Raw genomic sequence first — 56305 nt, 5'->3', positions numbered from 1 at the left:
CTCGCGGGCCGTCGCGGCCGACGAGTACGCCAACCTCACCCGGACGAGCGATGCCCAACGGGCGCTCACCCGGGCCGCGCTCACCTCCACGGAGGCCGTGGTGCGCCGGCTGGCCGTGCTGGTCGGCGGCGCGGTGGCGCTGCTCGACGCGTCCGGCGAGACCGTCCACGCCGGCGGCGAGCTGCCCGACCTGCGCGACGAGGCCCGGCGGCTCGGCGTCGGCCCGGCGGGCTCGGCGTGGCAGGAGGGGGAGCGGCACCTGGCGATGCAGGTGCTCGGCCGGCGCGGCTACCTCGCCGTGGCCACCGCCGGTCCGCTCGACGCCGCCGACCGGCACATCGTCAACACCGCCGCGTCCCTGCTCACCCTCGCGCTGGCCCAGTCCGACGCGGTGGACGGGGTGCGCCGCGAACTGCGCACCGCCCAGTTCCGGCTGCTGCTGGCCGGGCAGCCGGTCGCCGACGCGCCGACCGGCCCGTTCCGGGTCTTCGTGCTGCCGAAGGACATTTCCGGGACCGACCAGGCCGATCCGCCCGGATTCCGGGCCGAGCACGAGGGCCGCGTCGTGGTGCTCGCGCGCGAGATCGACCGGCCCGCGCACGCCTCGGGAGAGGTCGACGCGGGCAGCGTCGCGCGCGGCTACCGGGAAGCCCTGCGGGCCGCCGAAGAACACGTCGCGGACTTCGCCGACGTACCCGGATCCGGTTTGCTGGCAACGGATGTGGCCCACCACGCGGCCACCCTGCTGGCCCCGCTGGACGTGCGGCTGCGGGAGTCGCTGAGGGTGTGGCTGGGCTGCCACGGCCAGTGGGACCCGGCCGCCGCCGCGCTGGGCGTGCACCGGCACACCATCCGCAACCGGATGCGGCGCGTGGAGGAGCTGCTGGGCCGTTCGCTGGACTCGCCCGGGGTGCGAGCGGAGCTCTGGTTCGCCTTGCACGCCGGCCAGTAGTCTGAGCCCGGCGCCGCCGCGTCCAGCCTGGGTACCAGGGGGAATCTTATGGCGCGTTTCCGCTTCCTCGCGCACGCGGCCGCAGCGGTGACCGTGGCGGCCGGCCTGCTCACCGCCGTGTTCACCGGGACCGCGAGTGCGTGCAGCTGCTTTCCCGGCGACAACGAGTCCTGGCGCTACGCACGGGCCGACCACGTGTTCGTCGGTCTGGTGACCGCCAAGCGGCGGGACACCACCCGCGACCAGTTCGTCTACACCGTCGTCGTGAGCAAGGAGTACAAGGGCGACGTGCCGCGCCGCGTCGACGTGGCCACCCACGTCCAGGGGACGGCGTGCGGCATCGAACTCACCATCGGCACCAAGTACCTGGTGTTCGGCAAGGGCGACAGCACCGACCGGCGCGTGGAGTCCCACCTGTGCGACGGCACCCGCCTCGCGTCGGCGGGACCGCCGGTCACCACGGGGCCGCCGACGTCCACGACGCCGACCCCGACCTGTTCGACTTCCACCGCCACATCGACCTGAGGGGGATCCAGTGGCGCGTTTACGTTTCCTGGCCCACGCCGCAGCCGCGGCGACCATGGCCGCGGGGCTGCTGACCGTGGTGTTCACCGGCACGGCCAGCGCGTGCAGTTGCCTGCCGGGTGACACCGAGCCGCAGCGCTACGCGCGGGCCAACTACGTGTTCGCCGGCGTCGTGGTCGGCGAGAAGCTGGAGACCAACAAGCCGGAGACGCCGTACGACGACCAGTACCGCTACACGGTCAAGGTGAGCAAGGAGTACAAGGGCGACGTGCCGCACCGCGTCGACGTGCTCACGTCCACCAGCGGCTCGCTGTGCGGCATCCGGCTGACGGTGAACACCAAGTACCTGGTGTTCGCGAACGGCGACCTGGCCGTCGGGACGCTGGGCACGCACCTGTGCAGCGGCACGCGGCTCGCGTCGGGCGGCCCGCCGAACACCGTGCCGTCGCCCACGCCCACGACGACGACACCGCCCACGACGCCCTGCGCCACCGCCGCGCCGTGACCGGGTGACCGCCGGTCCGCACGGGCCGGCGGTCATGCCTCGTCGCGCTGGTACTCCTCGTCCGGGTCGGCGTCCGCGTCCTGGGCGTCCCTGGTCTCGTCCACCTCGCCCAACGCCTCCAACTTGGCGTCCGGGTCGTCGATGAACTCGTCCAGGGTCGGCTCGTGTCCGGTCATACCGGCGGTTTACCCGTTGTTGCGCGAACCCGAACACGGCGATCGTCGCCCAACCGGGGAAACGCGGCGGTTTGTGACGGGAGTGCTACGGCCAGATGGACTCGAAACGGCAAACGGGGTAGCCCGCTTGCGGAGCGTGACGGTAGTTTCCGGCGCACGGATGGCTCGGTCAGCGCAGCGGAGGTCGGCCGGATGTGGGACGGGGACCTGACCGGTGAAGTGGTCGACGGGCGGTACGCGTTAGGCAACCTCTACGGGTCCGGTGGCATGGCCGAGGTCTACCGGGCGTTCGACACCAGGCTCGACCGCAAGGTCGCGATCAAGCTGTTCCAGGGCACCGCGACGCCCGAGGACCAGATCCGGCTGGACCGGGAGGCCCAGGTCCTGGCCGGGCTGAGGTGCCCCGGCGTGGTCACCGTGTACGACACCGGCTCCTACCGGGGCCGGCCCTTCTACGTGATGCAGCCCGTCGAGGGCGGCACGCTGCGCCGCCGGATGCGCGAACCGCTCGCGCCCGAGGTGGTCGCCCGGATCGGCGCGCAGATCGCCGAGATCCTCGCCCACGTGCACCGGCACGGCGTCGTGCACCGCGATGTGAAACCTTCCAACATCCTGCTCGACCCCGGCGAGCGGCGCGCCTACCTGGCCGATTTCGGGTTGGCGCTGCAGGCCCAGGTGACCAGGGTGACCCGCTCCGGGATCCTGGTCGGCACGGCCGGCTACCTCGCGCCCGAGCAGGTGCGCGGCGCGGAGGTCGGGCCGGCGGCGGACGTCTACGCGCTCGGCCTGGTGCTGCTGGAGTGCCTGACCGGGCGGCCCGAGTACCCCGGCGGCGACACCGAGGCCGCGCTGGCCCGGCTGCACCGCGAGCCGCGCGTGCCCGAGCACCTGCCCGCCCGGTGGGGCGAGGTGCTGACCGCGATGACGCACACGCTGCCGTCCAAGCGCCCGTCGGCGGCCGAGAGCGCCCGGCTGCTCGCCTCCGCCGAGAAGGCCAGCCTCGGGGCGTCGCCGCTGACCGAGGTCCAGGCCGCGGTGCGGCCCGAGCCGCTGGTGGACCTCGGGTCGGCGGCGGGGGCCGAGCCCTCTGCGGCCACCGGGGCGCGGCCGACGTCGCGGCGGCGGGCCGTGCTGCTGTTCGGCGGGGTCGCCGTCCTGGTGGTCGCGGTCGCCCACGCGGCGGTGTTCGGCCTGCGCGACACGCCGCCGGCGGACCTGCACCAGCCGCCGACCACGACGACGCACACGGTGGTGGTGACGCAGGCGCCGTCCACGGTGACCGTGGTGGAGCAGGCGGACCGGCCGGAGACGGTGGTCGTGACCGAGGTGGTCCAGCGCAGGGCGCAGCCCGCACCGGTCGAACCGGTCGAGGAGGTCCGGCCGACCACCGGCGTGACCACGACCTCGGAGGTCGAGCCGACGGTGGACATCCAGCCGACGAAACCCAACGGCAAGCCGAAGAAGACCGCCGCGGCGCCCCCCACCACCTCCGACGGTTGAAGGGTCGGCGCCCGCGGCGCGCACCCGCCGCTCCCGGCCCACGCCCGGGGCCGGCCCCGGTAGCGGGGCCGCTGGTCAGCGCAGGGCGGGCAGCAGCTCGTCGCGGGCGAAGTCCAGGAAGCCCTCCTGGTGCGCGCCGCCGACCTGGACCAGCGCGAGGTCGGTGAACCCGGCGTCGGCGAACGCCCGCGCCGCCTCGACCACCGGGCCCGCGTCCGGCCCGCACGGGATGCTCTCCGCGACGTCCGCCGGCCGCACGAACCGCGTCGCCGCGGCGAACCCGGCCGGGCCGGGCAGCTCGGCGTTGACCTTCCAGCCGCCCGCGAACCAGCGGAACTGCTCGTGCGCGCGGGCGACCGCGCGGTCCCGGTCCGGGTCCCAGCAGATCGGCAGCTGCCCGATCTTGCGCGACGCGCCGCCCTGGAACACGTCCCACTCGCGGGACAGCTCCGCGTCCGGCTCGACCGCCACCATCGCGTCGGCCAGCGGCGCGAACGTGCGCACCGACTGGCCGCCGGAGACCGCCACGGCGATCGGCACCCGCTGCTCGGGCAGGTCCCACAGCTTCGCCGAGTCGACCCGGAAGTGCTGCCCGGAGTGGTTGACGTACCCGCCGTCGAACAGCAGCGAGATGATCTCCACGGCCTCCCGCAGCATCTCGTGCCGCACGTTCACCGGCGGCCACCCGCGCCCGGCGACGTGCTCGTTCAGGTTCTCGCCCGCGCCCAGGCCCAGGGTGAACCGGCCGTCGCTCAACAGTTGCACGGTGGCGGCCTTCTGCGCGACGACGGCCGGGTGGTACCGGAAGGTCGGGCACGTCACGTAGGTCATCAGCCCGACCCGCTCGGTGGCCTGGGTGACCGCGCCGAGCACGCTCCACGCGTACGGCGAGTGCCCCTGCGCCTCCAGCCAGGGCGAGTAGTGGTCGCTGACCACCTCGAAGTCGAACCCGGCCCGCTCGGCGAGCCCGGCGTGCCGCACCAGGTCCCGGGGTCCGGCCTGCTCGGTCATCAGGGTGTAGCCGATCCGCACGCGTCCTCCTCGGGCCAGGGGGCGGGCACCCCGCGCTCACGCGGCTCGGCCACGCCGAACCCTCCGGTCCGCGCCCGCCCGGCTCGCCGGACCGCCGCGCGGTCCCACCCAAGACTCCCCGACGACCACCGCCCGCGCATCCGGGGCGTTCCGGCGGCACGGGCGGCGGCCGGCCGCCGCGAACCCGTCAGTCCACGAACCCGGTGATCAGCCGCACCCACTCGGCCGGTGCCTCCAGGGCGGGCGCGTGGCCGCTGTCCAGTTCCGCCCAGCGCGCGCCCGGGATCGCGGCGGCCAGCGCCCGCGTGCACGACGGCGCGATCAGCCGGTCGTGCTTGGTGCCGATCACCAGGGTGGGCACCCGCAGGTCGGCCAGCTCCGCCGTCAGGTCGATCCGCTGCACCAGTTCGACCTGCTCGTCCGCGCCGGGCGGGGTGGTCACCGCGACGATCTCCAGGAAGCCCTCGGTCTGCTCGCCGGTCATCGACCGCCGGAACGGCTCGCCGAGCACCACCGACATCACGAACCGGGCCAGCTCCGCCGGGTCGTCGCCGGCCAGCAGCCGCCGCCACTGCTCGGTGCGGGCCCGGGTGGCGTCGTCGATCTTGGCGAACCCGGCCGTCAGCACCAGGCCGGTCACCCGCTCCGGGTGCCGCAGCGCGGCCCGCACCGCGACCGCGCAGCCCATCGAGTAGCCGACGATCGCGAACCGCTGCTCACCGGCCGCCGCGACCAGCCGGTCGGCCAGGTCGTCCAGGTCCAGCGGCCCGTCGGCGCGCGGCGTGGTGCCGGAGCCCGGGAAGTCCACCGAGTACACCGGGCGGGTGCGGGACAGCGTCGGGATCACCGAGGCGAAGTTCGCCCGCACGGTGCCGCCGGCGCCGTGCGCGAACAAGAGGGCTGTGGTCACCTGGTCGATTCTGCCGGGCGCGGGCGGTGCAGCGCGGCGATCTCGGTGCGGAGTGAGGACCGCAACCAGCGCGGATCGGCCATCCGGTCCTGGTCGGTGTTCAGGCAGACGTGCACGCCCGTCCGGTACACCGTCAGCGCCACCCCCACCGCGTGCCCGGCGGCGACCGGCGGCACCGGGTACACCTCGCGCAGCTCGGCCCCGTCCAGCCGCAGCGGCACGCCGGGCAGCGGCACGCTGGTCACCAGCGCGTCGAACAGCAGCGGCGCGCACCGGCCGGCGATCGGCGCGGCGAGCCGGTGCACGGCGGGCGGGAGGCGTTCGGCGAGCAGCGGCAACGCCCCCGCGCCCCGCTCGGGACCGGCGGCCTTGTGCCGCTCCATGGTCGCCCGCACGGCCCGCAGCCGCTCGACCGCGTCCGGCTCGCCCACCGGGAGTTCGCACAGGAACCCGGAGATCCCGTTGCCCGCGCCGCCGGCGCCGCGCCGGGCCACCGGGACCAGCGCGCGCAGCGTCGTGCCCTCGTCGGCGCAGCCGTGCGCGACCAGCCACTGCCGCAGCGCGCCGGTCACCAGCGCCAGCAGCACGTCGTTGACGGTCCCGCCGTGCACCCGCCGCACCCGGTGCACCTCGTCCACGCCCAGCCGCGCCATCACCACGTGCCGCCGACGCGCGGACAGCGACACCACGGGGGAGCGCCGGGCCGGCGGACGGGCACCGCGCAGCACGTCCGACGCGATCCCGGCGGTGCGCGCGAGGTCCATCACCGACCCGAACAGACCCTTCGCGGGCCGTGCGGCGGGCACGGCGGGCAGGGCGCGGTCCGCGTCGTCCAGCAGCCGCAACCCCAGGCCGACCGCTTTCACCCCGTCGCACAACGCGTGGTGCAGCTTGACCACCACCGCGAACCGACCGCCGCCCAGCCCGGTCACCACGTGCAGCTCCCACGGCGGCCGGCCCAGGTCCAGCGGCTGCGCCATCAGGTGCGACACCAGCGCGGCCAACCGGTCCTCGGGCACCTTCGGCGCGGCGCGCAGGTGGTGGCCGACCACGTGGTCCTCGACGGTGAAGCCGGGGTCGTCCACCCAGGTCGCGCCGCCCGGCGGCAGCCACGACGCCCGCGCCCGCCGGCGCAGCGCGGGCACCTCCCGGGCGCGTTCGCACAGCAGCGCGACGATCCGCGCCGGGTGCACCGGCCGTTGCGGGGCGAACTTGGCGACCGCGCCCAGGTGCATCGGGTTGCGGTCGTCCTCCAGGCACAGGAAGGCGACGTCCAACGGGCTGAGCCGGCTCATGGCGGTTCCTCGGGCGTTTGGGGGAACGTCCAGGCAACCAGGCGCGGGTGACGGTGGCGTGGCAGCGACGTGACGTGCCCGGGACATCCGGCCCGAGTGCTCGCCCCACCGCGTGGCCTGCTGGGCGACCTTGACCGGCCCGCGGCCCGCCGGCGTCGGGGCGGAGGGCGGTCGGTTCAGGTCGCGCCGGCCGCCGTCCGAGGTGGGGCCGGCTGGTGTGGAGCCCCCCCGGCCTGCGGCTCGGCGGCGTGAGGGCGGAGGGGTTGGCTCGGATCGGGCCGGCCGTCTGCTGGGTGTGGGTCGGTGCAGGTCGAGTCGGCTACCGCTGGAGCGAGGCCGGCTCGTGTCGAGCCCGGCCTTTGCGTGCTGACGTGAGGGCGGACGGGTCGGCTCAAGCTGGGGCGGCCGTGCCCGCTGGGCAGGAGGCGGTGCAGGGTCGGGTCGGCTCCGCTGGAGCGAGGCCGGCTCGCGTCGAGCCGCGCCGTTGCGTGCTGAAGTGAGGGCGGACGGGTCGGCTCAAGCTGGGGCGGCCGTGCCCGCTGGGACGTGGGTCGGCGCAGGTCGAGTCGGCCACCGCAGGAGCCAGGCCGGCTCGTGCTGAGACCTGCCGTTGCGTGTTGACGCTAGGGCGGAGGGGTTGGGCTCATGTCGTGCTGGCCGTAGAAGGGGTGTGTCCAGGTCGGTTGGCTGCTGCCTGCCAGAAGCGCGGGCCGGTCCAGGTTGGACCGGTCGCCGTCGAGGCCCGGCGGTGTGAGGCCGGAGGGCGGTCAACTCATGTCGTGCCGGACGCCGATGAGCGGTGTGCGCAGATCGATTGCTGCCCAACCGCAGCGCAGCTCGCATTGACGACCGCCAGGGCGAGGCCGGGCCGTTGCGTGCCGGCGTGACGGCGGAGGGCTGTCGGCCCATGTCGTGCTGGTCGTCGAAGGGCGGTGTGTCCAGGTCAAGCCGGGTGCCGCCGGCTCCGGAGCGTGGGTCTGCGCAGGTCGGATCGGTAGCCGCCGGGGCGGGGCCGGTTTGTGCGGAGCCCGGCCGTTGCCCGCCGGCGCGACGGCGGAAGGTGGTCGCCCAGGTCTTGCCGGCCATCGATGAGCGGTGTGGCCGGCTCAGGGGCCTGCCCGGTGCGCGGATCGGCTATCGCCAGGACACGGACGGCGCGCCCGTCCACCGATCTGCGGACCGCTGGAGTGAGTTCGGCGGGCGGTCGGCTCAGGCCAGGCTGGCTGCCGATGAGCGGTGTCCGAAATCGGGTGACCGCCGCCTGCCCGGAGCGCCGGACCGGAGGAGGTCGAGTCGGCCGCTGCCAGGTCGAGGCCGGCTCGTGTGGAGTCCGACCTGCGGCCCGCCGGGGCGGGGCCGGCTCATGTCGAGGTCTGACCTGCGGCCCGCTGTAGCGCGGCTGGAAGGTGGTCGGCTCAAGTCCGGCCGGCTGCTGCTTGTCCGGAGCGCCGAGGCGGAGGAGGTCGAGTCGGCCGCCGTCGGAGCCAGGCCGGGTTCGTGTCGCGTCCGACCTGCGGCTCACCGTCGTGAGTGCGGAAGGTGGTCGGCCCAGGTCGAGCCGGCCACCGGAACGAGACCGGCTCACGTCGAGCCCGGCCGCTGCCCGCCGGCACGTGGCCGGAAGATGGTCGTCCCGCATCGGACCCGCCCGCCGGCGAACGGCTACAGGCGGTGCGGTCGGCATCGCGCCTCGACCGGGGTGCGGTGGCCGGGGCGTGGCGGGCTGGTCTGGCGGTGTGGTCAGCGGGTGTCGAGGTAGACGCGGATCGCGGTGCCGTCTTCGCGGGTGTGCACGCGGACGAGGTCGCACAGGAGGTTCACCAGCATCACTCCGTAGCCGCCGTGCGCGGACGGGCCGGGGTGGCGGCGGCCGACCATCGGGTTCGTCAGCCGGCCGCCGTCGCGGACCTCGCACACCGTCGCCGTGCCCTCCCGCCACAGCAGCACCGTGCCGCGGCCGTCGGCGTGCACGACGCTGTTGGTCGCGAGTTCGTTGACCGCGAGCACCAGGTCCTCCACCCGCTCCTCGGGCAGGCCGGCGTCGCGCGCGAACGCCGCCACCACTTGCCGGGTCCCGGTCAGGCCGTCCACGTCGAACGGCCGCTCCAGCGCGTCCGGCGGAGGTGGTGGCAGCGGGCGGTTGAACTCCTCGAAGGTCAGCAGCGGGTCGCGGTAGCCGGTGCTGGCCCGCCGGCGGGTGCCCTCGACCACGACCGGGTGGGTGGTCTCGGCGTCGTCCAGCACCGACGGGGCCAGCCCGCCGGCGTCGTACGCGCACAGGATCCACGCCGGGCGGTCCTCGAACGCGGTGTTGACCAGGGCTTCGTGCTGCACGCAGGCGGGGTATTCGAGGTCCGTCCGTCCGGCCCACACCGGTTCGCCCACGATCCGCACCCGGCCGCCGCGCCCGCCGTCGGTGAACGACGAGAGCACGCCCGGGATGATCCGGCCCGGGTTGCGGCCGGCCCGCGTCATGTCCAGGAACTCCACCCGGTCCGCGTCCGCGCCCAGCGCGCCCCGGAGCAGGTCGACCTTCGGCCGGGGCACGGCGACCAGCACCGGTTCGCCCGCCGACAGGCCCTCCAGCACGAACGGCGCGCTGCCCGCCACGTATTCGTCCGCGTCGCGGTAGAGCAGTGCCTCGTGCACGAAATCGACCACTGGGGGAGCCTCCGAACGGTTGCCTGCGGGAGGTCTACCCATTCAGTATCGCCCGCGAACACCGCTCCCGGACGTGCGCCGCAGGCACACACGTTTGACGGGGTCCAGCCCGCGCTCCGCCTCCTCCTCGACGATCGCCGCCAACGCGGGGGTGAGGTCGGCGATCTCGCGGAAGCCGAGGCGCTCGTAGTAGGGCGCGTTCCACGGGATGTCGCGGAACGTGGTGAGCGTCAGACCGTCCAGCCCCCGGGCCCCGGCCCACTGCTGGACGTGGTCGAGCAGCCGCGCGCCGATGCCGCGCCGGGCCTGGTCGGGGTGCACGCTGACCTGCTCTACGTGCGCGAACCCGTCGACCTCGGCCACCGCGATCCACGCCACCGGGTCGGGGTCGGCGGCCACCCAGACGTGCAGCCGGGCCAGCACGTCCAGCGGCAGGTGGTCGTCGTCGGCGATCTCGGGCATCCCGAAATCGCGGAACGGCTCGCCGGAGGCGTCCTCGATGTCCTGGAGGAGGGGGAACTCGTCGGGTCGGGCGGGTCGGATGTCCACGCCGGGATGATCGGCCGCCCGGCCGGTGCGGCTCAACCCGATTGCCGCGTGGCCGTGTCGCGCGTCACCTCGGACCGGATCGTCGCGGGGTCACCGCGGCCGGGTGGAGTTGGAGCGCTGGTCGGGGATCGCCCGGCCCGCGGCTGCCGCCGTCACGTCCGGGAAGTGCGGGAACAGCCGGTCGAGGTCCATCTTGCCGAACACCCGCCGCACGTGCGGCGGCACGGCGGCCAGCCGCAGCCAGCCGCCGGCGCGCTGCGCCCGCGCGCGCGTGCGGACCAGCGCGCTCATGGCCTGCGCGCCGCAGAACGCGACCCCGGACATGTCCAGCACGATCCGGTCCCGGCCCTCGGTCACCAGGCGGTCCAGTTTGTCCAGCACCCGGCGGGCCCCCGCCAGGTCCAGCTCCCCGGTCGCGACGACCACCGCGCACCCCGTCCGGTGGGCTTCGACCGACAACGCCAGCATTCCCTGGTCCCCTCACGCCACCCGGCAGATCTCGTCGTCGCCCAACCCGATCAGGGTGAGCAGCAGCCCTTCCCGCGTCGACCACGGGCAGATGGCCACCTCGTCGTGCCCGGCGGCCGTCATCAGCGCCTCGGCCACGACCGCGCCCGCCGCGCTCTGCCCGGCCCGGTGCCGGGAGATGCCCGGCAGGCGCGCGCGTTGCCGCTCGGGCATCGCGGCCAGCCGCCGCGCCCATCGCCGCAGGTCCGCGACGTGCAGGGAGCGGCGCACGTCCGGGCCGTCGCGCTGGGGGCGCGCCCCGGACAGCCGGGCCAGCTGCTGGAAGACCTTCGAGCAGCCGACCGCGAAGTGGTCGCGCAGGTCGCCCAGCGCGGCGATCGCGTCGAGCACCGACACCCGCAGCTCGTCCGGGTCGACCGGGCAGCGGGACAGGGTGCGCGCGCCGTAGGGCAGCGTCGCCGCCGCCACGGGTTCGCCCGCGGACCCGGCGGCCACCTCGACCGTGCCGCCGCCGATGTCGAGCACCAGCATCGGACCGGTGTCCGCGCCGAACCAGTTGCGTGCCGCCAGGTAGGCCAGCCGGGCTTCCTCCACACCGGACAGCGACCGCAGCGCGACCCCGGTGCGGCGTTCCACCTCGGCGAACACCTCGGTCGCGTTGGGCGCGTCGCGCAGCACCGACGTCGCCCACGGCAGCACCTCGCGCACGCCCGCGCGCTGCGCGACGTGGTGTGCCTCACGCACCGCCGCGACCACCTGGTCCACTCCCGACCTGCGGACTCCGGCGTTGCCGTCCAGACTGAGGTCGAGCCGCAGTCGGGTCTTGTGGGACAGCACGGGGCGCAACGCCGGGTCGTCGACCACGACGAGGTGCGCGCTGAAGCAGCCGACGTCGAGCACGCCGACCTGACCTGGTCCTCCGGACATCCGTTTACGCCACCGCCCACTCTTCGAAGCCCCGGGGTTCCCACGGTGACATCGGGTGAAACCACGCATAGTTTGCGTAGCCCTACGTACTACTACCCGGATTGTTCGTGGTCGCGCGTCGCCCGAAGGTGGAAATCACATGGCCGCCAGTCCTCACCGACCCCTGCATGGCGGCCGAGTGGAACGGAGAACACCCCATGCGACAGGATCGCTCGACCCCGAGACGGGTCGTGACCGCGTGCCTGGCGACGTCGGCGCTGATGGCCGGTGTGGGCTACGGGTACGGGTACGCCGCAGAAGGCACCATCCGCGGTGCGGGCGCAGCCGGTGCGGTCAAGGACGCCTACATCGTAGTGTTCAAGGACAGCGCGGTCGGCGCGCAGCAGACCCCGGCCAAGGCGGGTGACCTGGCCGCGAAGTACGGCGGCAAGCTCAAGCTCACCTACACCGCCGCGCTGCGCGGCTTCTCGGTGTCGATGAGCGAGGCCCAGGCGCGCAAGCTCGCCGCCGACCCGGCGGTGGACTACGTGGAGCAGGACGGCATCGCCAAGGCGACCGGCGTGCAGGACAACCCGACCTGGGGCCTGGACCGGATCGACCAGAAGAACCTGCCGCTGGACAAGAAGTACAACTACGCCAACACCGCGTCGAACGTCACCGCGTACGTCGTGGACACCGGCATCCACAAGGCGCACAGCGAGTTCGGCGGCCGGGCGGTCGACGGGTACGACTTCATCGACAACGATTCGGTCGCGCAGGACTGCAACGGCCACGGCACGCACGTCGCGGGCACCATCGGCAGCAACACCTACGGCGTCGCCAAGGGCGTCAAGCTGGTCGCGGTGCGGGTGCTCGACTGCCAGGGCCAGGGCGAGTGGTCGCAGGTCATCGGCGGTATCGACTGGGTGGCGAAGAACGCCGTCAAGCCCGCCGTGGCGAACATGAGCCTGGGCGGCGGGGCGGACTCCTCGGTGGACAACGCGGTCAAGAAGGCCATCGCGGCCGGTGTCACCTTCGCCGTGGCGGCCGGCAACGACAACAAGGACGCGTGCTCCACCTCGCCCGCGCGGACCCCCGAGGCGATCACGGTGAACGCCACGGACAGCTCCGACACCCGGTCGACGTTCTCCAACTACGGTTCGTGCACGGACATCTTCGCGCCCGGCACGGGCATCACCTCGACGTGGAACAACGGCGGCACCAACTCCATCAGCGGCACGTCCATGGCGACGCCGCACGTGGTGGGCGCGGCCGCGCTGTACCTGTCGGGCAAGCCCTCGGCCGCGCCGGCCGAGGTCGCCAAGGCGCTGACCGACAACGCGACCAGCGGTGTCGTCAAGAACGCGGGTTCGGGTTCGCCGAACAAGTTGTTGTACACGGGATTCATCGGTGACGGTGGCCCGAACCCGCCGTGTTCCGGGGGGTCGAACACGGATGACGTGGCGATCCCGGACGCGGGTTCGGCGGTGTCGAGCAACGTGACGGTGACGGGTTGCGACGGCGTGGGTTCGGCGTCTACATCGGTCAAGGTGGACATCAACCACACCTACACCGGTGACCTGGCGATCGATCTGGTCGGTCCGAGTGGCAATGCGATCGTGTTGCGCAAGTCCGGTGGTGTGGGTTCCGCGAGCGGGATCCACGAGACGTTCACGGTCAACACGGGTTCGGAGAACAAGAACGGCACGTGGAAGCTGCGCGTGACGGACGTGTACTCCTACGACACCGGCACCGTCGACGGCTGGTCGATCTCCTTCTGAACCGAACCCGATTTCCCCCCTCTCCACCGGTAGTCCCCCTCGATCGGACGGTTCGCGGCTGCCGCGCCGCGGACCGCACCATCCCTGTGTTCGTGGAGGAACAAGATCATGGGAACACCACTCAAGGCCGTGGCGGTCGTCGCCGCGCTGGCCACGCTCGGCCTGACGCCCCCGGCGTCGGCCCAGGCGGAAGCCGACTACGTCAAGGCGCGCCAGCCGTTCGCGGGCAGCTTCCTGGTGTCGCTCAAGGACGTCCCGCAGGACCGGGCGTCCGGCCAGGCCCAGATCCAAGCGCAGATCCAGCAGACCTCGGAGCACCTCGTCGGCCGCTACGGCGGCAAGCTGAAGTCGGTGTTCTCCGTGGCCATGCGGGGCTTCCTGGTGCGCGACCTGCCGGACGGGCAGGCCCGCAGGCTGGCCGCCGACCCGGCGGTCAAGCGGGTCTTCCAGGACGGCACGGCCAAGGTCGCCGACACCCAGAACAACGCCACCTACGGCATCGACCGGGTGGACCAGAAGAACCTGCCGCTGGACACCAAGTACACCTACAACACCACCGCGTCGAACGTCACCACGTACGTGCTCGACACGGGCATCCGCAAGACCCACAGCGAATTCGAGGGCCGCGCGAACTACGGCTACGACTTCGTGGACGAGGACGCGGAGGCGCAGGACTGCAACGGGCACGGCACGCACGTGTCCGGCACGATCGGCGGCAAGACCTGGGGCGTGGCCAAGAAGACCAAGCTGGTCGCGGTGCGCATCCTCGGCTGCGACGGCAGCGCCCCGGACTCCGACGGCGTCGAGGGCATCGAGTGGATCGCCAAGAACGCGGTGAAGCCCGCCGTGGTCAACGGCAGCTTCACCTTCGACACCCCCGGCATCGGTGACGACGCGATCGGCCGGCTCACCGCGGCCGGCGTGACGTTCGTGGTGGCGGCCGGCAACAGCTCGGCCGACGCGTGCAACACCGGCCCGGCGCGCAACACCAACGTGGTCTCGGTCGGCGCGACGGACAACAACGACAACCGGGCGTCGTTCTCGAACTACGGCTCGTGCGTCGACATCTTCGCGCCCGGCAACAACATCACGTCGGCCAGTCACTCCAGCGACACCGGCAGCGCCAACATGAGCGGCACGTCCATGGCCTCCCCTCACGTGGCCGGCGGCGCGGCGCTCTACCTGGCGGGCAACCCCTCGTCCACGCCCGCCCAGGTGCTCAAGGCGTTGACCGACAACGCGACCAACGGCGTGGTGAAGAACCCGGGTTCGGGTTCGCCGAACAAGCTGCTCTACACGGCGAACTTCGGCGGAGACGTGCCCAACCCGCCGTGTTCCGGAGGGTCGAACACGGATGACGTGGCGATCCCGGACGCGGGTTCGGCGGTGTCGAGCAACGTGACGGTGACGGGTTGCGACGGTGTGGGCACGGCGTCTACATCGGTCAAGGTGGACATCAACCACACCTACACCGGTGACCTGGCGATCGACCTCGTCGGTCCGAGCGGCAACGCGATCGTGTTGCGCAAGTCCGGTGGTGTGGGTTCGGCGAGCGGGATCCACGAGACGTTCACGGTCAACACGGGTTCGGAGAACAAGAACGGCACGTGGAAGCTGCGCGTGACGGACGTGTACTCCTACGACACCGGCACCGTCGACGGCTGGAGCATCACCTTCTAGATCTCCCGAAGACCAACTGACAGGTGCGGGTGAGGCGGGGCGACGTCCGGGTTGTGGGCGTCGCCCCGCTGCCGTGCGCCGAGGGCGTCAGCGGGGGCAGTCGGGGGCCGGCTCGTTGGGCCGCACGGCCACGGTGCCGACGCGTGGTGGCTGCGTGCCGGGGCGCGGGGCCGGTATCGGGCAGATCCGCACCACGGCCGGGGGCGCGCCGGTCCGGTTGCCGCTGTTGTCGAACGTGATCGGCCCACCCGCGCCCGACACCGATTCCCGGGCCGACGAGAAGCCGCTGATCGCCGTGTTCACCTGACCGCGCGGCACCGGCCTGGCGGCGGGCAGACCCCGCAGCGCCGCGGTCACGGTCGCCACCGCGTCGTAGGCGTTCACCGCCCACCCGTCGTCCACGTGCGCGGGGTCGAACCCGGCGTCGGCGAAGTGGCGTTCGAACTCGGCGAAGTTCGGGTGGTCGACGCCGGAACCGTCCGCGCCGGACACCAGCGTGCACAGCAGCCGCACCCGGCCGGCCGTGAACGTGCCCGAGGACAGCCCCTCGACCCGCAGGCTCTCCAGCACCTGGTCGGTCTCGGCGGTGCGCACCCGGTTGCTGTCCGACGTGCTGAGCACGGTCACCGAGGTCGCCGCGCACTGCCCGTCGCCGAACGCGCTGTCCAGGCTGCGCAGGAACCGGCCCATGTCCCGGCCGCGCGCGATGTAGGCGACGCTCACGTCGCCGGGCACCGAGCACAGCCGTTTCGCGGTCTGCGCCACCGTGCTCGGCTCGTCGGAGTCGAACTTGACCTCGGCCAGGTCGCCGCCGAACGCGCGCTGCATCAGCGGCAGGGCGGTGCACGTGTACGGGTCCGATCCCCCTGTGGGCACCATCAGGAACGCCGGGCGGGTGCCGGCCGCCGCCTTCAGCTCGGCGATCTGCGCCTGCGCGCGGAACGCCACCCGGTAGTAGTAGTCCTTGCCGACGCCGCGCGAGTAGGTGATGTCCTGGTCGCAGCCGGCGAAGCTCGGCGAATCGGCCGCCGACCCGCTCTGGTCGAACCCCTCGGCGGTGATCAGGTCGGCGACCATCGGGATCCGGTCGCGCGCCAGCAGGTCCGCGACCTCGGCGGTGTGCTGGTGGCTGAGCCCGATGCCGGCCACCGCGACCACCTCCGGGCGGTCGGCCAGCCGCCGTGCCACGGCCACCGCCGTGCCCGGGTCGGCGTACCGGCCGACGTGCCCGACGAGCAGCCGCACCGGGTGCACGCAACCCGGCCCGTTGGCCCGCCGCTGGCCCGCCGCCGCGCCTTCCAGCTCGTGCCGGGCGCGGGAGCCCGCGAACGGGTCGGTCATGGTCAGCAGCACGCCCACGGTGACCGGCGTGCCGTCGGGCTCGCACTGGTCGGCGTTCGCGTTCTGCTCGGCGATCACCCGCATCACCGGTTCGAACTCGGCGAGCCCGAACGCGTACGGGCCCTCGCTGAGCCCGACGCACACCCCGCCGGCCTCCCACCGGTCGCCGCTGGGCAGCCCGTCGCGGCAGACGATCCGGGGCACCACCACCGGGGCCGCCACGAGGACCGCGACGCCCGCGCCCACCAGCAGGACCGCCACCGCGAGCCGCCACCAGTCGGTCCACCTCGGCGCGGGGCGGGTGCGCCGGGGCAGCACCAGCAACCGGTGGCGTGGCGTCATCGCGCGCGTCATCCGCGTCGACCTCCCCGTCGGGCGGCCCGGCGGATCATCGCCGCCGGGTCCTGGGCCTTGGGCGCGAGCGCCCGGTAGTCGACCTCTTCCAGGTCCTCCAGCTCGGCCAGCCGGTCGGGTGCCGAGACCCGCGCGTCGCCCTCCAGCACCGGCACCACGCCGAGCAGGCGGAACAGGTGGCCCAGCGGGGTGTCGGCCTCGTCCCGGGCGCAGATCTCGGCGAAGTCCCGGCGGCGCAGGTCCGGCGTGGCGACCACGGCGTCGAACCGCGCCAGCCAGTCGGCGGTGGGCAGCACGGGCAGCAGGTCCAGCAGCTCCCGCGCCACGCCCCGGCGGTCGCCGAGCAGCAGCCGGTGGTGCGGGTGCGCGGTCGGCCCGGCGGCGAGCGCGCCGACCACCTCGTCCCAGGTCCGGCCCCGCCGGCGGACCGCGAGCGCCCGCAGCCCGAGGTAGCGGGCCAGCGGGTGCGGCCGGCGGTGCGCGGCCGGCGCGTCGGGCGGCGACCACAGCACGGGCGAGGTGAACAGCGCCGACCCCAGGCCCAGCGGCGGGGGCAGCAGCGCCACCAGGGACTGCGCCTCGGCGAGGGTGCGCGCCGCCGACAGGGTGACCAGCGCCGCGCGCAGGTTCTCGTCGTCGTCCTTGGTCGTGGTCAGCCCGCGCACGAACAGGCCCAGCAGGTGGTCGGCGAGCGCCCCGGAGCCCGGCCCCGGCCCGTCGAGCAGCCGGTCCACGTCGTCGATCAGCGCGGGCTCGTCGTGCAGCCGGTCCAGCACCACGCGGGTCGCGCCGGGGTGCCCCCGGGTCAGCCGGTGCACGGCCAGCCCCATCGTCTCGGCGATCGGCCCGGCCGCCCACAGCCGGTCCTTGGCGAGCTGGATCACGTCGTCGGCGGTCAGGTCCGCCGAGGTCACCCGCAGCCACCAGCCGGTGTCCGGGAGGTGCGCGAGCGCCGGCTCCACGCCGTGCACCGGCGCGGGCAGCGCGCCGGTCAGCTCCGCCACCAGGGCGCCGTTGCTGGTGGCCACCAGCGTCAGCGGGTCGGGCAGCCGGCTGTCGCGGCTGTCCCGGGTGGACGCCAGCGCCCGGCGCACCCGCAGCACCGCGCCGACGAACGCGGTCGCGGCCGGGGCGTCGCCGTCGTCGAGCAGCACCACCGCGTTGGCCGGCCGGTTGGCCATCCCGGCGAGGCTGTGCCGCAGGTCCGCGAGCAGCGCGGCCACCAGCAGGTCGTCCACGCCGCGCCGCACCACCGGGTCGTCGCCGGCGGCGTGCGCGCCCAGCTGCAGGCGGACCAGCTCGCCGTCGTGGCCCAGTCCTTGGCCTTGGTGGCCGAACCAGTCCAGCGCCTCGGTGCTCCACACCCGCCGGGACAGCCACCGCGACCGCTGGAGCCGGCCGACCACGTAGTCGGCCAGCTGGTTGACCGCCGACTGGGCGATCTCCGCGCCGGGCGCGCCCAGCCCGCCGACCAGGTCGCCCGCGATGCCGATCAGCCGCCGGGTGAGGTCGGCGAGCGCGGCGCGGTCGCGGTAGGCCAGGTCCGCCGCGCGCAGCCGGGCCCGCGCGGCGGCCGGGTCGAGCCCGGCGGTGTCGGTCTCGATCGCGATCTGCGCGAGCAGCACCCGCTCGAACGACAGCCGGTAGTACGGCACGGCCTCGCTCAACCCCAGCATCACCGCCGCCAGCACGGGCCGCACCGCGCGTTCGCCGGCCCGCGCGTGCTCGCGCAGCCGGGGTCGGACGAGCACCCGGGGCGTCCGGCCGTGCCAGGCGTCGGAGACCTGGGCCAGCAGCGCGGTCCGCCCGCTCCCGCCGACCCCCTCCACGACCAGCACCGGTCTGCTCCCGGTGCCCGGCACCGCGACCAGCCGGTCCACCAGGTCGAGCAGTTCGGTCCGCCCCACGAACACCGTCGGTCCTTTCCGGCACCCCGCAGAAAGCCTCGGAACAATGGCCGGACGCTAGCGGCCGGGGTGATCTGGGTGACCCGGTCGGCAACCGATTCACTCGGACCGAGGTCGGCGGACCGTCCGGAATCACCCGTTCGTCGGCGTGCGGATACTCTCGGTAGCCGCTTGTCGTCCGCCCATTTGCGGACACCGGAATGCCTGGTGGCCGCACGTCCAGGCCGGTGGGCAGAGGGCGGTTACGCCCGTGGTGGCAGGCGGACCGGCGCGAATTCCGACTCGGCGGCGATGATTTCCAGGTGACCGGGCAATAGCGTCCGAATTCGCCCGGAGCGATTGCTCCCGATCACCGAATGGACGTGCAGATGAACAAGTTCCGCACCCGAACATCGGCCGCGCTCGCGGTTCTCGCGGTCGTCGCCGCGCCCGCCGCCGCGGCCGCCGGGCCGGACCGCCCGGACCGGTTCGAACGGCAGGCCGTCGACTGGCACGGCTGCCGGACGGGCCCCGACGACGAGGTCGGCGCGGCGTTGGACGAGGTGGGCGCGCGGTGCGGCGAGGTCGTCGTGCCGCTGGACTACCGCGCGCCCGGCGGCCGGACGATCACCGTGTCGGTCGCCCGCCGGCCCGCCACCGACACCGCGCGGCGGCGCGGGGCGCTGTTCGTCAACACCGGCGGCCCCGGCCCGTCGAGGGACGGCGTCTCGCTCGTCGCGCAAGGCTCCCCGCAGATCGCCGAGCGCTACGACCTGGTCGGCGTCGACCCCCGGTTCTTCGGCCGCAGCACCCCGCTGGAGTGCGGCTGGCCGACCGGCCAGTACCTGCGCAGCGCCCAGGTGGCCAGTCCGGACCGGGCGTCGTTCGACCGGAGCGTGACCATCGCCAAGGACCTCGCGGCGCGCTGCGCCGGCCAACGCGACCTGCTGCCGCACGCGTCCACCCGCAACATCGCCCGCGACCAGGACGTGGTGCGCGCGGTGCTCGGCGAGCGCCGGGTGTCCTACCTGGGCTGGTCCTACGGCAGCTACCTCGGCGCGGTGTACCTCCAGCTGTTCCCCGGCCGGGCGGACCGGGTCGTGCTCGACAGCGCCCTGTCCCCGGACGCCTACGGTCCCGCCGTGACCCGCGAGACCGGCCCGGCCGACGCGGCGGCGCTGCGGGACTGGGCGGCGTGGGCCGCCGCGCGGGACGCCGAGTACGGCCTGGGCGGCACGACCGCGCGCGTGCTGGACGCGGTCGAACAGGTCCGGCAGGCGGCGACCCGGCGACCGTTGCAGGTCGGCGACCACCGGATCGACGCGGCCATGCTGCCGGGCCTGCTGCTCACCGTCGACGACAGCGACGCGCTCTACGGCAGCTTCAGCGCGCGCGTGCGGGTGCTGCGCGACGCGGCCAGGGGAGTGCCGGTCACGCCCACTCCGGACCTGGCGCAGCTCCTCGCCCTCTACGACGACCCGGACGTGAGCGCCGCGTTCGGGTTCAGCGCCGGCGAGGCGAACAAGTGCGCGGACCGCGCCGCGTCGCGCGACCCGGAGACCTACTACCGCGACATCCAGGCGCACCGGGCGTCGGAACCCCTTTATGGCGCGCTCGCCCGAGACATCACGCCGTGCGCGTTCTGGCCGACCGCGCCGGTCGAGCCGCCGACCGCGGTCCGCAACTCCCGGCCGGCCCTGATCATCGGCGCGAGCGGTGACCCGGTCACGCCGTACCAGGGCCAGCAGGTGATGCACCGGGCGCTGACCGGTTCCCGGATGGTCACGCTGGACGGCGCGTTCCGGCACGGCGTGTACCAGTTCGCCGGCTCGCCGTGCGTGGACCGCGCGGTGGAGCGGTACCTGCTCGACGGCGACCTCCCGAGCGCGGACACCACCTGCCCGGCCTGACCGGGCCCGGCCCGGCGGTCAGCCGCCGCCGGGCCGGACCAGTCCCGCCTCGTAGGCGGTGACCACGGCCTGCACCCGGTCCCGGACGTGCAGCTTCGCCAGGATGTTGCCGACGTGCGTCTTCACCGTGCCCTCGGCGACCGACAGCCGGGCGGCGATCTCCGCGTTCGGCCAGCCGCGGGCCATGGCCACCAGCACCTCACGCTCCCGCTCGGTCAACCCGGCGACGGCCCGCGCGGCGGCCGGGTCGAGCGCGGGCGCGAGGTGGTCGAGCAGCCGCCGGGTGGTCGACGCGGCGATCACCGCGTCCCCCGCGTGCACCGACCGCAGCGCGCGCAGCAGGTCCTCCGCCGGCGCGTCCTTGAGCAGGAAACCGTTGGCGCCGGACCGGATCGCGGCCAGCGCGTGCTCGTCCAGGTCGTAGGTCGTCAGCACCACGACCTTCGGCGCGGCGGGCAGCGCCACCACCCGGCGGGTCGCCTCGATGCCGTCCAGCACCGGCATCCGCACGTCCATCAGCACCACGTCGGGCCGCAGCCGCCGCGCCTCCCGCACACCGGCCAGCCCGTCACCGGCCTCGCCGACCACGGCCAGGTCCGGCTGCGAGTCGATCACCATCCGCAGCCCGGTCCGCACCAGCTCCTGGTCCTCGACCAGCAGCACCCGGATCACGCCGGCACCACCGGGATGCGCGCGCACAGCGCCGTGCCGCCCGCCGGCCGCGCCGCCAGCGCGACCGAACCCCCGTACGCCGCGACGCGCTCCCGCATCCCCACCAACCCGAACCCGCCGCCGGCGGGCCCGGGGCCCCGCCCGTCGTCCAGCACGTCGACCAGCACGTGCCCCGGCTCCCACCGGACGGACACCTCGGCCCGCGCCCCCGGCCCCGCGTGCTTCACCACGTTCGTCAACCCCTCCTGCACGATCCGGTACACCGCCAGCCCCAGCCCGGACGGCACCGCGACCGGCGGGCCGCCGAACGCCAGGCGCACCTCCAGCCCGCCCGCGCGCACCCGCTCCACCAGCCCCGGCACGTCCTCGGCACCGGGCTGCGGCACCACCTCGACCGGCCCGTCCCGCAGCACCCCCAGCACCCGCCGGGTCTCGGCCAGCGCCTGCCGCGCGTGCTCGCCGATCGTCGCCAGGGCGGCGGCCCCCGCGTCGGCCGCGTACCGGCCGCCGTCGGACTGCGCGATCACCACCGACAGCGAGTGCGCCACGATGTCGTGCACCTCCCGCGCGATCCGGCCGCGTTCGGCGAGCACCGCGAGCCGGTCCCGCTGCTCCCGCTCGACTTCGAGCAACCGCGCCCGCTCGGCCAGCGCGTCCACCTGCCGGCGTCGGGCCCGGTGCAGCCCGCCGACCGCCCACGCGGCGACGACCGTGCTGCCGAGGAACCCGGCGGTGAGCACGTGCGCGGACACCGAGACCTGCAACTGCGGCCAGCTGATCCCGCCCAGCACCGCCCCGGACAGCCCCGCCGCCAGGGCGAGCCGACCCCACAGCGGCGAGCCGTGGGCGGTCACCGCGTGCACCGCGACCGGTACCGCGAGGTCGGCCGGCAGCGCGCCGATCCCGTCCCGCACGGTCAGCCACTGGACGAACGCGACGGCGAACACCGCGCCCGCGCACCACACCGGGGCGGTCCGCCGCCACGCCAGCGGCAGCGAGAGCAGGAGCGACAACACGAAGTACGGCCACTGCGCCCCGACGACCCACCCGAACCCGAGGCTCCCCGCCGCGAGGACGGCGGCGGAGACGCGGTCGACCCACACCACGTTCCCGCGCATCCAGGAGTACACCAGCGCGCCCGACACGCCGCCACTATAGGTTCGCGCCCGGGCCCGGGGCCTCGGTCCACGGGCGGAGATACCGCCACCCGGCCTACTCCCGCAGGACTACGCCGACCCCGACCGCGCGGCCGGCCCCGGGCCACCCGGTGCCCTATCAGGAGAGTTCGGCGACGACCCGTTCGCACAGCTCGTGGGTGGCCAGCGCGTCACCGGCGTCCAGCCGCTCACCGGACCGCACGGCGTCGAGGAAGTGCGCGCACATCGCCTCGAAACCGCGTTGCCTTCCGGTGGACGCCCACTCGTCGGTCCGTTGCGGCACACCGTTCTCCGTCACCCGGGTGAGGTTCACGACGTCCCGCCGGGAGTTCGCGCCCGCCGTCTGGAGCACCTCGTCGGCGGTGCCGCCGAGCCGGTTCATCACGGCCGTCCCGGTGAACCCGGGCGCGTCGAGGTCCAGCACGACGTGGTGCAGCCGACCGTCCACAACGGACCCGCGCACCCGTGCCCCGCCGGCCGCGGCGGGCGCGAGCATCCGCAGGGTGTCGACCAGGTGGATGAAGTCGTCCAGCACGACGGTCCGCACGTCCCCGGCGTCGTCCCGCCGGTCCTTCTGGAGCAGCACCAGGTCCCGGGGGTGCTCCAGCGCCGCGACGTAGGCCGGCGCGAACCGGCGGTTGAAGCCGACCGCGAGCGAACGACCCCGTTCCCGGGCCAGTTCCACCAGCTCCCGGCTCTCCGCGAGCGAGTACGACAACGGCTTGTCCACCAGCACGTCCACGCCCGCGATCAGCAGCCGGGCCACGATCTCGTGGTGCCGTCCGGTCGGGGCGTGCACGAACGCCGCCCGCACGCCCGCCTCGACCAGCCCGTCCACCGTCGTGTGCCGGTCCGGCACGCGGTAGGCGTCGCCGATGCGGTCGAGCTTCTCCCGGCTGCGCGTCATCAGGTGCGGCACCAGGCCGGGCATCGCGCACAACACCGGCAGGTACGCCTTGCGGGCGATGTCGCCGAGCCCGATCACGCCGACCGGTACGGGGGACGCGCTCATGCCGTGGGGCCTCCCAGCTGTCCCGGCCATCCTAAGGGCTGTCATGTAACTGATCTTGTGGTTGGTGATTGAGTAGGTCTCGGCCGGCCGGTGAGGGCGAGGTTGTGGGGCGGGCGATGCCGGAGGCCGTGTCGTGCAGGGTGTGGGCGGCGCGGCGGTAGTCGCGCGGGATGGTCCGGTTCTTCATACGGGCCGGGGCGTGTTCGGCGTGGGCTCGGATCGAGTGGTGGGTGGTGTTGAGGTCTTCCTGCCGGTCGGTGGGTCGGCTGTGGTCGCGGGGTGTGCGAGGGCGTGATCGCGTCGGGGCCGCCGTCGGCCATGACGGGTCGGCCGTCGAGCATGTCGGCGATGGCGTCACCGCCGCGCTCGGCCACCACCCGCACCAGCTCCGCAGGACCACGTCGACGAGTGGGATCAGCCGGTGGCGGTGATCAGGTGGTGGTCGGAGCCGGGCTTGTGCCGGTCGACCGGGCTTGGCTCAGCGAGGCCACGATCCGTGCCAACTGGACGGACCGCGCCTGCGGCGTCCGGGCCTTCATCAGCCGCAGGAACAACCCGTAGCGCCCGGTCCGGTCCATGCTCTCGAACCGTTGGCGTGCAACGGGATCGCGTTCCAGCGCGGCGATCAGGTCGGCCGGCGCGGTGGCGGTCGCCTGCGATTCGTAGGCGGCGGCCCACCGCCCGTCGGCCCGTGCCGCCCGGACGGCCGCCCACCCGGCGTCGCGCATCCGGCCCGCCGCGATCAGCGCCTCCGCCTTGGCCACGTTGACCCGCGACCACGCGCTGCCCGCGCGGCGCGGCGAGTAGCGCTGGAGGTAGTGGTCCTGGTCGAGCCCGCGCCGGTGGCCGTCGATCCAGCCGTGGCACAGCGCCCCGTCCAGCGCCTCGGCGATGGTGACCGACCTCCGCCCGGAGTTCTTCTTGGCGATCTTCAGCCACACGCCGTCGGACTCGCCGTGGTGGGCGGTCAGCCACGCGTCCCACTGGGCCGCGTCGGCGAAGTCGAGGGGTTGCACGATGTCCTCCGGTGTCGTCTGGGTGACACCCATCGTGCGCCGGAAAAGTGCTCGTCCTCCGAGCACTTTTCCGGTCGGACCCGGTGGCTCACGCCGTGGCGGTCCAGCGGTCCACGACGTCGGTCAGGGTGCTCAGCGGCACGGCCCCGTTGGACAGCACCTGGTGGTGGAAGTCCCGCACGTCGAACCGGTCGCCCAGGGCCCGCTCCGCCCTGGCCCGCAGGCTCTCGATGTGCAGCCGGCCGAGCAGGTAGGCCGACGCCTGCCCCGGCCACGCGATGTACCGGTCGATCTCGTTGCGCACGTTGGACTCGGTCGCGGCGGTGTTGTCCCGCAGGAACGCCAGCGCGCGGTCGCGCGACCACCCGGAGTGGTGCATCCCGGTGTCCACCACCAGCCGGCACGCCCGCCACGCGTCGAACGACAGCATCCCCATCCGGGTCAGGTCGTCGGTGTAGAGGCCCATCTCGTCGGCCAGCCGCTCGGTGTAGAGCCCCCAGCCCTCGGCGTGCGCGGTCACGTAGACGAACCGGCGGAAATCCGGGACGTCCTTGAGCGACTGGGCCAGCGCGATCTGGAGGTGGTGCCCCGGCACGCTCTCGTGGAACGCCAGCGCCTCGTACTCGAACCGGGGCCGGGTGTGCGGCTCGTGCGCGTTCACCACGTGCGCGCCGGGCCGCGAGCCGTCGTCGGCGGGCGCCCGGTAGTAGGCCAGCACCGAGCCCTCGGCCTCGGCCGGGTGCATCGGCTCGACCACGCACGGCGCGATCTCGTAGTGCCGGAACCACCCGGGCAGCGCGCCTTCCGCGCGGTCCAGCGCCGCGACCGCGCACGCCACGATCTCGTCGGCGGTGTCGAAGCGCAGTTCGCCGTCCTCGCGCAGCCGGTGCAGCACCTCGGGCACCGAGGACGTGCCGAACAGCCGCGACCCGAGCGCCGCCACCTCGTCGTGCACCTCGGCCAGCCGGGTCAGCCCGATCCGGTGGATCTCCTCGGGCGTGAGTTCGGTGGTGGTGTGCGCCCGCAGGGCCGCCGTGTACGCCTCTTCGCCGCCGGGCACGAAGCACAACCCGACGTGCTCGTCGTCGCGCGCCACCGGCAGCAGCGCGTCGGTGTACGTGCCGGCCAGCCGGGCGAGCGCGGGCCGCACGGACCGCTGCACCACCTCGCCCACCCGCGCCACGTCGTCGCCCTGCGCCGGGCGCAGGAACGGGTCGTCGGCCAGGTCCGAGGCCAGGTAGCCGCGCAGCTGCTCGACGGCCTGCCGCACGCCCGACGCGGTCGGGTGCCTGCCCTCCGCGCCCGCCTCCCGGTAGCGCTCGCCGGCGGCGTCGAAGTACCCGGCCAGGCCCTCCAGCCGGCGCAGGTAGTCGGCGGTGTTCTCGGGCGTGGCCAGCCGCACCACCGGCACCGAGCCGAACACCAGGTTCTGCACGCCGACCAGGCTCGGGGTCACCGCGATCGCGGCGGTGCCGATGCCGAAGCCGCCCGCCAGCTCCGCCCGGCCGTCGTGCAGCAGCCGGTCCAGCATCGCGTGCGTGACGACGTCCTGGCCGGTCAGCCCGGCCGGGTCGATCGCGTCCAGCCTGCGCCGGAACCCGTCGAACCGGTCGACCCGCCGCCGGTCGGCGTCCCGGCTCGGGTCGGGCACCTCGCCGTCGTGGCCCGGCACGCCGTAGTCGGTGGCGGTGAACGGGTCCGTCTCGATCACGTCCTGGAAGTAGTCCGCCGCCAGGTCGGCGAGCCGGTCGTCGCTCGCGGTGTCGGTCACGGTGCCCCCTCGGGAGAACGGTCCTCGTGATCGGCAGGGTAGTGGCCGGCCCCTACGGCGAGCCGGCGTCACAAGGAGGGTCCGCGTCCAGGACGGCGAGCCGGGCGGCCCGCGCCAGCCACCCCGGCATGGCCAGCGGGAGGAACACCGCCAGCGCGATCGTGCCGGTGCCGCAAGGCACCTCGCCGGTGCACCGGCGGGCGGTCAGCGGGACCAGCGCGAGCACGAAGCAGAAGATCAGCAGCCGGCGTTTTCGGCGATTCCGCTCCACCAGGACTCCTTTGCCGGTCGGGGAGTCCGATCGTGGCGTCGGCCGAACGGAGCACACCCCACCCGCGCCGGGTGAACGGCCGGTCCGGTCCCGTCCGCCGCGGGTGGGGCCGTGCCGGCGGCGGCTCTGCGAGCATGGGGCGGCGACCCGAGGAGGCCCGGCGATGACCGAGGACGACCTGCGCCCGGTCGACCTGGACGTGTACCGGGCGCTGCTGGACCAGGCGGGCACCGCCGCCGACCTGGGCGACCGGCTCGGCCTCGGCCCGGCGCGGGCGGGCGCGGTGCTGCGCCGCCTGGTCGGCCTGGAACTGGTCACCCGGCTGCCCGGCAGGCCGGCCCGGTTCGCCGCGGTCTCGCCCGAGGTGGCGTTCGGCGGACTGCTGGTGCGCAAGCAGAAGGACCTGGAGCAGGTGCGCGTGCTCGGTGCGGAGTTCCGGGAGCGGCACCGCCGCGCGGTGCGCGGGACCGATCCGGCGGCGCTGCTGGAGGTGGTGCGCGGCAGCGCGGAGATCACCCGGCGCGCGGGCCAGGTGATGCGCTCGGCCCGGCGGGAGGTGCGGTTCGTGGACAAGCCGCCCTACGCGCAGCCGCCGACCGTGCTGCACCCGGTGGAACGCGAACTGCTCGACCGGGGTGTCCGGTTCCGCGGCGTGTACGACCGGACGGCGCTGGAGCTGCACTCGATGGACGACGACCTGGAAGCCGGGCTGGCGCTGGGGGAGGAGGCGCGGGTGGTGCCGGACGCGCCGCTGAAGATGATCCTGGTGGACGCCCACCTCGGCCTGATCCCGCTCGACTCGTCCGCGCCCGAGCTGGGCACCGCCCTGGTGGTGCGGCCGTGCACGCTGCTCGACGCGCTCGGCGCGCTGTTCGAAAGCCTGTGGCGGCAAGCACTTCCGCTCGCCGTGCACAACCACGGCGCACTGTCCGCAATGGACGCCCGGTTGCTCGCGCTGCTCACCACCGGGATGCCGGACCGCAGCATCGCCAAGCAGCTCGGGCTGAGCTACCGCACGTACCAGCGCCGGCTGAGCGACCTCATGTCGGCGCTGGGCGCGCAGACCCGGTTCCAGGCCGGGCTGCGGGCGGCGGCCAAGGGGTGGGTGCGGCCCACCTCACCCGACTGACCGCCGCCCTCGCGGGTCACCGGCTCCGGTACGCCTCCTGGACCGTCTGCCGCACCGTGTTGCCCCGGCTGTCCCGCGCCTCGGTGCGCAGCCACACGTCACCGGACGCGGTCGGGGCGTCGACCGTCCACACGCCCTGCGCGGTGGGCCGGGCGGCGGTGTCGGTCCAGGTGGTGCCGTCGGTGGACCACGCGACCCGCAGCCACACCACCGGTCCGGCGCCGCGCGCCCCGGTGTGCGAGGCCGCCGTGACCTCGAACGTCCGGCCGGTCGACGCGTTGGTGACGTCGAGCGGGATCCGGTAGTCGAGCTGGATCAGCGGCTGGAACGCGCACCGGTCGCCGTCCTGGCAGGCGTAGCCGGTCGGCGGCGCGTCCGCCGACCGCGCGGAGCCGAACGACCACGACGTCTCGGTGCGCCGGGCGTGCCCGAACAGCGCGGTGCTCGGCGCGCCGACGTAACCCGGCCCCGGCATCACGTCCACCACGTCCAGCCGGTAGTCGGCCGCCTCGGGGGCCAGCGGGAACCTCGGGAACAGCCCGTACGGGTCGGCCACCGGCGGGATCTCTTTGCCCCCGGAGAACAGCCGCGCGGTGGTGACCGCGAAGTACTTCGAGTTCTCGTGCGGGCTGACGTACGCGCCGCCGCCGACCCACTGGAGCGCCGGGGTGAACAGGTCGCCCTCCCGGCACGCCGAGCACAGCACCCGCCACCGGCCGCCCTGGTCCGCGCGCCGTCCCGGGTGGTCGGGCGCGAGTTCGGCGGCGGCCCCGTGCAGCGGCGCGTCGAACCAGCGCTCGTCCGGCCGCTGCCGCTCGCCCGACCGGTACACCGAGAACCGGGTCAGCGACAGCGCGGCCCGGGGTGCCGACGAGGTCGCCACCCGCTTCCACACCACCGTGTCGTCGCCGGGGCCGGTGTACTCGGTCCAGGTGCCCGGGAACGGCACCCGCACGCCCTGGGCGAACTGGGTCTTCCACAGCCCGTCCGGGAAGGCGTACCAGGTCTTCTGCCCGGTGACGCCCGGCTGGTCGGCGTGGTAGGAGGTCCTGGCCGCGACCAGCTGGTCGGGCGCGAACCGGCGCACGTGGTCGCGGGGCACGCCGTTGCGGTCCACCACGTTCAGGTTGAACATCGCGTCCGGCACCGGCCGCACGGTGATCACCGCCTCGCCGCGCACCGCCGCCCCGTCCGCGTTGCCCAGCGAGAACGCCGGGATCGGCAGCCCGCCGGCCGGGGCCAGGGGCAGCGCGCCGGGCAGGTCCACGTACGTGATCGCCGCGACCGCACCCGCCGCTGCCGCCGTGCGCACGGCGGCGGACGCCGCCTGGTTGACCGCGCCGACCGGGTCCGCGCCCGGCGGCACCGGCAGCTTCACCAGCACGGCCTTGCCCCTCACCTCCGGCGAGCCGGCCGGCACCACGGCCACCGCGTGCCCACCCGGCCACGCGACGGCCGCCGACAGGTCGAAGGACGGTTCGACCGCGCGGCCGGCCACCGCGAAGTCCACCGCCGCCCGGCCCAGCGAAGCCTGGTCCTGCAACGAGATCGCACCCACCCGGGTGGCCGCCGACGGGGTGACCCGGACGTCCCAGCCGGCGGTACCGGCGCTCACCCCCACCTCGGCGACCAGCCCGCCCGCACCGGCGACGGCGGGCAGCACGCGGCGCAGCACCACCGTGCGGTCGCGCTGGTCGGTGCGCGACGTGGCGGACAGCCCGACCGGCACCGCCGTGCGGCCGTCCAGGGTGATCGAGGTGGCCCGCTCCACCCGCACCTCGGCCGCGCTCAGCCCGGTCCAGCGGCGGGTGGTCAGGGTGCGCTCCATCGTCCAGCCGAGCGCCGAGTACGTGCCGGCGGGCAGCGACGCCCGGCCCGCGCCGTCGACCAGGTCGACCCGGGTGGACACGTCGGGCGCGAACGGGTCGTTGCGGCGGCCCACGCCCTGCGAGTCGTCGATCAGCTGCGCGACGGCCTGCTTGGCGGGCGCGCCCGAGGGGTCGAGCACCTTGAGCGACACCGGGAACAGCGGCGGCGCGTTGTAGGTGCTGACCGGTGTGCGGATCGTGCCGCCGTCCGGCGCGGTGGCCACGATCGTGCCGCCGTAGACGCCCGAGGGGCCCTCGTCCGGGTCGACCGTGACGGTCGTCGTGGTGGTCGCGTGCGCGGGCAGGTCGACGTGCGGGCGGGTCAGCCGCATCCCGGCGGCGGGCGGCGGGGTGCCGTCCCACGAGGTCACGTCGAGCTTCAGGCCGACCGACGCGGGGGAGTCCGCCGCGTTGGCGTAGGCGACGGTCCGGTCCGCCGGGGCCGTGCCCTCGACCTTCCCGAAGCTCGCCGACGCCTGGCCGGTGGTCCGCTGGGTGACCGCGCGGGCCACGTCCAGCCGGCCCGCGCCCTGCTCGTACCACTTCAGCCCGACGTCCCGCGCGGTCGACGCGAGCACGTCCTTGATCGCCCGGCCGGTCCAGTCCGGGTGCTGCTGGGCGAGCAGCGCGGCCGCGCCCGCGACGTGCGGCGTGGCCATCGAGGTGCCGGAGGCGGCCGTGTAGTGGTCGTCGACCGGCGCGCCCATGGACGTGCCCGCCGCGCGGGCGGCCACGATGTCCACGCCCGGCGCGACGATCTCGGGCTTCACCAGGGCGTCGCGCAGGCGCGGGCCCCGGCTGGAGAACCAGGCGAGCTTGTCGTCCCGGTCCACCGCGCCCACCGTCAGCGCGGACGCCGCCGCGCCCGGCGTGGTGACCGACCGGTCGGCCGAGCCCGCGTTGCCCGCCGCCACGACGAACAGCGTGCCGGTTTTCGCCGACAGGGTGTCGACCAGCTCGCTCAACGGGTCGGTGCCGTCGGTCGGGCCCGCGCCCAGGCTGAGGTTCACCACGTCCGCGCCCTGCGCCACGGCCCACTCGATGCCCGCCATCACCTGCGACGTGTCGCCCTCGCCGGAATCGCCGAACACCTTGGCGGACAACAGGGTCGCGGCCGGCGCGACACCCCGGTACCGCCCGCCGGACGCCTTGCCGTCGCCCGCGATCGTGGACGCGACGTGCGTGCCGTGGCCGTTGTGGTCGGCGGTGTCGCCGGTCCCGCTGAAGTCCTCGGCGGCGGCCACCCGGCCCGCCAGGTCCGGGTGGTCCGCGTCGACCCCGGTGTCCACCACGGCCACCTTCACGCCCCGGCCGTCCAGCCCGCGCTCCCACGCGACCGGCGCGCCGACCTGCTTCGTGCTCCGGTCCAGGAGCACTTTCACCTTGCGGTCCAACGCTATCCGCGACACGCCGAGTTCGTCGGCGGTCAGCGAGCGCCAGAACGCCGGGGTGTCGGCCTTCGCCACCCGGACCGCGATCGCGCCCGCGTCCGGCAGCACGGCGTGCGCGGTCAGCGCGGTGGGCCGGCCGTCCGGTTTCGCGATCAGCGGTATCCGGTCGGTGGCGTCGTCCTGGCGGCCGTCGGCGACCAGGGCGGTGAGGTTGAACAGGGAGTGGTCCAGCTCGCCGGCGGACACCAGCGGCATCGCGTCGGACGGGTAGACGAACACGCCCTCGGCGGTGGTGACCGTCCCGAACGCGGGAGCGGAACCGTCCGCGCGGGGCGCGGGATCGACCCGGACGGTGCCCGGGTCCTGTTGGTAGGAAACGACGTCGCCGGTGATCAGGGTGACCCGGTGCGGGGGAGCAGCGGGCCGGGCGGGCGCGGGCTGGGCGGGCGCGGGCTGGGCGGGCGCGGGTGCGGGTGCGCCGGCCGCGACCGGCGGACCGGCCTGGACCAGGGCGGCGACCAGCAGGGCCGCCCCGAAGCCCGTTCGGACACGCGTGGACATCTGGCCTCCTCGGTGGCAGGGAGTCCGAGGATGGGCCGGCTCGCGATGCCGAGGAACGCCCGGGACCGGCGGCAAGTCGCCGCCGGCGACTTGCCGCCACCGGCCGGGATGCGCCGCGCCGCACCGACTTCCGCGTCGCACCGCGTTGCGCGCCGTGGCTCCCGCGACGCCACGGACCCCGGCCGCGGTGTCGCGGTCGGGGCCCTCGGCGTCCGGACGGGTCGCGTGCCGGACGTGGTCGTGCGGCTCAGGTGGTGCGGTGCGCTCAGTTCAGCGCGCCCGGCGTGCGGACGTGCAGGGTGAAGTCGCGCTGGTTGTTGTCGGTGTCGGTGCTGAGGACGTCCCTGGCGGACGAGACGCCGAGCAGCGGGTCGACGCCGGGCAGCACGCTCTGCGGCCGGGCGGCGGTGCCCTCGCGGGTCGCGGCGACCGCCGTGGAGAACGCGACGCCGTCGATCCGCTGGCCGGCCAGGGTGAACACGCCCACGCCGCCGGAGTCCGGGACGCCCTCGCCGATCAGCGCCAGCGGCAGCACCTGCGCGCCGGCGTCGACGGTGCCGGAGAACTGCGTGCCGGTCAGCACGATCAGGGCGTTGGAGTTGCCCCGGGGTTCGAGCACCATGCCCGGCAGGAACGCGATCTTCGACACCAGGGCGTTCGCCGGGCTGTACACCCGGACCTCGAAGTTGGCCAGGTCGACGGCCTGGTTGCTGACGTTGAGGATTTCGATGAACTCGTCCAGGGCCCCGCTCGGTCCGCGCGTCGCGACCTCGTTGACCACCAGGGACGACGAGACCAGCGGCTGCACGCCGGCGCTGTCGGGCGCGGCCGTCGCGATGCCGGCGGTGGTGGCGGCGGCGGTCAGCACGGCCAGCACGGCGGCGCTGCTCAGAAATCGACGCATGATGATTACCTCTCGACAACGTTCGTGGATCCTTCGACCGGGACTTGATTGGTCTCCGGCGCCACCAACATTGGTCCCGAGCCGCCGAAAATAGAAAGGGGCCAGTTTGATCATCTGTTTATCCGTTGATTTCCGACATCGTCCCGCGGTGTTGCCTGCGCAGTCGCCGCGCGAACGCGGCGGCCTGCTCCAATTCCTGTTCAGAGGTGTCCAGCACCTGGCCCAGCCAGGCTCGCCAGTAGGGGCCGGGAATGCGTTTGCCCCGCTCCCACCGGGACACCTCCTCACGGGTGATGCTGTCGTTGCCGGAGGCGGAGTGCAGTCGTTCGGCCAGGTCGCACTGCGTCAGGCCCTGCACCCGCCGTAGTTCCGGCAGAATCTCGCTGATCGGTTCCGGTCTCGTCTCCTGTTCGTCCTGCGGCACGACAGGAACCCTCCTCTTCGCACGTGTCGTGCAATGCACCGGCCATCGCCGAGTTCGTACCAGAGAATTCGCTCCAGTGCCAACCGTGAATGTCCGGCAGGATCTGCCCGTGCGGCTGCACGTTGTGTGGCGGCGGAGGTCGGAAATGTGCCGGGCGGGCTGCCCGGCTAACCCAGCGGTGCTGTGCAGCGGAAGTCCCGCCGGTTGTTGTCGGTGTCGTTGCCCAGCGCGTCGCGGGACAGCGCGTACCCGTCGTGGCACGCCGCGGCGGCGTCGGCCTCGCGGCACGGCGAATCCGCCGCGACGGCCACCCGGTCGACCAGCGCGCCCCGCTGGTCCAGCAGGGCCTGGCCGTCGCCGGTCACCGCCGGCACGGTCACCCGCCAACTCGTCGTCCCGAGGAAATCGGGCCCCGCGAGCAGCAGCGGCGCACCCGGCGGCAGGGTCGTGCCCGCGGGCAATGTCGCCAGAATGGTCGTCGCCCGTCCGGTGCACGAGACGAGCGTCCACCCCGACAGGTCCGCGTCGGCGGGCGAGGTGTTGCGCAGTTCCACGTAGCCGGCGGTGCCGTCGGCCAGCACCCCGTGCACCTTGACCGGGCAGTGAGCAGGTGGAAGGGACAGGCCGCACAGCACGGCCAGCGCGGCGGCCTGGTGCGGAAAAGTGATCATGGCTCCCAGTGTGGTATCGGCCCGGACACCGCACAGGGGGCCAATGCCCGCTGGCCACGGTGGTCGCCCGGCCGTCCCACGATCGGGCGGGCGCACGGCTTCGCGCACCGTGAACGTCCACAGAGGACTGTCAACACCGTCCGCGAGTCCCACCCGGCAGCGCCGCCGGTGGCCTGCCCCGCGAGCCCGCACCGGGGGTCCGCGCGCGTGCGCGTCCCGCGCGTCGGGCGGTGCGCGGGTCCGGGCCGGGGGTGCCGGCGGGGCGGCCGGCCCGGTGCGGGCGAATAAGTGCCGTACCCCTACGGATCACGTCCCTGATTGTTCCGGGACCGGCGCGGCCCGACAGTGAACCTCGCCGCTCCACCCCCTGCTGGAGCGGCTGTTCGCCTGGAAGGGAAGCACAGTGAAACGACCACGTCCCAGGGGCCTCGCGCCCCTCGTCGCGGCGGCCATGCTGCTACCGCTCCTGCCCCTGGCGGGTGCCTCCGCCGCGCCGGGCAACGCCCCTGCCGCGAACTACGAGGGCGACACGGTGCCGGTCAGCTCGGGCGCCGGCCCGCTGTTCCACAACGGCCAGAACGCGACGGTCGACGAGTTCCCGGGGATCATCGCGGGCATCCGCGAGGGCGGTACCCGGCCGCAGGGCCAGACCTGCACCGGTTCCGTCGTCGCGCCCCGCAAGATCCTCATCGCCGCGCACTGCGCGGACGCCCAGGGCGAGAAGAGCTTCGTCTACGGCCTGGACGACCTCAACGCCGGCGGCGGCTTCCGCACCAAGGTCGTCGAGTACAAGAAGCACCCGAAGTACGTCAACTTCGACCAGGGCTACGACGTCGCGGTGGTCACCACCGCCGACGACATCCCGGTGCGCGGCGGCAAGTTCGCCCAGTTCGCCACCTCCGCCGACTCCGGCCTGGCGACGCCGGGCAAGAACGGCGTCGGCTACGGCTACGGCAAGAAGGACTTCGACGACAACCAGCGCGACGTGACGCTGGACAAGGCCACCCTGCCGATCGTCAACGGCGACTCGGTGTGCACGGGCGTCGGCGCGGGCTTCAAGTCCGCGACGATGATCTGCGCCGGGTACTCCGACGGCCGCACCACGATCCTGCCCGGCGACAGCGGCGGCCCGCTGGTCGTCGAGGGCAAGATCGTCGGCGTCGCGTCGTGGAGCCGCAGCGACTTCAAGTGGTACAGCGTCTACGGCCGGCTGACCAACGACATGGGCGACTGGGTCAAGCAGCAGGTCGGCACGCCGCAGTCGGACTTCACGCTCGGCGCGTCGCCGGCGAGCCTGAAGGTGGCGGCGGGCAAGTACGCGTCCACCACGATCACCTCGGCGGCCGGGACCGGAGGCGCGGAGAACGTGTCGCTGTCCGCGTCGGGTCTGCCCAGCGGGGCGAAGGCGGTGTTCCAGCCGACGTCGATCCAGACCGGGTCGAACGCGAAGCTGACCGTCGAGACCGCGACCACCACGCCCAACGGCACTTACAACGTGACCGTGACCGGCACCGGGGCGGGCGGCAAGACCGCCACCACCACGCTGTCGCTGACCGTCGAGGGCGGCAACCAGGAACCCGGCGACTTCACCCTCGGGCTGTCGCCGTCGAGCCTGAAGGTCGCGGCCGGCAAGTACGGGTCGACCACCGTCACGTCGGCCTCCGGGTCGGGCGGCCCCGACACGGTGTCGCTGTCCGCGTCGGGTCTGCCCAGCGGGGCGAAGGCGGTGTTCCAGCCGACGTCGATCCAGACCGGGTCGAACGCCAAGCTGACCGTCGAGACCGCCGCCACGACGCCCGCCGGCACTTACAGCGTGACCGTGACCGGCACCGGGTCGGGCGGCAAGACCGCCACCACCACGCTGTCGCTGACCGTCGAGGGCGACGCGCCCGGCGGTGACGTGACGGTCGCGCTCAGCCCGTCCTCGGCGTCCGTGCAACAGGGCTTCTTCACCCAGTTCTCGGTCACCGCGTCGGGTGGCACCGGCACCCTGTCGCTGACCGCGACCGGGAACCCGGCGGGCACGCAGTTCCAGTTCAACCCGCGTTCCGTCGCCCAGGGTGGCACGAGCAACGTGTTCGTGTCGACCGGCTTCCAGACGCCGCCGGGGACCTACCAGGTCACCGTCAAGGCGACGTCGGCCGACGGGAAGAGCGGTTCGGCCACGTTCACCCTCACCGTGACCCGGTGGGGTGGATTCGCAGTGGTGTAGCCCCGGCGGAGGCTCAGGCACCACAGCGGACCCCGGCCGACCGGCCGGGGTCCGTTCCGCGTGCCGGAGGACCGGTCAGGACGGCCCGATCACGACCACCCGACCGGCGTGCACCTCCTGGTCGTTGAGCCGGTGCCCGTGGTGGCTGAACCCCGGGACCCGCAACACCGCCAGGATCTGCGAGGTGTCCCAGTCCGCGCCCTGGGTGAGCTTGTGCGCCTCGCGGATCGCCTGCGCCGCCACGCCGAACGTCTCCGCGCCGGTGGCCCGCTCGTTGTCCGCGGCGGTCTCGCGCCCCTTGTTCGTGTCGAACAACCCGGTGACCGAGACCTCGGCCCACGGGTACCGCTCGAACTCGCCCGCCGCGTACACCACCAGACCGCTCGGCCCGGTGATCAGCCGCAGCTTCCCGCCGGGCGGATCGGTGCACGCCGGGGAGTTCGACCCCATGGCGAGCAGTTTGAGCAGTTGGTCGCCACGACCCGTCAGGACCGGCACCACCCGGTCCGCCTCGCGGCACAGCCGTTCCACGGCCTCCTGGCCGAGTTCGGGGGTGTTGCCCGGCTTCTCCCGGATCTCGATGTTCCTCGCGACGCCGCCGATGCCGCGGATCTTGAGTTCGCTTTGCAGTTCGGCGCTGTAGTAGGGGTCGTCGGGGTCGTAGACGATGGCGGCCTGTGGCGCGTTCGGGTTCTGCCCGGGGCGCTTGCGCACCCAGTCCGCGATCACCTCGGCGTAGGTCGAGTTGAACGGCAAGGACAGGAACATGTTGGCGTTCTTGGTCATCTCGCGGCCGTAGACGGACCCGCCGATCACCGGTACGCCGTTGAGTTCGTCGCGGACCGCGTCGAACGCGGCCTGTCTGCTCTGCGAGACGCCGATGACGGCGGCCGGCCCGCCCCGGCCGCTGTGGGGGCGCTTCGCGATCTTCCCGGCCACCCACTGCCCGTCGGCGAACCGGTCGCCGCTGTTGGCGAGCACCAGCTTCACCGGCACGTCCTCGTTGACCTGAGTGGCCCGCTCGTTGTGCTTCTTCTGCTCGCGGACCGCGCCTTCGAGCTGCCAGATGGCCCTCGGCGGCGCGGTGCTCTCCGACTGGTCGGCCCGGGTCAGCGGCGCGAAGAACACCACCTCCCGGTAGTAGCGCGGCTCGCCGTCGAGGTCTTTCATGTCGTCCACGGCGGCGTTGTTGTCGGCGACCTGCTGCTCCAGGTCCGCCAGACCCGGCACGCCCGGCGCGTGGCCGGTGTTCCCGCCGGCGAACGAACACCGGCCGTCGACCACGCCGACCACCTGGCCGGCGCTGGTCCGGGTGTCGGCGCAGCCGCCGAGCCAGTACTCGTACCCCGCGAACGCGGCCACACCGGCCACCAGCGCGACGGTCAGCACGAGCGGCACGTAGGCCGACACCCCTGGCACCCGCAGGTCGACCCGGCGGTGCGACCCGAGCCACCCCGCCGCTGCGGAGTCTTCGGCCGCGTCGGTCAACCGCACGGCCAGGTACGGCGGTCGGGTCAGCGCGTCCGGCTCGCCGTCGACCACCCGGCGCAGCACCTGCGCGGCGGCCGGCACGTCGTACTCGGGCCGCGCGGTGACCGCCGCGACGTCGCGGGGCAGCGACCCGACGACCACCAGCGGACCCGGCCGGAGGTCCTTGACCTGCTCGGCGAAGCGGGTGAGCAGGTCGGCGGCCGGCGGGTGCGCGCCGTCCACCAGCAGCACGGGCGTCCAGCGGCGACGGCGGCGGCTCGGCGAGAACCGGCCGCGCCGGGTGAGGTCGGCGAGGTCCTGGAGCAGGGCGTCGGCCAGCACGCGGCGGCGCAGGCTGGGCAGTCCTTCGAGCCCGTTGGCGGGCAGCAGCCACACCGCCTGCGAGATGAAGTCGCCGTCGAGCCCGCTCGCGTCCTTGACGTGCGCCCGCAGCCACCGGGTCGACCGGCCGTTGAGCCGGCGGTGGAACAGCCACCGGCTCGGGCCGCTGAGCAGCGCGGTGATCAGCAGACCGGGCAGTCGGACCGGCAGGTCCGCGGTGCTCATCCGGCGGGCCCAGCCGATCAGGCCGGTGCGCTCCTCCCACCGCCGGTACAGGTGGTCGAGCAGGGTCGTCTTCTGGTTCGCCAGCGCCGTGGCACCGATCTCCGGCCCAAGTTCGACTATGTCGAGGCAGAGCTGGAACCGGCGTGGCCGCCACCGCTTTCCGGCACCGCGTGGAATGCTGCCCGCGAATTCCTCGGCGATCAGGTGCAACAACCGCACATCGGGCAGCGGGTGTTTCCCGGCAGCTGCGGCGAGGGCTGTGGTGACGTGCGCGCACGGCACCAGGCCGGCGCGCTTGACGTCGACCAACCGGGCCCGCACGCCCTCCAGGAACTCCGTGCCCGTGGTCGGCCCGTCGGGCACGACCACGACGACCGGGGTCGGCAGCCGGGGGCGCTCGCCGATCAGGCTGTCGAGCAGGGAGACCAGGTCGTGCATTCCGCCGACCGGCTTGATCATGAATCCTCCGAATGGCCTAGGAGAATTCGACACGGTATCGGGGCGGTGCGCGCCTTTCGGCGGCGGGCGCGCGGATTCAAATCGACCGGCAATGCATTCCGCAATTGTGCGGAATCTCGGACCGCGTTCCCCGGCCCCGGTCTCGCCAGTGCTCCCCGACCACCGGCGCGGTGTGCCGGTGCGGGGTCAGGCGAGTTCGGCCCAGACCACCTTGCCGTCGGCCTTGGGTGACGTTCCCCACTCCCGGCTCAGCGCCGCGACGATGATCAGGCCGCGACCCCGGGCCGAGTCGACCTGCACGGGTCTGGGGGCGGGCGGGGTCGGGGACTGGTCGGCCACCTCGACGCGGATGCCCGCCTCGGTGCGGCTGACCGTCAGCTCCAAGGGGCCTGACGCGTGGTCCACCGCGTTCGACACCAGCTCCGTGACCACCAGCGCCGCGTCCTCGGCGACGTCCGGGGACACGCCCCAGACCGCGACCGCCTCGCCCACGATGCGCCGGGCCTGGGCGGACGCGCCGGCGGTCGCGGGCAGCGTCACGGCCACCGGCGTCGCTGGCTCGTTGCGCACAATCCGCTCCCGTTGATCGGCCGTTACCGCATCGTCGCACATCCCGTCGCTTGGACCACCCAGTGGTCGCGTCCGACGCCCCCGTGCTGCACGATCTGTAGCGGCGCGGCACCCGCCGTGCGGGAAGGCTCGGACGCGATGGACTTGCAGGTGCGCAGTGAGGTCCGCGGCGGCTGGACGGTCGTCGCGGTGTCGGGGGAGCTGGACGCGGACACCGTGCCCGTGCTCTCCGACCACCTCGACGAGTCGTCGGGCGGGAGGGTGGTGGTCGACCTCAGCGGGGTGCCGTTCATGGACACCACCGGGCTGTCCCTGATGCTCGACTGGCACCGCCGGCTCGACGGCGCGGGCGGCCAGTTCCGGATGGCGTCGCTGCAACCGTCGGTGCACAAGCTGTTCCGGCTGACCGAGTTGACCGAGGTCATGCACATCCACGCGTCGGTGGAGGACGCCACGACCTGAGGCCCGCGCTCCGGTGCCCCGTGACCCGGAGGGGGACTCAGCCCTCGGCCTGCACCACCAGCAGGGTCAGGTCGTCGTGCTCGGCGGACCCGAGCCAGTCGAACACCGCCCGCCGCACGTGCTCGGCCACCGCCTCGGCGGGCAGCCCGGCGCACTCGGCGAGGGCGGCCTTGAGCCGCGCGTCGCCGAACAGGTCCTGCCGGTCGTCGTGCGCCCGCGCCTCGGTGACGCCGTCGCTGTAGAGCAGCAGCGTCTCGCCCGGTCCGAGCGCGACGGTGGTCTGCTGGAACCGCACCTCGGGCAGCACGCCCACGATCCCGCCGTGCACCGCGACCTCGTCCACCCGGCCGCCGGCGCGCAGCACCAGCGGTGCCGGGTGCCCGCCCGCCGACAGCGCCACCCGCAGCCCGCCCGCCTGCACCGGGACCAGGTTGCCGACCACCAGCGTGGTGAACAGCTTGCTGCCGGCCGCCCGCAGCGCCGCGTTGAGCAGGTTCAGCAGTTGCGCGGGCCGCTGTTCGACCACCAGCAGGGTGTGCAGGCTCTGCCGCACCCGCCCGGCGTGCACGGCGGCCTCCAGCCCGTTGCCGGCCACGTCGCCGAGCACGAACGCGGCGCTGCCGTCCTCGCGCGGGTGCACGTCGTAGAAGTCGCCGCCGACCGCCACGCCCCGGTGCGCGGGCTCGTAGACCCGGGCCAGCCGCACGCCCGCGACCTCGGGCAGCGGGCTGGGCAGCAGGTGCGCCCGCAGCGCCGCCACGGAGCGCTCCTGGTCGTCCAGGCGGGTGCTGACGCGGACCGCCGCGGCGGCCCGCTCGGCGTAGCGGGTGAGCAGGTCGGGGTCGCGCAGGCCGCCGAAGCAGACCAGCGCCCCGCCTCGGGTCAGCGGCACGGCCAGGCCCGGTCCGGTCGCGCCGGCCCACGCGCCGTCACCGGGCTGGGTGATCTCGGCGTGCCGCGCGCTGCCGTCCAGCACGGCGGCCAGGGCCGGCGTGGCCCCGGCCACCTGGCGGGTGGTGCGGGCCGCCGCGATGTCGCCGTCCGGGCCGCGCCGCCACCACTCCAACCGGCCGCGCGCCCCCGGGACGATCACCACGGGGTGAGGCGACGGTGCCATCTCGACCACGTTGCGCAACGTCCCGGCACGGTCGGTGATGGTGAGCAGTCGCCGCGAGGCGTCTTCCAGGAACTCGTCGGCACCCCGGTACCAGGCCGTCCAGCCACCGCCCAGGCCCTGCGAACGACCCGTCACGACCGCCGGCGAACCTGGCCTGGCCTGCGGGAACAGCACGGCGGCGAGCGGGTTGGCCAGCCGTACGACCCCGTCCGGGTCGAGCACGACCACGGCTTCGTGGAAGCCGTCGACGAGGCGGCGCCACGCGTCGAGGTCGAGGCCCGCCTCGGAACCTTGCCGGTAGCCCTGGGCCATCCTCGGCTCCTGTGTGTCGGGTCGTGCCCAACCTAGCGGACACGCCACCTCCGACAGTGGCAGGCTTGGCCCAGATCCGCTGACGTTGGAGGCCCCCTCGTGACGACCGCGCAGGACGACACGGACGTGACCCTCGCCCGGCTGCTGACCGCGATGCGCGAGATGCGCGACGGCAACTTCCGCCGTCGCCTCGTCGTGCCGCAGGGGCAGGCGGGCGAGCTGGCCGAGGTGTTCAACGAGATCGCGGAGCGCAACCAGTGGCTGGTGGGGGAGCTGGTGCGGGTGCGCCAGGCGGTGGGCCAGGAGGGCAGACTCGCCGAACGGCTCGCGCCCGGCTCCGGCCCGGTGGGCTGGGAGATGGCGGCCGACTCGGTGAACGGCCTGATCGACGACCTGACCCGGCCGACCACCGAGCTGAGCCGGGTGCTCGCGGCGGTGGCGCAGGGCGACCTGTCCCAGGAGATCACGGTGACCGGCCGCGGCGAGGTCGCGACCCTGGTGGAGAGCTTCAACTCGATGACCGCCACGCTGCGCACGTTCGCGGGCGAGGTGACGCGGGTGGCGCGTGAGGTCGGCACGGACGGCCGGCTCGGCGGTCAGGCGCAGGTCCCGGGGGTGGCGGGCACCTGGAAGGACCTCACCGACTCGGTGAACTTCATGTCCGACAACCTCACCGCGCAGGTCCGCGACATCGCCCAGGTGGCGACGGCGGTGGCGCAGGGCGACCTGTCGCAGAAGATCACCGTCACGGTGGCGGGCGAGATGCTGGAGCTGAAGGACACCGTCAACACGATGGTGGACCAGCTCTCGTCGTTCGCGGACGAGGTGACGCGGGTGGCGCGTGAGGTCGGTACGGACGGTCGGCTCGGTGGCCAGGCCCAGGTGCCGGGCGTCGGCGGCACCTGGCGCGACCTCACCGACAACGTCAACTTCATGGCGAACAACCTGACGTCGCAGGTCCGCAACATCGCCCAGGTGGCGACGGCGGTGGCGCAGGGCGACCTGTCGCAGAAGATCACCGTCGACGCGCGCGGCGAGATCCTCGAACTCAAGGACACCATCAACACGATGGTGGACCAGCTGTCGTCGTTCGCGGACGAGGTGACGCGGGTGGCGCGTGAGGTCGGTACGGACGGTCGGCTCGGTGGTCAGGCGCAGGTGCCGGGGGTGGCCGGGACGTGGCGTGACCTGACCGATTCGGTGAACTTCATGGCGGGCAACCTGACCTCGCAGGTCCGCAACATCGCCCAGGTCACCACCGCCGTCGCGCAGGGCGACCTGTCGCAGAAGATCGACGTGGACGCGCGCGGCGAGATCCTCCAGCTCAAGACCACGATCAACACGATGGTCGACCAGCTGTCGTCGTTCGCGGCCGAGGTGACGCGCGTGGCGCGCGAGGTCGGCAGCGACGGTCGGCTGGGCGGTCAGGCGCAGGTGCCGGGGGTGGCCGGGACGTGGCGTGACCTGACCGATTCGGTGAACTTCATGGCGGGCAACCTGACCTCCCAGGTCCGCAACATCGCCCAGGTCGCGACGGCTGTCGCACGCGGTGACCTCTCGCAGAAGATCACGGTGAACGCGCGCGGCGAGATCCTGGAGCTGAAGGACACCGTCAACACGATGGTGGACCAGCTCTCGTCGTTCGCCGACGAGGTGACGCGGGTGGCGCGTGAGGTCGGCACGGACGGTCGGCTCGGTGGCCAGGCCCAGGTGCCGGGCGTCGGCGGCACCTGGCGCGACCTCACCGACTCGGTGAACTTCATGGCCAACAACCTCACCGCGCAGGTCCGCAACATCGCGCAGGTGACCACCGCCGTGGCGGGCGGCGACCTGTCGCAGAAGATCACCGTCGACGCGCGCGGCGAGATCCTCGAACTCAAGTCGACCATCAACACCATGGTCGACCAGCTCTCCGGCTTCGCCGACGAGGTCACCCGCGTGGCGCGCGAGGTCGGCACGGACGGCCGGCTCGGCGGCCAGGCGCGGGTGCCGGGCGTCGCGGGCACCTGGAAGGACCTGACCGACAACGTCAACGTCATGGCGGACAACCTGTCCACCCAGGTCCGCAGCATCGCCGCGGTGGCCACCGCGGTCGCCGGCGGCGACCTGTCCAAGAAGATCACCGTCGAGGCCAAGGGCGAGATCGCCGCGCTCGCCGACACCATCAACGGCATGGTCGACACGCTGCGGGCGTTCGCCGACGAGGTCACCCGGGTGTCCCGCGAGGTCGGCACCGAGGGCATCCTCGGCGGCCAGGCCCGGGTGCCCAACGTGGCCGGCACCTGGAAGGACCTCACCGAGAACGTCAACTTCATGGCGAACAACCTCACCAACCAGGTCCGCAACATCGCCCAGGTGACCACGGCCGTGGCGCGCGGCGACCTGTCGAAGAAGATCGACGTGGACGCGCGCGGCGAGATCCTCGAACTCAAGACCACGATCAACACCATGGTCGCCCAGCTCTCGTCGTTCGCCGACGAGGTCACCCGCGTCGCGCGCGAGGTCGGCACGGAGGGCAAGCTCGGCGGCCAGGCCGAGGTGGAGGGCGTCTCCGGCACCTGGAAGCGGCTCACCGAGAACGTGAACGAACTCGCCGGCAACCTGACCCGGCAGGTGCGCGCGATCGCGATCGTGGCCACCGCGGTCACCGCCGGCGACCTGACCCGCCAGATCACCGTGGACGCCTCCGGCGAGGTCGCCGAGCTGAAGGACAACGTCAACCGGATGATCGGCAACCTGCGCGAGTCCACCCGGGCCAACCAGGAGCAGGACTGGCTCAAGACCAACCTGGCCCGGCTGTCCGGGCTCATGCAGGGCCACCGCGACCTGCACGCCATGGCGTCGCTGGTGATGAGCGAGCTGACCCCGCTGGTCTCCGCGCAGCACGGGGCGTTCTTCCTGGTCGACGTCGAGTCCGACGCGCTGGAGCTGACCGCCACCTACGCCTACCAGCCCGCCGGCCGGCCGACCCGGTTCGCCCGCGGCGAGTCGCTGATCGGCCAGGTCGCGGCGGAGAAGAAGACCGTGCTGGTCACCGACGTGCCGCCGGGGTACCTGGAGATCGGGTCCGGGATGGGCGCCGCGCCGCCGGCCAACCTGGTGATCCTGCCGATCGTGTTCCAGGGCGAGGCGCTGGGCGTGATCGAACTCGGGTCGTTCGGCGAGATCACCGAGGTGCACCTGGACCTGCTCGACCAGCTCAAGGAGAACATCGGCGTCAACGTCAACACCATGCTCGCCAACGCCCGCACCGACAGCCTGCTGGTCGAGTCGCAGCGGCTCACCGAGGAGCTGCGGGCGGGCTCGGTCGAGCTGGAGGCGCGGGCGCGGCAGCTCTCGTCGGCGTCGAAGTACAAGTCGGAGTTCATGGCGAACATGTCGCACGAGCTGCGCACGCCGTTGAACTCGCTGCTGATCCTGGCGAAGCTGCTGGCCGACAACCTCGACGGCAACCTCAACCCCAAGCAGGTCGAGTTCGCCCGGACCATCCACTCCTCCGGCACGGACCTGTTGCAGCTCATCGACGACATCCTGGACCTGACCAAGGTCGAGTCCGGGCACATGCAGGTGCAGACCGACCCGGTGCGGGTGTCCGACGTGGTCGGGTACGTCGAGGCGCTGACCTTGCCGCTGGCCGCCGAGAAGGGGCTGGAGTTCGAGGTCGCGGTGGACGACGACGTGCCGTCCACCCTGCACACCGACGAGCACCGGTTGCAGCAGATCCTGCGCAACCTGCTGTCCAACGCGGTGAAGTTCACCCACGACGGCGGGATCCGGCTGGGCATCCGGCTCGGCGACGGCGCGGTGGCGTTCGACGTGCAGGACACCGGGATCGGCATCCCGGCGGACAAGCTGTCGGTCATCTTCGAGGCGTTCCAGCAGGCGGACGGCACCACGTCGCGCAAGTACGGCGGCACGGGGCTCGGCCTGTCGATCAGCCGCGAGCTGGCGACCCTGCTCGACGGGCGGCTGGACGTGCGCAGCGAGCCCGGCGAGGGCTCGACGTTCACCCTGTACCTGCCGCTGGGCGAGCAGAACCTCGTGCCGGTGCCGGTCGAGCCGGAGGTGGCCGAGCTGCTGGCGTCGGAATCGGTGCCCACCACCCCGGCGGTGCCGGAGCCGGTCCTGCCGATCGCGGCACCGGCCGACCTGCCGCCCGCGCCGATGCGGTTCCACGGCGAGAAGGTGCTGATCGTCGACGACGACCTGCGCAACGTGTTCGCGCTGACCAGCGTGCTGGAGCTGCACGGGCTGGAGGTGATCTACGCGGACAACGGGATCACCGGCGTGCGGGCGCTGGAGCAGTACGACGACGTGTCGCTGGTGCTGATGGACATCATGATGCCGGAGCTGGACGGCAACGCGACGATGGCGGCGATCCGCGCCATGGCCCGGTACTCGGACCTGCCGGTGATCGCGGTGACCGCGAAGGCGATGAAGGGCGACCGGGAGAAGAGCCTGGCCTCCGGTGCCACGGACTACGTGACCAAGCCCGTGGACACCGAACACCTGCTCCGGCTGATCGCCTTCTACCTGGGGTTGGAACAGGACTAGCGGGACGCCGGGTCGCGCAGCGCGCACAACGCGGCCCGGCCGACCTCGACCAGGTTCTCCAGGGCGGTTTCGGTGAACGCCAATTCCAGCTCACCGCGCCCGAAGGAAAGCGCGACGGAATCCCCCTGGAGCGCGTACTCGATCGGGTTTCCGGCGTCGTAGTGGGCCCAGGTGCACAGTTCTCCGCTGACCGGTGCCAAGCTCATGGAAAGCCTCCAGTGCGTGGTCGAAATTCTGGTGCGCACCAGAATTCACGGTGCGCACCAACTCGGTCAATGCCCTGATCGAGCGATCTTCGAGCCTGCTCGAAGGCCCCCTATGCTGTGCCGCATGGCCCGTACCACCCCGAAAGCCGTTGCCCTGGGAGCCGAACTCCGCGCCGCCCGCGACCGCGCCGGCCTCACGTTGCGCGAGTTGGCCAAGCGTCTGGGCGTCGACCACAGCTCGCTTTCCCGAGCCGAATCCGGCGACCGCCCGCCGGCCCCGGAAACGGTCGCCGCCATCCTGGCGAAACTCGGTGTGACCGGCGGCGAATTCCACCGGATCGTGGACATGTCGAGGGACACGGGCGACTCGGTCTGGATCGCGGTGTCGCTGCCCGATCGGCAGTCGCAGTTGTCCGGATTGTTGAGCTTCGAGCAGATCGCGACCGAGATCCTGAACGTGGCGCCGCTGCTGATCCCCGGAGTCTTGCAGACCGGGAACTACGCGCGGTCGATCATGCGCGCGGGCTTGGTGCCCGAAGACGAGATCGAACTCCGTGTAGCCGCCAGGTTGGGGCGTCGCGACATCCTCACGCGCGACAACCCGGTGCGGTTCACCGCGTTCGTCGGAGTGGTGGCGATGCGGACCGGCGTCGGTGGCCCGGCGGTCATGGCCGAACAGCTCGAACACCTGCTGAAGATGGCTGAATGGCCCAACGTCACCTTGCACGCGATCCCGGAGTCAGTCGGCTGGCACCCGGGTCTGGAAGGTGTGTTCGTGGTGATCGACACCGGGGTCATGAGCGTGGTACATGTCGAGAACCGGCGTAGCGGTTTGTTCTACCAGGAGCCGGCGGACGTCGCGGCGTATTGCGAGGCCGTGGCGCAAGTACGGGCTGTGGCCCTGAGCCCGAGCGAGACGAATCAGCTGATCGCACGTGAAGTCGGTGCACTCAAGGAGGCCGGATGACTGAATGGCGGAAGTCGACGCGCAGTACGAACACCGAGTCCTGCGTGGAGGTCGCTTCGGGGCTGGTGGCGGTGCGTGATTCGAAGAACCCCGGTGGTCCGGTGCTGGGGTTGCGGGCGCGTGCGGTGGCCGCGTTGCTCGTGGACGTCCGGCGCGGTCGGTTCGATCGCCGCGGCTGATGCCGGGGACCGCTGCGGGACGTCGCTTTGAGCCCCGCCGGGACGGTCAGGCTCATCGCACGCGAAGTGGATCTCATGGAGGAGGCCGAATGACCGAATGGCGGAAGTCGATGCGCAGTACGAACACCGACTCCTGCGTCGAGGTCGCCCGTGGTCTGGCGGCCGTGCGCGACTCGAAGAACCCCCTGGGCCCGGCGCTCTCGTTCGCGGAGGGGCGTGCCTTGGCCGCGTTGCTCGTGGACGTCCGGCGCGGTCGGTTCGATCACCGCGGCTGATGTCGGGACCGCTGCGGGACGTGCTGGTGCGGGACCGTCGAGTTGCACCCGTGAGGTCGAGGGAACACAGGAGGCACGATGACCGAGTGGCGGAAGTCGAGTCGTAGCACGAACACCAACTCCTGCGTGGAGGTCGCTTCGGGGCTGGTGGCGGTGCGTGATTCGAAGAACCCCGGTGGTCCGGTGCTGGGGTTGCGGGCACGTGCGGTGGCCGCGTTGCTCGTGGACGTCCGGCGCGGTCGGTTCGACGGTTAGCCGACGCGTTGCCCTGATCGTCGGACGTGGTCCAAGGCCGCGTCCGACGACGGGAACAGCGGCAGGTGGCGGTCCAGGCCGGTCACGGCCAGGGGGCGCAGCACGCGCCGCCCGGTGGCGACCACGGCCAGCGCCTCGATCTCGCGGTGGGCGTCCACCAGCAGTTTGATGCCCGCCGAGCCGAAGAACGTGACCTCGTCCAGCACCAGCACGACAGCGGTGGCCGGTGCGCGCAGGGCCGTTCGGACGTCGTGGACCGTGTCGAGGTCGACCTCGCCCGCGACCTCCACGCGCAGGACTCCGTCGTACCGGGTGGACCGGACGGTGATCAGCGGCTGCTCCATGCCGGCACTCCCGACGCCGTGGCTGGCTGCGCCACACGACGTTACGGGAGGCTGGAAGCGCTCACAACTCTCCGAGCGGTGCTCGACCCAGCCGGCGCACGGTGTCCACGATCTCCGCGTTCGGCACGCCCTTCACCAAGTACTCGGCCACGCCGTTGTGGCGCATCTCCGAGATCGTGGCCGGGTCGGTGTGCGCGGAGAACACCATGACCCGCACGTCCGGCCAGCGGTGCCGGAGTTCGCGGGCGACCAGCGCGCCGCCGCCGCCCGGCATCCGGACGTCCAACACCACCACATCGGGTGAATGCCGGGCGGTCAGGTCGAGGGCTTCGGGCGCGGTGCGGGCGACGGCGACCACGGTCAGGTCGGACTCGGCCTCCAGCACCTCCTGGAGCGCCTCGCCGATCATGGGGTCGTCGTCGCAGACCAGGACGCGGGTCACGGCACTGTGGTGGGCAGCCAGAACCGGACGGCGGTGCCGCCGCCGGGTCGGTCGGCGAAGGTCCACCAGCCGCCCGCGGTCTCGGCGCGCTCCCGCATCTCCAGCATGCCGAAGTGCTCCAGACCGGCCTGCACGGCGGTGACGGCGGTGGCCCCGACGCCGACGCCGTCGTCCGCGACCTCCACGAGCGTGCCGTGGTCCGCCGTCGACAGCGAGACCTCGACCGCGGACGCCTGGGCGTGCTTGTGCACGTTGGCCAGTGCTTCCTGGAAGATCCGGAAGATGGTGATCGCGGCTTCGCGCGGGGGCTCGCGCCGCAGGTCGTCCCGGACGGTGCCGGACAGGCCCCACGCGGGCGCGACGTCGCCCAGGTACTCCTCCATCGCGCGCACCAGGCCGTTGTGGTCGATGTCCGGCGGGCGCAGGCGGAACACCAGGGCGCGCAGCCGGGCGGTCGCGCCGCGCACCGCGTCGTCGAGCTTGCGCACGGTGCCGGCGTGCTCCTCGCCCAGCCGTCCTTCGAGCAGTTGCAGGCGCATCCCGACGGCGACCATCGCCTGGATCGAGTCGTCGTGCACGTCCCACGCGATCCGCCGCCGCTCCAGTTCCTGCGCCTCGACCAGGTGGGTGACCAGCCGGCGGCGCTCCAGCAGTTCCCGCTCGGCGCGGCGGCGCTCGGTCATGTCCCGGGTGACCTTGCCGAACCCGTGCAGCCGGCCGGTGTCGTCGAACAGGGCGGTGATCACCACGTTCGCCCAGAACCGGGTGCCGTCCTTGCGCAGCCGCCAGCCCTCGTCCTCCAGCCGCCCGTCGGCGATGGCGGCCTCCAGCTCGCGGTCCGGCTTGCCCGCGATGACGTCCTCGCGCGGGTAGAACGTGGAGAAGTGCCGGCCGAGGATCTCGTCCGCGCGGTAGCCCTTGATGCGCTCCGCGCCGGAGTTCCAGCTCACGATGTGCCCGGCGGGGTCCAGCATGAAGATCGCGTAGTCGACCACGCCCTCCACCAGCAGCTGGAACGCCGACTCGGGCATGGGGTCCGGACGCCGTCGGGGTGGGCTCGCCATACGAGTACTGTGCACCACCCGCGGCGCTAGCCCAGTTCGCACCACACGACCTTCCCCTCGCCGTGTGGTGTCACGCCCCACTGGCGGCTCAGCCGGTCGACCAGGGCGATGCCCCAGCCGCCGTCCGCGCCGTGCGGACGCAGCCAGGGGTGGACGGGGCTGCCGTCGCCCACCTCGACCAGCACGCCGTCCGGGCCGAAGGTCAGCCGCAGCGCGGTCGGGCCGCCGGCGTGCCGGCAGGCGTTGGCGACGAGTTCGGAGACGACGAGCACCACGTCGTCGTGGCCGCCCCGGTAGTCCCAGTCGAGCAGCGTCCGGCGGGTGAAGTCGCGGGCCAGGGCCGCGGTGCCGGGACCGCCCGGCGGGCTGAAGTCCGCCACCTGGCCGGCCGCAGGGAGATCCACGATCGCACTATGCGGCACGTCGTCGTCGGCGGCGAGACGCAACGGTGTCACCGCGCCTAGTGCGGATGCACCAGAAGCACCGCGTGACCGGTGGTGCGGGTCCCGTTCGCCGGGTTCAGTCCACGAGACCTTCGCGGCGGGCGATGGACACCGCCTCCAGCTTCGACCGCGCGCCGAGCTTGTCGAGCACCCGCTGCACGTGGTTGCGCACGGTGTTGCGGGCGACGCCGAGCCGCTGCCCGATCTCGTCGGTGGACGCCCCGTCCGCCAGCAGTGACAAGGTTTCACGTTCCCGCGCGGTGAGCGACGCCCCGGCGGCCGCGGCGCGCCCGGTGAGCCGGTCGAGCACGCCGGTGAGCAGGCCGCCCTCGAACACCGCCTCGCCCTTCGCGACCCGGCGCACCGCCTCGGCCAGCTCGTCCAGCCGCGCGGACTTGAGCACCAGCCCGGCGCCGCCGGCGTCCACCACCCGGGCGGCCACCGCCGCGCTCGCCTCACCGGTCAGCACCAGCACCCGCGCCCCCGACCCGCGCAGCGCGGGGATCGCGGCGACGCCGTCCCCGTCGGGCAGCCTGCGGTCGAGCACCACCACGTCCGGGCGGTGCCGCGCGGTGGCCTCCAGCGCGGTGGCGATGGACCGGACCGCGGCCACGACGACGACCCCGGGATCGCGCTGGAGCGCCAGCCCGATCGCCTCGGCCACCATGTCGTGGTCCTCGACCAGCAGCACGCGGATCGAGTCGGGCCGGGGTGGTTCGGACATGTGCGACGTCCTCGTGGCGGGTGGAGCCGCTGGCGCGCGGCCCCTCAAGCGTGGCACGGCCACCCTAGACCGGGAGCGACCGCAGGATGAGGCTGAGGCCCACCACGAGCACCAGTCCGGCGGTGAGCGCGGGCAGCGCGGTGAACCGGTCGCGCACGCGCTCGACGGCGGCCAGCCGGTCGCGCAGCCGGACCAGCAGCAGACCCACGGCGGTGAGGGTCGCGGCCATGCCCAGGCCGTAGCCGAGCACCAGCAGCACGCCGAACCACGTGCGCCCCAAGGCGATCGCGCCCAGCAGCACGACCAGCGCCGACGGGCTCGGCACCAGACCGCCCGCCACCCCCATCCCCACCAGCCCTCCACGCCCGAGCCGGAACCCGTGACCGTGTCCGTGTCCATGTCCATGTCCAAGGGAGACGGGGCCGGCGTGGGCCATGGCGCGGGTCGGGCGGGCGCGGAGGGCGGAGCGGAGCAGGGTCGCGCCGATGGCCGCCACCAGCAGGCCGCTCACCAGGCCGAGTCGGCGCAACACCGACTCGCCCGCCAGCGCGCTGGTCGCGCTGATCACCAACCCGAGCACCAGCACCCCGGCGGTGTGCGTGAGCGTCACGGTCGCGCCCACCACCACCGCATCCCGGGGCGTCCCGTCCCGGCCCGCCAGGTAGGCCGCGATCACCGTCTTCCCGTGCCCCGGCAGCGCCGCGTGCGACGCACCCAGCACCAGCGACAGCAGCACCGCCGGCACCCCGACCCACGGCGTCAGGTCCCGCGCCCCCGCGAACGACGTGAACGTCGCCGTCGCCGCCGCCAACAGCGACGGGCTCCCGTCCACCGCAGCCCCGGCCGCCGCGCCGCCCGCGCCGGGCCGCACCCGCAACTGCACCGACCGGACGTCCACCGGATCGGCCAGCAGGTCCTCCGGGTAGGTCCGCAGCTCACCGCTCGCGCTCACCCCGGGCACCGGCGGGTCGACCAGCGCCACCCCGTCGCCGACCGCCGTCATCTCGTGCCACCCGACCCGGTCGCCCCGGTACGCGTCGCGCACCAGCACGGTCTCCCCGCCCGCCTCCGCGTCCACCAGGCAGGTCAGCCGCGTGGTGGGCAGCCCGGCCTCGCCCGCCGGGAACTCCACCGCGCCGGACCGCACCACGACCGGCCCCCCGCGCCCGTCCACCTCGACGGTCGTGGCCCGCGCCAGGGCCGCGCACTCCCGCTCCGCGTACCCCGGCACGTCGGCCGGACGTTCTTGCAGGGTGGGGATTTCCGCCGCGTCGACCACGGCCCGCAACGTCACGCGGTCCGGGTGCACGGTGATCCCCCGGTAGTGGTTGACGGTGAAGTTGCCCAGCGGGTGCGCGGACGCGGTCCCGGCCCCGGCGAGCAGCAGACCGCCGAGGAGGACCAGCAGCGGCAACGCCCTCATCGCAACCCCGCCAACGTCGCGCGCGCCGCCGGCGCGTCCCCGAAGTGGGGGTTGATCCGCACCGCCTCGTCCAGGGTGGCCGCCGCCTCGGGACGTCCCAGCGCGGCCGGCACCGTGCCCCGGTGGAAGGCGAAGACCGCGTTGCGCCAACCGGACGCGGCGGCGCGGTCCGCGTAGCCCAACGCCTGTTCGTCCTGCCCGTTCAGGTGCAGCGCCCACGCCAGGGCGTCGGCGACCAGGGGGTGCTGCCGGCGCGACCACTCGGCCTGCGCCAGCCGCAGCGCGGTGGCCGCGTCGCCCCGGTCGGCGGCGACCGAGGACGCGGCCAGGTCGTCCGCGCCGCCCGCCGCCCGCAGCAGGTCGAACTGCCGCTCCAGCAGGCCGAACTGCCCGCCGGCCTGGTCGCCCCGGCCGGCCCGGCGCAGCAGGTTCGCGTACTCGTGCACGAGCTGCGGCAACGGCGAACGCGCGACCAGGTCGTGGTAGCCGGCGAGCGCCTCGTCCAGCCGGCCGTGCGCGGCGGACACCTTCGCCCTGCCCTGCGACGACATCACGTCCCGCGGGTCGACCAGCAGGGCCTGCCCGTAGTGCTCGGCCGCCGCGTCGGGGTCGCCGTTGTCGAACGCCGGCTCGCCCAGGTGGTACCGGCAGAACACGATCTCGGCGGGCGTCACGGCGGCGGCCAGGGCGCGTTCCAGCGCCGCCCGCGCGCCGGCGACGTCCCCGCGCTGCTCCAGGTCGTACGCGGCCCGGGTGAACGACGGCACGCCCGGTTCCAGGTCCAGCATCCGCTGCACGGCGGCGGTCGCCTCGGCGGCGGAGCCCAGCTGGGTCGCCGCGTCCGCCGGCACGCCGTACCCGGCGGCGGTGTCCGGCAGCGCGGCCGTGGCGCGCACGGCGAGGTCGTGGGCGGCGGCGAAGTCGTGGCGGGCGTTGGCCAACGCGCCCGTGCCGGTCAGCGCCCACCCGTTGTCCGGGCGGTGCCGCAACGACGTGTCGAGCGCGCCCTGCGCCTTGGCGTAGTAGGCCGGGTCGCCGGTCACCCGGGCCTGCTCGACGTAGGCGGCACCCAGCGAAGCCCACGTCACGGCGTCGGACGGCGTGCGGCGCAGCTTGTCCTGCGCGGCGGAGATGCCGCGGTGCAAGGCGGTCTCCACGGCGGTGGCCGGCGGCGGGGGAGTGTCCGGAGTGGACAGTGCGGAGACGGCGGTGGCCAGGAGCGCGATCCCGCCGACGATGGCCGTGACGGCGATGAGCCGGATCATGGTGATCCTCCGGGGAGAGGACCCCGAGGGGGCGCGGCGCGAACGCGCGCCCCCTCGGGGCGAGGGCTACTCGGTGGGGGCGGTCGTCGGCTTGGCGCGGTTGCGGAACACCCAGAACCCCGCGCCGATCAGCAGGACCGCGAGCAGCCCGCTCACCAGCGGCGCGGTCGGCATGCCCGACGCGCCCGCCGTGGGCCTGATGGCGACCTCGGCCGCGCCCGCCGTGGGCCTGATGGCGACCTCGGCCGCGCCCGCGTTGACCGAGGTGTTGTTGGGCAGCGCCACGTACGGGAACGTCCGGCCGAACGCGTTCTCGTTGGAGTCGACCTTGTCGCCGGCGGCCAGGGCCTGCACGACTCCGCTCACCGCCGCGCCTTCCAACGCCTGCAAGGAGATGTCCACGACGTCGTCGGTGAGCCGGCGGCCGTTCGGGAAGCCCGGGAAGTCCTTGGCCAGTACGCCCAGCCGGTTCGGGTCGGCGGCGACCGGCGTGCCCATGTTCAGCCGCAGCTGCTCGGAGGGCGCGAACCGCTTCGGGTTCACGTCCGCGTTGTCCAGCTGCGAGTTCAGGTCGGCCTGGATCGGGCCCTTGAGCTTGGTGGTGATGCCGGTCAGGAAGATCTCCACCAGGTCGTCCCGGTTGCCCTTGGGCGCGGGCACCCGGTAGATCGACTCGACCAGTCGCGGCAGCTCCGGGTCGGTGACCCGGTCGACCAGCTCCTCGACCTCGCCGTCCTGGTCCGGGGTGAGCGAGTTGAACCGGTCCTTCAGCGCCGCCGGCACCACGACCTCGTTGACCAGCGGGTTGCCCAGGCGCGAGACCTGGACCCAGTCGCCGTGCGCCTGGTACTTGCCGGGGGACAGCTGCATCGAGCGGCGTTCGGTGTCGCTCCACACGCCGATCACCGGGTTGCGCCGGGGGTCGCCCTTGAGCGCCAACCACCGCTTGGGGATCTGCAACGCGATGGTGTTGGCGTTGAAGCCGCGCAGCGTGTCCTGGCCGACCTCGGACAGGTCGCCGCCGTAGAGCAGGTCGAACACTCGCAGGTCGAGGAAGAACGAGTCGTCGGCCTGCCCGGCGTAGACCTTCAGGCCGCCCTGCGCCGACGTGATCGCCTGGTCGCGCAGCGCGCCGTAGTCCGGCATCGACTTCGGGCCGGTGTTGGACGGCGCGACCTTGCCGTGCTGCACCAGCTTCTTCGCGTTGCCCCGCTGGTCGACGACCTCCAGCGTGTAGGACTGGCGGAACAGCAGGTTCTCGTCGTCCAGCGTGGTGACGACGCCGTCGGCGTACAGGAACGTGGACTTGCCGCGCTTGTCCTCGGTCTGGAACGTGAACCGGTAGGTCAGGTCGGCCTTCGCGTCGCCGTCGTTGTCGACGTCGAGGTCGTAGCGGGCGTCGGTGGCGAACGGGTAGAAGTTGGGGCCGCCGTTGGGCTCCTGGAACGGCGAGAAGTTCGCCACGAGCGTGACGGTGTCCTGGTCCTCGGGGCTGGTGAACGCGTAGACGTCGGTGTTGTCGACGGCCGGGTCGCCCGCGATCAGCGGTGCTTCGCGGTGGCTCGACGCCCCCGCCGGGCCGGACGCCCCGACCAGTCCGGCGGCCAGCGCGGCGCACCCGACCGCGCCCAGCGCCGCCGCCAAGCGTTTGCCCCGACCCCTCGTGAGCGGTGTGGACATGCTCGATCCCTCCGGTGGACGTGCGAGCGTGCGGACACCTCCCCCTTCGGCCGGCGGCCGGGCGTGGTTCAGAAGGCAGGGGTTTCGGCCTTCCGATCAGTGGAACCGGCCGTTGACCGGCCGAATGGCCGAACTTACGGTCCGACCACCCCCGATGCGGCCCGTCGTGCCGACGACCGGCCGGACCACCGCCTCGGCGCAGACGAACAGGAGGGCGCGGTGCCACTCGACACCACCACGCCGCACTACCGGCGGGACACCGGCTCCCAGCCGCCGGTGAGCTGGCCGGACTACCGGTCCAACCGGGCCCGGCACCCGCACCGGCCGTTGGCGCTGCTGCCCCAGCGGCTCGGCGAGATCACCGGGCCGCTGCTCGGCGAGGGCCGGGTCGGACCGGACGACAACGACCTGACCGCGGGCCACGACGGCGAGCCGCAGGGCCAGCGGATCATCGTCTCCGGCCGGGTGCTCGACGGCGACGGGCGACCGGTCGCCGGCACCCTGCTGGAGGTGTGGCAGGCCAACGCGGGCGGGCGCTACCGGCACGACGGCGACCGGCACCCCGCGCCGCTGGACCCGAACTTCACCGGCGTCGGCCGCACGATCACCGACGCCGACGGCCGCTACTCGTTCACCACGATCCAGCCCGGCGCGTACCCGTGGCGCAACCACGACAACGCGTGGCGCCCGGCGCACATCCACTTCTCGCTGTTCGGCACCGCCTTCACCCAGCGGCTGATCACCCAGATGTACTTCCCGGGCGACCCGCTGTTCCACCAGGACCCGATCTTCAACTCGGTGCGCGACCCCCGCGCGCGCGAGGCGATGATCGCGCGGTTCGACCTGGACCGGACGATTCCGGAGTGGGCCCTGGGGTACCAGTGGGACATCGTGCTGCGCGGCACGAACCCGACGCCGCTGGAGGACGAGGACGACGATGACTGAGAACCCGCTCGGCCCGTTGCAGACCACCCCGTCGCAGACGGTCGGCCCGTTCTTCGCGATCGGCCTGCCCTGGGAGGACGGCCCGTTCGTGGTGCCCGAGGGCACCGGGGGAGCGTTCCGGATCGAGGGCCGGGTGCTCGACGGCGCGGGCGAACCGGTGCCCGACGCCGTGGTGGAGACCTGGCAGGCCGACCCGGACGGCCGGTTCGACCACCCCGACGACCCGCGCGGAGCGGTGCGGTGGAAGGATTTCCGGGGTTTCGGCCGCGCCGCCACGGACGAGCGGGGGCGGTGGGGCCTGCTCACCGTGAAACCCGGTCCGCTGCCCGCGGCCGACGGCTGGGAGGCGCCCCACCTCAACGTGTCGGTGTTCTGCCGGGGCATGCTGGTGCGCCTGGTCACCCGGATCTACTTCCCGGACGAGGAGGCGAACGCGGACGACCCGGTCCTGCGCTCGATCGGCGACCCGGCCGCGCGGAGCACGCTGGTCGCCGCACCCGCTCCGTTCGGCTACCACTTCGACATCCGCTTGCAAGGGGAGCATGAAACCGTCTTCTTCGACGTCTGAGCTGTTCGGGCCGCTGTTCACCGACCCGGACGTGGAGGCGGAGATCTCCGACCGGGCGTGGCTGCGGGCCATGCTCGACTTCGAGCGCGCGCTCGCGATCGTGCAGGCGCGGGCGGGCATCGTGTCCGAGCAGGCGGCCCGGATGGTGGTGACCGCGATCGACGTCGGCCGCTACGACCCGGCCGCGCTCGGCGAGGCGGCCCGGACCAGCGGCACCCCGGTGGTGCCGCTGGTCCGGGCGATCGGCGCGCACGTCACCGCCGAGGGGCGCGCCGCCGTGCACAACGGCGCGACCAGCCAGGACGTGCTGGACACCGCGCTGTCGCTGGTGGCGTTCCGGGCGCTGGGGCCGATCCTGGACGGGCTGGCGGGCGTCGCCGGGGAGTGCGAGCGGCTGGCCCGGCGGCACCGCGAGACGCTGATCGCCGGGCGGACGCTGGCGCAGCACGCGCTGCCCACCACGTTCGGCCTCAAGTGCGCGGGCTGGCTGGTGGCCGTGGACGAGGCCGCCGAGGTGCTCGAAC

The 56305-nt window shown here is 73.5% G+C and carries 50 protein-coding genes and 1 pseudogene (2 of these 51 cut by a window edge); 18 read left to right on the top strand and 33 right to left on the bottom strand.

What is annotated here, in order from left to right:
- The 3 genes in view from AC0HI0_RS21520 to AC0HI0_RS21510 are tightly spaced (at most 48 nt apart) and all read left to right on the top strand, a layout consistent with a single transcriptional unit that may run on beyond the window.
- Positions 1-952, top strand: partial view of a PucR family transcriptional regulator ligand-binding domain-containing protein gene (locus AC0HI0_RS21520; protein ID WP_480934176.1) — the 3' portion only. The gene continues 341 nt to the left of window position 1, outside the view; the window shows 952 of its 1293 coding nt (coding positions 342-1293); its start codon lies beyond the left edge, outside the window; it ends in the stop codon at positions 950-952.
- A gap of 48 nt (positions 953-1000) precedes the next feature.
- Positions 1001-1477: a hypothetical protein gene (locus AC0HI0_RS21515; RefSeq protein WP_480934175.1), complete on the top strand. Its 477-nt coding sequence runs from the start codon at positions 1001-1003 to the stop codon at positions 1475-1477.
- Between the two features lie 10 nt (positions 1478-1487).
- Positions 1488-1982, top strand: a complete 495-nt coding sequence (locus AC0HI0_RS21510; RefSeq protein WP_480934174.1) for a hypothetical protein — start codon at positions 1488-1490, stop codon at positions 1980-1982.
- Positions 1983-2014: 32 nt separating this feature from the next.
- Here the strand turns inward: AC0HI0_RS21510 and AC0HI0_RS21505 are convergent, their stop codons facing one another.
- Positions 2015-2158, bottom strand: coding sequence for a hypothetical protein (locus AC0HI0_RS21505; protein ID WP_480934173.1), 144 nt, complete (start codon positions 2156-2158; stop codon positions 2015-2017).
- A 192-nt stretch (positions 2159-2350) separates the two neighbouring features.
- On the opposite strand from AC0HI0_RS21505, the gene AC0HI0_RS21500 reads away from it, so the two are divergent.
- Positions 2351-3658, top strand: a complete 1308-nt coding sequence (locus tag AC0HI0_RS21500) for a serine/threonine-protein kinase (protein WP_480934172.1) — start codon at positions 2351-2353, stop codon at positions 3656-3658.
- Positions 3659-3733: 75 nt separating this feature from the next.
- Here the strand turns inward: AC0HI0_RS21500 and AC0HI0_RS21495 are convergent, their stop codons facing one another.
- The 7 genes from AC0HI0_RS21495 to AC0HI0_RS21465 all read right to left on the bottom strand — a co-directional run bounded on the left by AC0HI0_RS21495 (position 3734) and on the right by AC0HI0_RS21465 (position 11500).
- Positions 3734-4690 (bottom strand): LLM class F420-dependent oxidoreductase, encoded by a 957-nt coding sequence (locus AC0HI0_RS21495; RefSeq protein WP_480934171.1) that lies wholly within the window; start codon positions 4688-4690, stop codon positions 3734-3736.
- Between the two features lie 187 nt (positions 4691-4877).
- Positions 4878-5600, bottom strand: coding sequence for an alpha/beta fold hydrolase (locus tag AC0HI0_RS21490; protein ID WP_480934170.1), 723 nt, complete (start codon positions 5598-5600; stop codon positions 4878-4880).
- A complete protein-coding gene (locus tag AC0HI0_RS21485; RefSeq protein ID WP_480934169.1) occupies positions 5597-6895 on the bottom strand; it encodes a wax ester/triacylglycerol synthase family O-acyltransferase in 1299 nt (432 codons plus the stop codon). The genes AC0HI0_RS21490 and AC0HI0_RS21485 overlap by 4 nt, the downstream gene beginning before the upstream one ends.
- A gap of 1740 nt (positions 6896-8635) precedes the next feature.
- Positions 8636-9556 (bottom strand): anti-sigma factor RsbA family regulatory protein, encoded by a 921-nt coding sequence (locus AC0HI0_RS21480; protein WP_480934168.1) that lies wholly within the window; start codon positions 9554-9556, stop codon positions 8636-8638.
- Between the two features lie 42 nt (positions 9557-9598).
- Positions 9599-10105 (bottom strand): GNAT family N-acetyltransferase, encoded by a 507-nt coding sequence (locus AC0HI0_RS21475; protein WP_480934167.1) that lies wholly within the window; start codon positions 10103-10105, stop codon positions 9599-9601.
- 90 nt (positions 10106-10195) lie between these two features.
- On the bottom strand, positions 10196-10573 hold the full coding sequence (locus tag AC0HI0_RS21470; protein ID WP_480934166.1) for an STAS domain-containing protein: 378 nt from the start codon (positions 10571-10573) through the stop codon (positions 10196-10198).
- Positions 10574-10585: 12 nt separating this feature from the next.
- Positions 10586-11500 (bottom strand): Ppx/GppA phosphatase family protein, encoded by a 915-nt coding sequence (locus AC0HI0_RS21465; protein WP_480934165.1) that lies wholly within the window; start codon positions 11498-11500, stop codon positions 10586-10588.
- 197 nt (positions 11501-11697) lie between these two features.
- On the opposite strand from AC0HI0_RS21465, the gene AC0HI0_RS21460 reads away from it, so the two are divergent.
- The gene (locus AC0HI0_RS21460) at positions 11698-13260 is read left to right on the top strand and encodes a S8 family peptidase (protein ID WP_480934164.1); all 1563 of its coding nucleotides are present in this window, start codon (positions 11698-11700) and stop codon (positions 13258-13260) included.
- Positions 13261-13368: 108 nt separating this feature from the next.
- Complete coding sequence (locus AC0HI0_RS21455) at positions 13369-14940, top strand: S8 family serine peptidase (RefSeq protein WP_480934163.1); 1572 nt, start codon at positions 13369-13371, stop codon at positions 14938-14940.
- An 87-nt stretch (positions 14941-15027) separates the two neighbouring features.
- Here the strand turns inward: AC0HI0_RS21455 and AC0HI0_RS21450 are convergent, their stop codons facing one another.
- Positions 15028-16635 carry an ABC transporter substrate-binding protein gene (locus tag AC0HI0_RS21450; protein ID WP_480934162.1) on the bottom strand — a complete coding sequence of 536 codons (1608 nt, stop codon included), beginning with the start codon at positions 16633-16635 and terminating at the stop codon, positions 15028-15030.
- The gene (locus tag AC0HI0_RS21445; RefSeq protein ID WP_480934161.1) at positions 16632-18548 is read right to left on the bottom strand and encodes a hypothetical protein; all 1917 of its coding nucleotides are present in this window, start codon (positions 18546-18548) and stop codon (positions 16632-16634) included. The genes AC0HI0_RS21450 and AC0HI0_RS21445 overlap by 4 nt, the downstream gene beginning before the upstream one ends.
- Before the next feature lie 362 nt (positions 18549-18910).
- On the opposite strand from AC0HI0_RS21445, the gene AC0HI0_RS21440 reads away from it, so the two are divergent.
- The gene (locus AC0HI0_RS21440) at positions 18911-20431 is read left to right on the top strand and encodes an alpha/beta hydrolase (protein ID WP_480934160.1); all 1521 of its coding nucleotides are present in this window, start codon (positions 18911-18913) and stop codon (positions 20429-20431) included.
- Between the two features lie 18 nt (positions 20432-20449).
- Here the strand turns inward: AC0HI0_RS21440 and AC0HI0_RS21435 are convergent, their stop codons facing one another.
- The 7 genes and pseudogenes from AC0HI0_RS21435 to AC0HI0_RS21405 form a co-directional block, all read right to left on the bottom strand.
- Positions 20450-21103: a response regulator gene (locus AC0HI0_RS21435; RefSeq protein WP_480934159.1), complete on the bottom strand. Its 654-nt coding sequence runs from the start codon at positions 21101-21103 to the stop codon at positions 20450-20452.
- Positions 21100-22248 (bottom strand): sensor histidine kinase, encoded by a 1149-nt coding sequence (locus AC0HI0_RS21430; protein ID WP_480934158.1) that lies wholly within the window; start codon positions 22246-22248, stop codon positions 21100-21102. The genes AC0HI0_RS21435 and AC0HI0_RS21430 overlap by 4 nt, the downstream gene beginning before the upstream one ends.
- Positions 22249-22378: 130 nt before the next feature.
- On the bottom strand, positions 22379-23272 hold the full coding sequence (locus tag AC0HI0_RS21425) for a Gfo/Idh/MocA family protein (RefSeq protein ID WP_480934157.1): 894 nt from the start codon (positions 23270-23272) through the stop codon (positions 22379-22381).
- Between the two features lie 41 nt (positions 23273-23313).
- Positions 23314-23622: pseudogene (locus AC0HI0_RS21420) on the bottom strand (hypothetical protein); the annotation flags it as partial.
- Between the two features lie 81 nt (positions 23623-23703).
- The gene (locus tag AC0HI0_RS21415) at positions 23704-24321 is read right to left on the bottom strand and encodes a YdeI/OmpD-associated family protein (RefSeq protein WP_480934156.1); all 618 of its coding nucleotides are present in this window, start codon (positions 24319-24321) and stop codon (positions 23704-23706) included.
- Between the two features lie 55 nt (positions 24322-24376).
- Entirely contained in the window at positions 24377-26059 is a 1683-nt protein-coding gene (locus tag AC0HI0_RS21410) for a DUF885 domain-containing protein (RefSeq protein WP_480934155.1), read from the bottom strand.
- A gap of 52 nt (positions 26060-26111) precedes the next feature.
- Positions 26112-26330: a hypothetical protein gene (locus tag AC0HI0_RS21405; protein WP_480934154.1), complete on the bottom strand. Its 219-nt coding sequence runs from the start codon at positions 26328-26330 to the stop codon at positions 26112-26114.
- 163 nt (positions 26331-26493) lie between these two features.
- Between AC0HI0_RS21405 and AC0HI0_RS21400 the strand changes: the two genes are divergently transcribed.
- Complete coding sequence (locus AC0HI0_RS21400; RefSeq protein ID WP_480934153.1) at positions 26494-27459, top strand: helix-turn-helix domain-containing protein; 966 nt, start codon at positions 26494-26496, stop codon at positions 27457-27459.
- Positions 27460-27475: 16 nt separating this feature from the next.
- Here AC0HI0_RS21400 and AC0HI0_RS21395 read toward each other — a convergent pair whose 3' ends face one another.
- The 4 genes from AC0HI0_RS21395 to AC0HI0_RS21380 all read right to left on the bottom strand — a co-directional run bounded on the left by AC0HI0_RS21395 (position 27476) and on the right by AC0HI0_RS21380 (position 33278).
- The gene (locus AC0HI0_RS21395) at positions 27476-31279 is read right to left on the bottom strand and encodes a S8 family serine peptidase (RefSeq protein WP_480934152.1); all 3804 of its coding nucleotides are present in this window, start codon (positions 31277-31279) and stop codon (positions 27476-27478) included.
- A gap of 265 nt (positions 31280-31544) precedes the next feature.
- Positions 31545-32183: a lamin tail domain-containing protein gene (locus AC0HI0_RS21390; protein ID WP_480934151.1), complete on the bottom strand. Its 639-nt coding sequence runs from the start codon at positions 32181-32183 to the stop codon at positions 31545-31547.
- A gap of 118 nt (positions 32184-32301) precedes the next feature.
- Positions 32302-32607: a helix-turn-helix domain-containing protein gene (locus tag AC0HI0_RS21385; protein ID WP_480934150.1), complete on the bottom strand. Its 306-nt coding sequence runs from the start codon at positions 32605-32607 to the stop codon at positions 32302-32304.
- Positions 32608-32774: 167 nt separating this feature from the next.
- Positions 32775-33278 (bottom strand): lamin tail domain-containing protein, encoded by a 504-nt coding sequence (locus AC0HI0_RS21380; protein ID WP_480934149.1) that lies wholly within the window; start codon positions 33276-33278, stop codon positions 32775-32777.
- 451 nt (positions 33279-33729) lie between these two features.
- Between AC0HI0_RS21380 and AC0HI0_RS21375 the strand changes: the two genes are divergently transcribed.
- Entirely contained in the window at positions 33730-35490 is a 1761-nt protein-coding gene (locus tag AC0HI0_RS21375) for a trypsin-like serine protease (protein WP_480934148.1), read from the top strand.
- A 75-nt stretch (positions 35491-35565) separates the two neighbouring features.
- Here AC0HI0_RS21375 and AC0HI0_RS21370 read toward each other — a convergent pair whose 3' ends face one another.
- On the bottom strand, positions 35566-37986 hold the full coding sequence (locus AC0HI0_RS21370; protein ID WP_480934147.1) for a type 1 periplasmic-binding domain-containing protein: 2421 nt from the start codon (positions 37984-37986) through the stop codon (positions 35566-35568).
- Positions 37987-38172: 186 nt separating this feature from the next.
- On the bottom strand, positions 38173-38556 hold the full coding sequence (locus AC0HI0_RS21365) for an ATP-binding protein (RefSeq protein WP_480934146.1): 384 nt from the start codon (positions 38554-38556) through the stop codon (positions 38173-38175).
- A 150-nt stretch (positions 38557-38706) separates the two neighbouring features.
- Here AC0HI0_RS21365 and AC0HI0_RS21360 point away from each other — a divergent pair, with 150 nt between their 5' ends.
- Entirely contained in the window at positions 38707-39018 is a 312-nt protein-coding gene (locus AC0HI0_RS21360; RefSeq protein WP_480934145.1) for an STAS domain-containing protein, read from the top strand.
- Between the two features lie 37 nt (positions 39019-39055).
- Here AC0HI0_RS21360 and AC0HI0_RS21355 read toward each other — a convergent pair whose 3' ends face one another.
- Positions 39056-40447: a PP2C family protein-serine/threonine phosphatase gene (locus AC0HI0_RS21355; protein ID WP_480934144.1), complete on the bottom strand. Its 1392-nt coding sequence runs from the start codon at positions 40445-40447 to the stop codon at positions 39056-39058.
- 99 nt (positions 40448-40546) lie between these two features.
- Here AC0HI0_RS21355 and AC0HI0_RS21350 point away from each other — a divergent pair, with 99 nt between their 5' ends.
- Positions 40547-45001 carry a hybrid sensor histidine kinase/response regulator gene (locus AC0HI0_RS21350; protein ID WP_480934143.1) on the top strand — a complete coding sequence of 1485 codons (4455 nt, stop codon included), beginning with the start codon at positions 40547-40549 and terminating at the stop codon, positions 44999-45001.
- Here AC0HI0_RS21350 and AC0HI0_RS21345 read toward each other — a convergent pair.
- The gene (locus tag AC0HI0_RS21345; RefSeq protein ID WP_480934142.1) at positions 44998-45207 is read right to left on the bottom strand and encodes a hypothetical protein; all 210 of its coding nucleotides are present in this window, start codon (positions 45205-45207) and stop codon (positions 44998-45000) included. The genes AC0HI0_RS21350 and AC0HI0_RS21345 overlap by 4 nt on opposite strands.
- A 124-nt stretch (positions 45208-45331) precedes the next feature.
- On the opposite strand from AC0HI0_RS21345, the gene AC0HI0_RS21340 reads away from it, so the two are divergent.
- The 4 genes from AC0HI0_RS21340 (at position 45332) to AC0HI0_RS21325 (ending at position 46883) form a co-directional block, all read left to right on the top strand.
- Complete coding sequence (locus tag AC0HI0_RS21340) at positions 45332-46174, top strand: helix-turn-helix domain-containing protein (protein WP_480934141.1); 843 nt, start codon at positions 45332-45334, stop codon at positions 46172-46174.
- Positions 46171-46353: a DUF397 domain-containing protein gene (locus AC0HI0_RS21335; RefSeq protein WP_480934140.1), complete on the top strand. Its 183-nt coding sequence runs from the start codon at positions 46171-46173 to the stop codon at positions 46351-46353. The genes AC0HI0_RS21340 and AC0HI0_RS21335 overlap by 4 nt, the downstream gene beginning before the upstream one ends.
- An 89-nt stretch (positions 46354-46442) precedes the next feature.
- Positions 46443-46628: a DUF397 domain-containing protein gene (locus AC0HI0_RS21330; RefSeq protein WP_480934139.1), complete on the top strand. Its 186-nt coding sequence runs from the start codon at positions 46443-46445 to the stop codon at positions 46626-46628.
- Positions 46629-46706: 78 nt separating this feature from the next.
- Entirely contained in the window at positions 46707-46883 is a 177-nt protein-coding gene (locus tag AC0HI0_RS21325) for a DUF397 domain-containing protein (RefSeq protein ID WP_480934138.1), read from the top strand.
- On the opposite strand, the gene AC0HI0_RS21320 is transcribed toward AC0HI0_RS21325, so the two are convergent.
- From AC0HI0_RS21320 to AC0HI0_RS21285, 8 genes are all read right to left on the bottom strand, one after another.
- A complete protein-coding gene (locus AC0HI0_RS21320; protein WP_480934137.1) occupies positions 46880-47227 on the bottom strand; it encodes an STAS domain-containing protein in 348 nt (115 codons plus the stop codon). The two genes, AC0HI0_RS21325 and AC0HI0_RS21320, sit on opposite strands and share 4 nt — an antisense overlap.
- Before the next feature lie 61 nt (positions 47228-47288).
- On the bottom strand, positions 47289-47669 hold the full coding sequence (locus AC0HI0_RS21315) for a response regulator (protein ID WP_480934136.1): 381 nt from the start codon (positions 47667-47669) through the stop codon (positions 47289-47291).
- Positions 47666-48733, bottom strand: a complete 1068-nt coding sequence (locus tag AC0HI0_RS21310; RefSeq protein ID WP_480934135.1) for a PAS domain-containing sensor histidine kinase — start codon at positions 48731-48733, stop codon at positions 47666-47668. Before AC0HI0_RS21310 ends, AC0HI0_RS21315 begins: the two co-directional genes overlap by 4 nt.
- 26 nt (positions 48734-48759) lie before the next feature.
- On the bottom strand, positions 48760-49188 hold the full coding sequence (locus tag AC0HI0_RS21305; protein ID WP_480934134.1) for an ATP-binding protein: 429 nt from the start codon (positions 49186-49188) through the stop codon (positions 48760-48762).
- A 64-nt stretch (positions 49189-49252) separates the two neighbouring features.
- Complete coding sequence (locus tag AC0HI0_RS21300; RefSeq protein WP_480934133.1) at positions 49253-49900, bottom strand: response regulator transcription factor; 648 nt, start codon at positions 49898-49900, stop codon at positions 49253-49255.
- A 64-nt stretch (positions 49901-49964) separates the two neighbouring features.
- Complete coding sequence (locus AC0HI0_RS21295) at positions 49965-51323, bottom strand: nickel/cobalt transporter (protein ID WP_480934132.1); 1359 nt, start codon at positions 51321-51323, stop codon at positions 49965-49967.
- Complete coding sequence (locus tag AC0HI0_RS21290; protein ID WP_480934131.1) at positions 51320-52588, bottom strand: tetratricopeptide repeat protein; 1269 nt, start codon at positions 52586-52588, stop codon at positions 51320-51322. Before AC0HI0_RS21290 ends, AC0HI0_RS21295 begins: the two co-directional genes overlap by 4 nt.
- Positions 52589-52654: 66 nt before the next feature.
- Positions 52655-54268, bottom strand: coding sequence for a DUF4331 domain-containing protein (locus tag AC0HI0_RS21285; protein ID WP_480934130.1), 1614 nt, complete (start codon positions 54266-54268; stop codon positions 52655-52657).
- Between the two features lie 219 nt (positions 54269-54487).
- On the opposite strand from AC0HI0_RS21285, the gene pcaH reads away from it, so the two are divergent.
- The 3 genes in view from pcaH to pcaB are tightly spaced (each overlapping or abutting the next) and all read left to right on the top strand, a layout consistent with a single transcriptional unit that may run on beyond the window.
- Positions 54488-55213 carry a protocatechuate 3,4-dioxygenase subunit beta gene (gene pcaH, locus AC0HI0_RS21280; RefSeq protein WP_480934129.1) on the top strand — a complete coding sequence of 242 codons (726 nt, stop codon included), beginning with the start codon at positions 54488-54490 and terminating at the stop codon, positions 55211-55213.
- Positions 55206-55781 carry a protocatechuate 3,4-dioxygenase subunit alpha gene (pcaG, locus tag AC0HI0_RS21275; RefSeq protein WP_480934128.1) on the top strand — a complete coding sequence of 192 codons (576 nt, stop codon included), beginning with the start codon at positions 55206-55208 and terminating at the stop codon, positions 55779-55781. Before pcaH ends, pcaG begins: the two co-directional genes overlap by 8 nt.
- Positions 55756-56305, top strand: partial view of a 3-carboxy-cis,cis-muconate cycloisomerase gene (gene pcaB / locus AC0HI0_RS21270; protein WP_480934127.1) — the 5' end (the start) only. It continues 791 nt past the right edge of the window; 550 of the gene's 1341 nt are visible here — the first part of the coding sequence; it begins with the start codon at positions 55756-55758; its stop codon lies beyond the right edge, outside the window. The genes pcaG and pcaB overlap by 26 nt, the downstream gene beginning before the upstream one ends.

The sequence above is a fragment of the Saccharothrix sp. NBAS 001 genome, from assembly GCF_056640475.1.
Note: the sequence above shows the minus strand (reverse complement) of the source record. Positions and strands in the feature narration are given on the sequence as shown.

Bases quoted from the DNA above. Each gene is read 5' to 3' on its own strand.
- pcaG (WP_480934128.1), top strand. From the start codon at position 55,206: ATGACTGAGAACCCGCTCGGCCCGTTGCAGACCACCCCGTCGCAGACG.
- AC0HI0_RS21375 (WP_480934148.1), top strand. From the start codon at position 33,730: ATGCTGCTACCGCTCCTGCCCCTGGCGGGTGCCTCCGCCGCGCCGGGC.
- AC0HI0_RS21440 (WP_480934160.1), top strand. From the start codon at position 18,911: ATGAACAAGTTCCGCACCCGAACATCGGCCGCGCTCGCGGTTCTCGCG.
- AC0HI0_RS21380 (WP_480934149.1), bottom strand. From the start codon at position 33,278: ATGATCACTTTTCCGCACCAGGCCGCCGCGCTGGCCGTGCTGTGCGGC.
- AC0HI0_RS21485 (WP_480934169.1), bottom strand. From the start codon at position 6,895: ATGAGCCGGCTCAGCCCGTTGGACGTCGCCTTCCTGTGCCTGGAGGAC.
- AC0HI0_RS21285 (WP_480934130.1), bottom strand. From the start codon at position 54,268: ATGTCCACACCGCTCACGAGGGGTCGGGGCAAACGCTTGGCGGCGGCG.
- AC0HI0_RS21310 (WP_480934135.1), bottom strand. From the start codon at position 48,733: ATGGCGAGCCCACCCCGACGGCGTCCGGACCCCATGCCCGAGTCGGCG.
- AC0HI0_RS21465 (WP_480934165.1), bottom strand. From the start codon at position 11,500: ATGTCCGGAGGACCAGGTCAGGTCGGCGTGCTCGACGTCGGCTGCTTC.
- AC0HI0_RS21395 (WP_480934152.1), bottom strand. From the start codon at position 31,279: ATGTCCACGCGTGTCCGAACGGGCTTCGGGGCGGCCCTGCTGGTCGCC.
- AC0HI0_RS21400 (WP_480934153.1), top strand. From the start codon at position 26,494: ATGACCGAGGACGACCTGCGCCCGGTCGACCTGGACGTGTACCGGGCG.
- AC0HI0_RS21325 (WP_480934138.1), top strand. From the start codon at position 46,707: ATGACCGAGTGGCGGAAGTCGAGTCGTAGCACGAACACCAACTCCTGC.
- AC0HI0_RS21470 (WP_480934166.1), bottom strand. From the start codon at position 10,573: ATGCTGGCGTTGTCGGTCGAAGCCCACCGGACGGGGTGCGCGGTGGTC.
- AC0HI0_RS21500 (WP_480934172.1), top strand. From the start codon at position 2,351: ATGTGGGACGGGGACCTGACCGGTGAAGTGGTCGACGGGCGGTACGCG.
- AC0HI0_RS21355 (WP_480934144.1), bottom strand. From the start codon at position 40,447: ATGGCCCAGGGCTACCGGCAAGGTTCCGAGGCGGGCCTCGACCTCGAC.
- AC0HI0_RS21505 (WP_480934173.1), bottom strand. From the start codon at position 2,158: ATGACCGGACACGAGCCGACCCTGGACGAGTTCATCGACGACCCGGAC.
- AC0HI0_RS21455 (WP_480934163.1), top strand. From the start codon at position 13,369: ATGGGAACACCACTCAAGGCCGTGGCGGTCGTCGCCGCGCTGGCCACG.
- AC0HI0_RS21295 (WP_480934132.1), bottom strand. From the start codon at position 51,323: ATGAGGGCGTTGCCGCTGCTGGTCCTCCTCGGCGGTCTGCTGCTCGCC.
- AC0HI0_RS21450 (WP_480934162.1), bottom strand. From the start codon at position 16,635: ATGACGCGCGCGATGACGCCACGCCACCGGTTGCTGGTGCTGCCCCGG.
- AC0HI0_RS21290 (WP_480934131.1), bottom strand. From the start codon at position 52,588: ATGATCCGGCTCATCGCCGTCACGGCCATCGTCGGCGGGATCGCGCTC.
- AC0HI0_RS21460 (WP_480934164.1), top strand. From the start codon at position 11,698: ATGCGACAGGATCGCTCGACCCCGAGACGGGTCGTGACCGCGTGCCTG.
- AC0HI0_RS21335 (WP_480934140.1), top strand. From the start codon at position 46,171: ATGACTGAATGGCGGAAGTCGACGCGCAGTACGAACACCGAGTCCTGC.
- AC0HI0_RS21345 (WP_480934142.1), bottom strand. From the start codon at position 45,207: ATGAGCTTGGCACCGGTCAGCGGAGAACTGTGCACCTGGGCCCACTAC.
- AC0HI0_RS21300 (WP_480934133.1), bottom strand. From the start codon at position 49,900: ATGTCCGAACCACCCCGGCCCGACTCGATCCGCGTGCTGCTGGTCGAG.
- AC0HI0_RS21330 (WP_480934139.1), top strand. From the start codon at position 46,443: ATGACCGAATGGCGGAAGTCGATGCGCAGTACGAACACCGACTCCTGC.
- AC0HI0_RS21370 (WP_480934147.1), bottom strand. From the start codon at position 37,986: ATGATCAAGCCGGTCGGCGGAATGCACGACCTGGTCTCCCTGCTCGAC.
- AC0HI0_RS21340 (WP_480934141.1), top strand. From the start codon at position 45,332: ATGGCCCGTACCACCCCGAAAGCCGTTGCCCTGGGAGCCGAACTCCGC.
- AC0HI0_RS21415 (WP_480934156.1), bottom strand. From the start codon at position 24,321: ATGGGTGTCACCCAGACGACACCGGAGGACATCGTGCAACCCCTCGAC.
- AC0HI0_RS21425 (WP_480934157.1), bottom strand. From the start codon at position 23,272: ATGAGCGCGTCCCCCGTACCGGTCGGCGTGATCGGGCTCGGCGACATC.
- AC0HI0_RS21320 (WP_480934137.1), bottom strand. From the start codon at position 47,227: ATGGAGCAGCCGCTGATCACCGTCCGGTCCACCCGGTACGACGGAGTC.
- AC0HI0_RS21515 (WP_480934175.1), top strand. From the start codon at position 1,001: ATGGCGCGTTTCCGCTTCCTCGCGCACGCGGCCGCAGCGGTGACCGTG.
- AC0HI0_RS21390 (WP_480934151.1), bottom strand. From the start codon at position 32,183: ATGCGTCGATTTCTGAGCAGCGCCGCCGTGCTGGCCGTGCTGACCGCC.